Raw genomic sequence first — 55903 nt, 5'->3', positions numbered from 1 at the left:
CTGCGCGATGCGCTGGACCTGGTGGCCAAGCGCCATCCGGGCGTGCTGCTGCGCTTCGGCGGCCACGCGATGGCGGCCGGCTGCACGATCGCGGAGGAACACCTGGACGTCTTCGAGGAGGCGCTGGCGCGGGTGGCGCAGGAATGGCTGGATGCCGCCACGCTGATGCGCCGCCTGGAAACCGACGGCCCGCTCGCGCCGGAGTACCGCCGGCCGGACCTGGTCGACACGCTGCACCATGCGGTCTGGGGCCAGGGTTTCGCGCCGCCCGTGTTCAGCGAGGTGGTGGAGATCGTCTCGCAGCGGCTGGTGGCCGACAAGCACCTGCAGATCAAGCTGAAACACCAGGGGCAGCCGGTGGACGGCATCTGGTTCGGCCGGACGGAGCCGCTGCCGGCGCGCGTCAAGCTCGCGTTCCGCCTCGACGCGGACGAATGGCAGGGGGTGCGCCGGGTGCGCTTCCTGGTGGAAGGCGCCGAATACTGATGCCCCTCAGGCGCGCATGCCGGAGGGCACGGGCGCCTGCGAATCGTCGAAGTAGGCGAACAGCCGGGCCGCGACCTCGCGCAGCTCGGGGTCGTGCAGTGTGTGGGCCCGCGCCAGCTGCCACATCGCGTACTCGCGGTCGCCCAGCATCATCGACGTGCTGACGCAGCGGCCGTGGCCCGCCATCAGCAGTGCGAAGGCCGCGAGCAGCCGGGTGGGGCAGTAGCGCTTGCTGTCGTCCAGCTCGAACTCGTCGGAGGCGTCGAGCGAAGGCTGGCTGGCCTCGAGGCCCGGCAACCTGGTGGCGGCGACGTGATGCAGCATGGCACTCTCCCCTGGTGAACGGTCTGCCTGGATGCTAGGCAGCGGCGTTCGCGGCTGCAGTCGGCCCACACGCCCGCCTGCTGTCGGACGCCTTCCCGCTGAGCCATCGGCGGTCGCGCCGAACGAAAGACGGCGGCCCGAGGCCGCCGTCCGCGTGTTCGATCGTCGGGCTCAGTGGTACACGTAATTGACCGGCACCGCCGTCGTCGTTGCCGGGCTCGCCGCCACGACGGCCTGCGCATCGCGGGCGGCCGGGGCGATCCGCGCCGCGCAGCTGGTCAAGGTGGCATTCGGCAGGTAGCGCAGGCAGTCGGCCACCGCCAGTTGCTCGACCTGGGTGCTGGCGTGCCGCACCTCGGCTTTGCGGACCTGGTGCGCGCAGAGCATCCAGAAGGCGAGCAGCTGGCCCAGCACCAGGGCCGTGGCGGCCGCCCAGAAGGCCCGGTCGCGCAGGGTCGGCGCGGTGTGGCGAAGGGGGCGGGAAGGCATGGCGGGACTCCTTGAATCGATTGCCTCGATGGTAGAAATCAGCGCCACAGTGGTGCTACCGTCTTTGCCGTGAGCTGCTGTAGGACAAAATCGCGGCGCACCCCTTTCCGGAGCCAGCCGCATGACCAGCCTGCTCGACGCCGCCCAGACCGCCGCCCGCCTGCCGTATCCCGCGCTGATCGAAGGGCTGAAGCGACTGCTCGCCGACGAGTCGGTGCAGGTGCCCCAGCGGCTGGTGCAGCCGCTGCCCGGCGGCGGCAGCCTGTTCGTGATGCCGGCGCTGGACGCGCGCATCGCGATCACCAAGCTGATCACGTTCACGCCGGCCAACGCCGGCACGGCGCATCCGGTCATCCAGGGCGACGTGGTCGTGTTCGACGTCGCCAGCGGCCGGCGGCTGCTGGTGCTCGACGGCCCCACCGTCACCGCGCGCCGCACCGCCGCCGTCTCGCTGCTGGCGGCGCAGCAGCTGGCGCCGGCGACCGAGGGCCCGCTGCTGATCGTGGGCGCCGGCGCCCAGGGCCGCGCCCACCTGGATGCGTTCGCGCAGGCGCTGCCGCTGCGGCAGGTGTTCGTCGCCTCGCGCGGCGCCGCCGGCGCGCAGGTGCTGGCGGCGCATGCCAAGGACCTCGGGCTGCGGGCCACGGCCGTGCGCGATCCGGATGCGGTGCTGGCCGACTGCCCGCTGGTGGTGACCTGCACGCCGGCCGATGGGGTGGTGCTGAAGGCGCTGCCGCGGGCCGATGCGTTCATCGCCGCGGTCGGCGCCTTCACGCCGCGCATGGTGGAACTGGGGCCGGACCTGTGCCGCCACTGCGCCGCGCAGGGGCGGGTCGTCGTCGACACGCCCGAGGCGCGGCACGAGGCCGGCGACCTGCTGCAGGCCGGCCTGGACCCGGCGGCCTTCGCCACCCTGCGCCAGGTGGTGCTGGGCGAGCGCGGCGAGAACCGCGGGCCCGTGCTGTTCAAGAGCTGCGGCTGGGCCGGCTGGGACCTGGCGGCGGCGCGGACGGCGGCCGGCTGAGGTCTGGCGTTCGCGCGTCCGGCAGGGCCGGCGGCAAGAAGGTCAGGCCTTGGGCAGCGTCACGCCGCGCTGGCCCTGGTACTTGCCGCCGCGGTCCTTGTAGCTGGTCTCGCAGACCTCGTCGCTCTCGAAGAACAGGACCTGCGCGCAGCCTTCGCCGGCGTAGATCTTCGCCGGCAGCGGCGTGGTGTTGGAGAACTCCAGCGTCACGTAGCCTTCCCACTCGGGCTCGAACGGCGTCACGTTGACGATGATGCCGCAACGCGCATAGGTGCTCTTGCCCAGGCAGATCGTCAGCACGTTGCGCGGGATGCGGAAGTACTCCACGGTGCGGGCCAGCGCGAAGCTGTTGGGCGGGATGATGCAGGACTCGCCGTGGAAATCGACGAAACTCTTCTCGTCGAAGTTCTTCGGATCGACCACCGTGCTGTGGATGTTGGTGAAGACCTTGAACTCGGGGGCGCAGCGGATGTCGTAGCCGTAGCTGCTGGTGCCGTAGCTGATGATCTTGTGGCCCTCGCGCTCGCGGATCTGGCCCGGCTCGAACGGCTCGATCATGCCGTGCTGCTCCGCCATGCGGCGGATCCACTTGTCGCTCTTGATGGTCATGTCGTACTCCTGGACGGTATTCTAGGGACCGGAGCGCTCCGCCCCGCGGCCTGCCGGCCCGCTGGAGCGCCGCTCAGGCCGCCAGCCGCGCGTATTGGCGCAGCAGCCCGAGCGGCGTCCGGTTCCAGTCGCGACCGTTGTCCACCACAACGGCGTTGGAGCGCTCGTCCAGCGCCAGGTACGTCTGGCTGGTCGGGTAGTGGCGGTAGTAGTACTGCTCGAACGTGCCCGCGCTGGCCGCGAACGGGAACAGCGCGGGGTACTGCTGCTGGGCCCAGTCGAACAGCCGGTCCGCCGCCGCCCGCCGCAGCGCGCCGATGACCTCCCGCGGCGCTGCGGCCGAAGCGAACAGGCCGAACGACTCGATGTCGGGCGGAAACCCGGCGCCGTTGATGCCGGGGAAGATGTCGGCGGCCCAGTAATTGATGTTTTCGACGCGTCCCGCGAGCGCCTGGACGAAGTCGTGCACGAAGGCGGCCTGCCCCGCTTCCGTGCAGGGGTACCCCCCGAGCGAAGGGTCGACGCCCGGCGTGGCGGCGGGATAGCTGAATTCGATGATCCGCACCCGCTTGCCAAGGGCGCGCGCGGCGTCGATGGCGTCCAGGAATTCCGCCTGCGCGAAGTAGGGCTGGGGCAGCCGGGGCGACCCCGACGTCATGTAGGGATAGCTGAAGCCGGCAATGTCGTAAGGCACGCCCGCGCGCGCCATGGCGTCGAAGAACCCCTTGGGCGCGACATTGCCCCTGCTGTATCCGAAGCCGGCCACGTGCAGCGCGATGCTGGCGCCCGGGTAGACCGAGCGCAGCCCCCGAATCGCCGCATTGAAGATCGGCACGAACTTCAACCAGAGGTTCTCCTCCATCCACGACGGGGTGTTCACCGGGTCCACGCCGGGCGGCACCGGGACCGTCTCCCCCAGCTGGTAGCCGAAGAAGCCGAAGTCCGTTTCGTTGCCGATCTCGAACACCTCGATGTCCAGTCCGGCGGCGCGGTAGTAGCCGGCGAGCTCGCGCGCGTGCGCCTCGACGACTGCGGGAAGTTCCGCCTCCGCGACGCCGGCCCAGGCAGCCGGCCGCTTCTGCACCCCCGCATTCGCCGCCTCGTCGCTCAGGTAGAGCCCCAGCTGCAGCTTCATGCCGGCGGCGGCCGCGCGGCGCAGCACGGCGGCCCCCATTTCGCGGCACGACCAGTATTCGTTCTTCCACCCCAGCGTGCGCCACTGTGCGACCGGCACCGCGTCGAGTTCGGGACAGCTGCGGGTGGTGACCACCGTCCGCGCCCACTGCATGCCGTTGCCGGCGAGCTCCTCCCAGGGATCGAACGGGGTTCCGGCGTGCCATCCCTCGTAGATCGCCGCCTGCAGGAACATGCCGCCCAGCGATGGCAGCCGGCTGCCGGCGCCGGCTCGCAGCGGCGGCGCCGCGCGTGCGGCCGATGGGCCGGCGCCTTGCGGCGAGGCGGCCCCGCCGCCGCATCCGGCCGCCAGCGCGCCCACGCCGCCGGCCGCGGCCGCGAGCAGGCCGCGCCTGCGCACGCCCGCCTCACCCGGCGCGGCCACCGGCTCGCGCCAGCACCCCGCATCGCGTTCGACGATCGGCATGGCTGTGCTCCTCTTGGATAAAGCGGCGTTTCTAGCCCGGCCGTGGCGAAGCGGCAAGAGGATTCGCCCGGGATCGCATCCGGGCCCACGCGCCCGCGCGCGCACCGCCGCCGCGCCTCGCCGGTCAGCGCCCGGCGATCACCGCCCGCTCGATCACCCGGTCGTCGCCCAGCACGATCAGCGAGAACAGCAGCTCGTCCAGGCTGGCCGCCTGCGCGGTCTTGCGCGCCAGCAGCGGCGTCGCCGCCGGGTCGAGCACCACGAAGTCGGCTTCGCAACCGGGCTGCAGGTTGCCGATCGTGCCGTGCAGCCCCAGCGCGCGCGCGGCGCCGGCGGTGTGCTGCCACCACAGGTCCTGCGGCGACAGCGAGACGCCCTGCTTGCTGCGCCCTTCGCGGCCCACGTAATAGGCCGCCAGCATCGTGTGGAACGGGCTGAAGCTGGTGCCGCCGCCGACGTCGCTGGCCAGCCCGTAGCGGAAGCCCGCCCGCGCGGCCGCCGCATAGTCGAAGAAGCCGCTGCCCAGGAACAGGTTGCTGGTCGGGCACACCGCCGCCGCGGCGCCGGTCGCCCGCATCAGCGCCCGGTCTTCGTCGTCGAGGTGGATGCAGTGGGCGTACACGGCGCGTTCGCGCATCAGCCCGAACTGCTGGTAGACGGCCAGGTAGCTGCGGGCGGCCGGAAAGAGCTGCCGCACCCACGCCACCTCGTCCAGGTTCTCGGCCACGTGCGACTGGATCCAGACGTCGGGATGCCGCGCCGCCAGTTCGCCGGCGCCGCGCAACTGCGCTTCGCTGCAACTGGGCGCGAAGCGCGGCGTGATCGCATAGCCGAGGCGGTCCCGGCCATGCCAGCGGCCGATCAGCGCCTGCGTGTCGAGCAGCGACTGCTCGGTCTGGTCGCGCACGCCGTCCGGGCAATGCCGGTCCTGCAGCACCTTGCCGGCGATCATGCGCAGCCCGCGCCGCTGCGCCTCGCCCAGCAGCGCGTCGACCGAGGCCGGGTGCGAGGTGCCGAACGCCAGCGCCGTCGTCACGCCGTGCCGCAGCAGCTCGTCGACGAAGAAGGTCGCGCGCTCGCCGGCGTGCGCCTCGTCGGAGAACCGCGACTCGTGCGGAAAGGTGTAGTCCTCCAGCCAGGGCAGCAGGCCCTCGGCCGGGGAGCCGATCACGTCCGTCTGCGGAAAGTGGATGTGCAGGTCGATGAAGCCGGGCGCCAGGATGCGGCCCGCCAGGTGCTCCACGGCGACGCCCGCATGCCTGGCCGCCAGCGCGCCGTAGTCACCCACCGCGCGCACCACCTGGCGGCCGCCGGCATCCGGCCCGACCACCAGCAGCCCATCCTGCTCGTACCGGGCGTGGCCGTCGTCGTCGAAGCGCAGGATGGCGCCGCGCCAGGCTTTCATGTTCGGGTGTTCAGTCACCTGGCCATTTGAACGCAGAACCGGCCCGGGCGCGCAATCCCGCGCCCTACTTGGCCACCTTGCCCTGCACCCCTTCCACCAGATAGTTCATGCCGAGAATCTGCTCGTCGGGCATGACGCGGCCCCGGGCCAGGACCTCCCGGCCCTCGTTGTCGCGGAGCGGGCCGGTGAACGGATGCAGCTTGCCGCGCGCGATGTCGCTCTGCCGCGCCAGCACTTCCTGCTGGACGGCCTTGGGCACCTTGGGGCCGAAGTCGCCGGCCCGCACCATCGCCTTGCCGACGCCGCCCCAGACCGTGGTCGGCTTCCAGGTGCCGTTCAGCACCGCCTGGACGCGGCTCACGTAGTAGTCGCCCCAATGGTGCGTGACGGCGACGATCTGCGCGTCGGGCGCGACCTTGCGCATGTCCGAGTGGTAGGCCACCGCCATCCGGCCGCGCTCCTGCGCCGCGGCCATCACGGCGGTGGAGGCCGTGTGGAACGCGACCACGTCGGCCTGCTGGTTGAACAGCGTCATCGCGGCTTCGCGCTCGCGCGGCGGGTCGAACCAGCCGTTCAGCCACACCACCTTCACCTGGGCCCTGGGATTCACGGAGCGCATGCCCAGCGTGAACGCGTTGATGCCCTGCAGCACCTCGGGGATCGGGAAGCCGGCCACGTAGCCGGCCACGTTGGTCTTCGTCATCCGCCCGGCCGCGATGCCGGCCAGGTAGCGGCCCTCGTAGTAGCGCGCGTTCGCGGCCGCGACGTTGGGCGCGGTCTTGTAGCCGGTGATCGATTCGAAGCGGACCTGCGGAAACTCCTTGGCCACCTTCAGCGTCGGCTCCATGTAGCCGAAGCTCGGCGTGAAGATCAGCTTGTTGCCCTGCCGGGCCAGGTCGCGGATGACGCGCTCGGCATCGGGGCCCTCCGGCACGTTCTCGACATAGCTGGTCTTGACCTTGCCGCCGAACGCCGCCTCGACCGCGCGGCGCCCCTGCTCGTGCTGCTGCACCCAGCCGGCCTCGGTGATCGGCGCGACGTAGACGAAGGCCACTTTCAGCGGCTCGGCCGGCGGCGCGGCGGGTTGGGAAAAGGCGGGGGGAAAACAACAGGCGGCCAACAGCGCGGCCGCGAGGTTTTTGTACATGGTGTTCCTCGACATGGCTCGGCACAAGAAAAAACACAGACGGCCGAGCGGCGTCTGTGGTCCGTCATTGTAAGCCGGCGTCGGCCGGTGGCCGCCGCGGGGGGCGCAGCGAGCGCCCCGCCGCGATAGCGCCGCCCTCAGCGGCCGAAGGCTGCGTCCAGCTGCGCGATGTAATCGCGCTTGCGCTCTTCGCTCGCGAAGCTCGCCTCGAAGCTGTTGCGGGCCAGCCGATAGGCGTCGTCCTCGGTCAGGCCCACCGCCTGGTGCAACTGCAGCAGGTTCTCGTTCAGGTAGCCGCCGAAGTAGGCCGGGTCGTCGGAGTTCACCGTCACGCACAAGCCCGCCGCCAGCAGCTGCTTGAGGTTGTGATCCGCCAGCCTGGGAAATACGCGCAGCTTCAGGTTCGACAGGGGGCACACCGTCAGCGGCACGCGATCGCGCTGCAGGCGTTGCATCAACGCCGGATCCTTCGAGGACTGCACGCCGTGATCGATCCGCTCCACCTTCAGCAGGTCCAGCGCGGTCCAGACATAGGCCGGCGGGCCCTCCTCGCCGGCGTGGGCCACCAGGTGCAGCCCCAGCCCGCGGCATGTGGCGAACACCCGCGCGAACTTCTCCGGCGGATGCCCGAGCTCGCTCGAATCGAGGCCGACGCCGATGAACTTGTCGCGATGCGGCAGCGCCGCCTCCAGCGTGTCGAACGCCTCGGCCTCGCTCAGGTGGCGCAGGAAGCACAGGATCAGTTCGGCATCGACGCCGAGCCGGGCTTTGGCCTCCCGGCAGGCGCGATGCAGCCCTGCGATCACCGTGTCCATCGGCACGCCCCGCGCCGTGTGGGTCTGCGGATCGAAGAAGATCTCGGCCCGCAGCACGTGGTCGGCCCCGGCGCGCTGCAGATAGGCCCACGCCATGTCGAAGAAGTCCTGCTCCTGCAGCAGCACGCTGGCGCCGGCGTAATAGATGTCCAGGAAGCTCTGCAGGTTGCTGAATGCATAGGCGCGGCGCAGCTCGTCGACGCTGGCATAGGGCAGCCGCACGCCGTTGCGGGCCGCCATCTCCAGCATCAGCTGCGGCTCGAGCGTGCCTTCGACGTGGACGTGCAGCTCCGCCTTGGGCATGCGGCGCAGCAGCTCGGGCAGGCGCTGGCCGGGAATCGGGTCAAGCTGGGCCATGGTGATCCTGGTTCGTCGCCGACAGCGTACCCGCCCGGCTATTCCACCGAAATGCCCGCCGCCTTCACCACCGGGCCGTAGCGCGCCAGGTCGCGGCGGATCTCGTCGCGGAAGTGCTCGGCGCTGCCGGGGCTGGCCTCGATGCCCATCACGCGCAGCTTCTCGCGCACCGCCGGATCGGCCAGCACCGCGTTCAGCTCGGCGTTGAGCCGCGCGACGACCGGCGCCGGGGTGCTGGCCGGCGCCAGCAGGCCGACCCAGGAATCGACGACGAAGTCCGGCACGCCGGCTTCGATGAAGGTGGGCACGTCGGGCAGCGCCGAGGTGCGCTGCGCGCTGGAGACGGCGACCGCGCGCAGCTTGCCGGACTTCACGTGGCCGTGCGCGCCCGCCACCGCGGTGTAGACCAGCGGGATCTGGCCGCCCAGCACGTCGGTCATGGCCTGGCCGCCGCCCTTGTACGGCACGTGCGTGAGGTTGGCGCCGGTGCGCATCTTGAGCAGCTCGCCGGCGATGTGGGGCGTGCCGCCGGTGCCCGAGGTGCCGAACGACAGGCCGCCCGGCCTGGACTTCGAGAGCGCGATGACTTCGCCCAGCGTCTTGGCCGGCACGTCGGGATGCGCGACCAGGATCAGCGTGGCGTTGCCGATCTTGCCGATCGGCGCAAAGTCCTTCAGCGTGTCGAACGGCAGCTTCGAGAACACATGGGGGTTGATCACCATCGTGCCGTCGAAGCCGAGCACCAGGGTGTAGCCGTCCGACGGCGCCGACTTCACCAGGGCCGTGCCGATGTTGCCCGACGCCCCGGGCTTGTTGTCGACCACCACCTGCTGCTTCAGCCGCTTGCCCAGCTCCTCGGCGATCAGCCGGCCGCTGGTGTCGGTCACGCCGCCCGGGGTGAACGGCACCACCAGCCGGATCGGCTTGGCGGGCCAGGCGTCCTGTGCCTGCGCGGGGGCAACGAGTCCGCCGGCGAGCGCGAGCAGTGCGGCCGCGGCGGGCAGCCAGCGGCGGCGGGTGAAGCGATTCGGATGGTGCAAGGTCGTCTCCATGAAGTTCTGGCCCGTCAACGAAAAAGGCCGCCCCGGGGGGCGGCCCTTGCAGCCGGCGGGAGGCGACAGCTTACTTCTTCTCGGCGCCGGGCACCTTGCCCTCGACGCCCTTGACGAAGAAGTTGATGCCACCCAGGAACTTGTCGTCGGCGACGGCGTCCTTGGCCACCACTTCCTTGCCGGTGTTGTCGACGATGGGGCCCTTCCAGATCGAGAAGCTGCCGTCCTTCAGGCCGGCCTTCACGTCCTCGACCTTCTTCTTGACCTCGGTCGGCACGTCCTCGGCGATCGACACGAAGTCGATCGCGCCTTCCTTGACGCCCCACCAGGCCTGGCCGGTCGTCCACTTGCCTTCCAGCGCGTCCTTGGCCGCCTTGGTGTAGTACGGACCCCAGTTGATGACGGCCGAGCCCAGGTGCGCCTTCGGGCCGTACGCCGTCATGTCGCTGTCCCAGCCGAACGCGCGCTTGCCCTTTTCCTGGGCCGTCTTCAGCACGGCCGGCGAATCGGTGTTCTGCATCAGCACGTCGGCGCCGCCGTTGATCAGCGAGGTGGCCGCCTCGGTCTCCTTCGGCGGGTCGAACCACTTGTTGACCCAGACCACCTTGGTCTTGATCTTCGGATTGACCGACTGCGCGCCGAGCGTGAAGCTGTTGATGTTGCGCACCACCTCGGGAATGGGCACCGAGCCCACCACGCCCAGCGTGTTGGTCTTGGTCATCGCGCCGGCGATGACGCCCGCCATGTAGGCGCCTTCATAGGTGCGGCTGTCGTAGGTGCGCAGGTTCTCGGCGGTCTTGTAGCCGGTGGCGTGCTCGAACTTCACGTCCTTGTGGTCGGCGGCCACCTTCATCATGGCCTCCATGTAGCCGAAGGTGGTGCCGAAGACCAGCTTGTTGCCCTGGCCCACCATGTCGCGCAGCACGCGCTCGGCGTCGGCCGACTCGGGCACGTTCTCGACGAAGCTGGTGACGACCTTGCCCGCCAGTTCCTTCTCCATCGCCTTGCGGCCGTTGTCGTGGGCGAAGGTCCAGCCGCCGTCGCCCACCGGGCCGACGTAGGCAAAGGCGATCTTCAGCGGCTCGGTCGTGGCCGCGGCGGGGGCGGACGCAGGCGCCGAGGCGGCCGCGGCCGGTGCCGACGCGGCGGGGGCCGGCGCCTCGCTCTTGCTGCAGCCCATGAGGCCGGCCGAGGCCAGCGCCGACAGCGCGGCGAGCTTCAGCAAGGATCGTTTCTTCAGGGTCATGAGTCCTTCTCCGGGATGTGGTTGTCGTGCAGACGCGGATTATGAGCCCGGATAGAAGGGTTTTCCAAGGGAGGCGGGCATGTTGACGCGGATCCACGCCGGGTTGCGGGAGATCAGCGCCAGCACCACGATGGTGGCCACGTACGGCAGCATCGTGAGGAACTGGCTGGGCACGTCCACGCCCACGGCCTGCAGGTGGAACTGCAGCATGGTGACGCCGCCGAACAGATAGGCGCCCAGCAGCACGCGGCCCGGCCGCCAGGTGGCGAAGGTGGTCAGCGCCAGCGCGATCCAGCCCTTGCCCGCCACCATGCCCTGCACCCACAGCGGGGTGTAGATGACGGCGATGTAGGCGCCCGCCAGTCCGCACAGTGCGCCCCCGGCGACCACGGCGGCCAGCCGGATGCGCCGCACCGGGTAGCCCAGGGCGTGCGCCGATTCCGGCGACTCGCCGACCGACCGCAGCACCAGGCCGGCGCGCGAGCGGTACAGGAACCACACCAGCCACGCCACCAGCGCGATCGCGAGGTAGACCATCGGATGCTGGCGAAACAGCGCCGGGCCGAGCAGCGGCAGGTCCTGCAGGCCGGGAAGCGCGAACTGGTGGCGCGGCGGCAGCTTTTCCTGGACGTACTTGATGCCGGCGAACGCCGAGAAGCCGGCGCCGAACAGGCTCAGCGCCAGGCCGGTGGCGTACTGGTTGGTGTTCAGCCAGATCGCCAGCACGCCGAACACGGCGGCCAGCAGCGCGCCGGCGCCCATGCCGGCGGCAAAGCCGAGCCAGTCGTTGCCGGTGTGCACCACGGTGGCGAAGCCGGCGATCGCGGCGCACAGCATGATGCCTTCGGCGCCGAGGTTCACGACGCCCGCCTTTTCGTTGATCAGGAGGCCGAGGGCCGCGATCGCCAGCACCGTGCCGGCGTTGAGCGTGGCGGCGACCAGGAGTGCGTACTGTTCCATTCAGGCCGCTCCTTGCCGACCGGGCCAGTGGGTCCAGCGGACGCGATAGGCCATCAGCGTGTCGCAGGCCAGCAGCGTGAACAGCAGCAGCCCCTGGAACACGCCGGTGATCGAATTGGGCAGGCCCAGGCGCGACTGCGCCAGCTCGCCGCCGATGTAGAACATGCTCATGAGGACCGCCGAGAACACCATGCCGACCGGATGCAGCCGGCCGACGAAAGCGACGATGATCGCGGCGAAGCCGTAGCCGGCCGGCACGTAGGGCGTGAGCTGGCCGATCGGCCCGGCCACTTCCAGCGCGCCGGCCAGGCCGGCCGCGCCGCCCGAGACCAGCAGCGCCGTCCACAGCGCGCGGCGCGAGGAGAAGCCCGCGTAGCGCGCCGCCGCCGGCGCCAGCCCGCCGACCTGCTGCGCGAAGCCGGCCCGGGTGCGGAACAGGAACACCCACAGCGCCGCCACGCCGGCCAGCGCGATCAGCAGCCCGATCGTCATGCGCGAGCCCGTCATCAGCCGCGGGATCTGGGTCGCGGCCTCGAAGGTCTTGCTCTGCGGGAAGTTGTAGCCGGCCGGGTCCTTGAACGGGCCGAACACCAGGTAGCCCAGCACCTGCTCGGCCACGTACACCAGCATCAGGCTGACCAGGATCTCGTTGGCGTTGAAGCGGTCGCGCAGGAAGGCGGTGAGGCTCGCCCAGGCCATGCCGCCGGCTACGCCGGCCAGCAGGATCGGCAGCACGATCCAGCGGGTGGTGTCCTTGCCGGCGGCCAGCGCCACCGCGCCGGCCAGCACCGCGCCGATGACGAACTGGCCCTCGGCGCCGATGTTCCAGACGTTGGAGCGGAAGCACACGGCCAGCCCCAGCGCGATCAGCAGCAGCGGCGTGGTCTTCACCATCAGCTCGCCCAAGGCATAGGGCGAGCGGACCGGCTCCCAGAAGAACACCTGCAGGCCGCGCACCGGGTCCTTGCCCAGCGCGAGGAACAGCACGACGCCCAGGACCACGGTGATCGCCAGCGCCAGCACCGGCGAGGCCAGGCTCCAGAAGCGCGACGGCTCGGGGCGCAGTTCGAGCGCGAGCATCAATGCGCCTCCGGCGCGGCGTGCGCGCCCTGCCGGGCCAGCCACAGCCCGCTCATCCACTCGCCGATCTGCGACACCGTCGCGTCGGCCCGGGCGATCGAGGGCGACAGCCGGCCCTTGGCCAGCACATGGAGTCGATCGCAGATCTCGAACAATTCTTCCAGCTCCTCGCTGACCACCAGCACGGCGCAGCCCGCGTCGCGCAGGGCCAGCAGTTCGGCGCGGATCTGGGCCGAAGCCCCGACGTCCACGCCCCAGGTCGGCTGCGACACGATCAGCAGCTTCGGGTTGGCGTCGATCTCGCGGCCGACGATGAATTTCTGCAGGTTGCCGCCCGACAGCGAGCGGGCGGCGGCGTTGGGGCCGCCGGCCTTCACGTTGAAGCGGCCGATGATGTCGGCGGCCTGCCGCTGCAGCGCCTTCAGGTCGATCCAGCCGCTGGCGCGGATCGACTCGGTGCGCGTGAGCATCAGGTTGTGGGCCAGGCCCAGCGTCGGCACGGCGCCGCGGCCGAGCCGGTCCTCCGGGACGAAATGCACCCCCAGGTGGCGCCGGTGGGCCGGGCCGTAGCCGCCCACGGCCTTGCCGGACAGCTCGATGGCCGACGGCTCGGCCCGGGTGTCCTCCCCGGACAGCGCATAGAGCAGTTCGCGCTGGCCGTTGCCGGAGACGCCGGCGATGCCGACCACCTCGCCGGCGCGCACCTCCATCGAGATGCCTTCCAGGTCGGCGCCGAACTGGTCCTCGCGCGGCAGCCGCAGGTCGCGCACCCGCAGCACCACCTCGCCCGGCTGGCGGTCATGGTGTTCCAGCGCCGGCGGCTCGGCGCCGATCATCATCCGGCTGAGGGACGCATTGGTTTCCTGCCGCGGGTCGCACACGCCGGTGACCTCGCCCGCGCGCAGCACGGTGCAGGCGGTACAGAGCTCGCGGATCTCGTGCAGCTTGTGGCTGATGTACAGGATGCTGCAGCCCTGGGCCGCCAGCTTCCTGAGCACCACGAACAGCCGCTCGACGGCCTGCGGCGTCAGGACCGAAGTCGGCTCGTCCAGGATCAGCAGCTTGGGATCGGTGAGCAGGGCGCGGATGATTTCCACGCGCTGCATCTCGCCCACGGACAGCGTGTGCACCGGCCGGAACGGATCGACGTCGAGCCCGTATTCGGCCGCCTTGGCCGCGATGCTCTGGGTGACCTGCGGCAGCGACATGCTCTTGTCGACCCCGAGCCACACGTTCTCGGCCACCGTGAGCGTCTCGAACAGGCTGAAGTGCTGGAACACCATGCTGATGCCCAGCGCCCGCGCCTCGCTCGGATTGCGGATCGCCACCGGCTGGCCGTTCCAGAGCAGCTCGCCCTCGTCCGGGATCACCGAGCCGTAGATGATCTTCATCAGCGTGGACTTGCCGGCGCCGTTCTCGCCGAGGACGGCGTGGGTTTCGCCGGGCAGCACGGCGAGCGAGACGTCCCGGTTGGCGACGACCGACGGATAGCGCTTCGTGATGTGCGCGAGCTGGAGGCGGGGGCTGCTCAAGCGGGGCCCTCCGCGGCCCGGCCGGGGCCCGGCGCGCCGGCGCCTGCCGGCACGGCGGCGCCGGCCAGGGGCTCGCGCCGCGCGGCGGGCTGGCGGCTCAAGGCCTGGGATGTGACTGGTGGCTGCATTCCTGACATCGTGGGTTCGGGGCGGCGCCCGACACGGCACGCCGTGAAATCAACCATACTGGCCTCCCATGGAAGTCAGGACGATCCGTTTCATGCGGCGCGGCGAACTCGTCGCGCTGAGCAATGTACCACCCGAACGCACCCTGCTGGAGCTGCTGCGCGAGGACCTGGGCTGCACCGGCACCAAGGAGGGTTGCGGCGAAGGCGACTGTGGCGCCTGCACCGTCGTGATCGGCGAGCTCGATCCTGGCGCGGCGGGCGGCATCCGCTACCGCGCGATCAACAGCTGCATCCGGCTCGCCCACTCGATCGACGGCATGGCGCTGTGGACGGTGGAAGACCTGGCCGCGCCCGACGGCAGCCTGCATCCGGCCCAGGAGGCAATGGTGCGTTGCCACGGCTCGCAATGCGGCTTCTGCACGCCCGGCTTCGTGATGAGCCTGTTCGGCCTGTACCAGAGCCGGGTGCGGCGCGGCGCGCCGATCACGCGCGAGCAGGCGCAGGAGGCGCTGTCGGGCAACCTCTGCCGCTGCACCGGCTACCGGCCGATCCTGGACGCGGCGCGGACGATGGCCGAGCTGCCGGCGGTGGCGGTGGACGAGCCGGCGCTGGTCGCCCGGCTGCAGCAGCTGGCCCGGCGCGAGCCGACGCCGGCATCGGCCTACCTGGCGCCGCTCGACCTCGCGGGGCTGCTGGCCGCGCGCAGCGCCCACCCGCACGCGCAACTGGTGGCGGGCTGCACCGACGTTGGCCTCTGGGTGACCAAGCAGCACCGGCAGTTTCCGCTGGTGCTGGACCTGACCCGGGTCGCCGAACTGCGGGGCATCGCGCTGGACGCCGACCACCTGACCATCGGCGCAGCCGTGACACTGGCCGATGCCTTCGACGCGCTGGTCGCGCACTGGCCGCAGCTGAAGACCTTCACGGCGCGCTTTGCCGGCCTGCCGGTGCGCAACTCGGGCACGCTCGGCGGCAACGTGGCCAACGGCTCGCCGATCGGCGACTCGATGCCGCTGCTGATCGCGCTGCGGGCCCAGGTCGTGCTGGCCAGCGCGCGCGGCCAGCGGACCCTGCCGCTGGAGGACTTCTACACCGGGTACCGCCGCAACGTGCTGGCCGCCGACGAGGTGCTGGCCTGGATCAAGGTGCCGCGCCCGCCGCGCGCGCCGGCGCCGGACGCGGGGCTGCTGCGCGCCTACAAGATCTCCAAGCGCTACGACGACGACATCTCGGCGCTGTGCCTGGTGGTCGACCTGCGGCTGGCGGACGGCATGGTGGCCGATGTCTCGATCGGCGCCGGCGGCGTGGCGGCGACGCCGGCGCGGGCCAGGCGCACCGAAGAAGCGCTGCGCGGCGGGCCCTGGACCGAGGCGGCCGCGCAGCGGGCGGCGGCGGCCCTGCGCGCGGAGTTCCAGCCGATCTCCGACATGCGCGCCTCCGCGGGCTACCGGCGCCAGGTCCTGGGCAACCTGATGCAGCGCTTCTGGCTGGAGAGCCAGGGCCTGGACCACATCAACCTCGAGCGCGTGCCGCCGGCTGCCGCGCTCGATCCGCTGGGGAGCGCGCCATGAACCGGCGCGAGACCGACTTCACGGCGGCCACCGGCGGCGGCCCCGGCGGCCCGGCCGATGCCGGCGAGCGCAACCTCGCGCCGGCCGCGCAGTCGCCGCACGCGGCCGGCCAGCCCGGCCCCGCCTGCGGCGTGCCGCGGCCGCACGAAAGCGCCCGCGCCCAGGTGGCCGGCAGCGCCACCTACATCGACGACATGGCCGAGATCAAGGGCACGCTGCACGCGGCGCCCATCCTCTCCACCGTGGCGCACGGCCGGCTGCGCGGGGTCGATCCCGGCGCCGCGCTGGCGCTGCCCGGCGTGCGCGGCGTGGTGCTGGCCGGCGATATCCCGGGCGATCCGATGCTCGCCACTTTCGTGCACGACGAGCCCGTGTTCGCGCGCGACGCGGTGGAACATGTGGGCCAGGTGATCGGGGTCGTGGTCGCCGACAGCGTGATGGCAGCGCGCCGCGCGGCGCGCCAGGTGCAGGTGCGGATCGATCCCTTGCCGGCCGTCCTGGATCCGCGCGCGGCCCACGCCGCACGCAGCTACGTGCTGCCGCCGGTGGTCGTGCGCCGCGGCGAGCCCGAAGCCGCGCTGGCGCGCGCGCCGCACCGCCTGACCGGGCAGCTCGAAGTCGGCGGCCAGGAGCACTTCTACCTGGAGGGACAGGTGGCCTACGCGATCCCGCTGGAACAGGACCAGTGGCACATCCATTCGAGCACCCAGCATCCGGGCGAAGTGCAGCACTGGGTGGCGCACGCGCTCGGCCTGGAGAACAACGCCGTCACCGTGGAGTGCCGGCGCATGGGCGGCGGCTTCGGCGGCAAGGAGACGCAGGCCGGCCACGTGGCGGTCTGGGCCGCGCTGGCCGCGCGCCGGTTCGGCCGCCCGGTGAAGCTGCGGCTGGACCGCGACGACGACTTCCTGGTCACCGGCAAGCGCCATCCGTTCGCCTACGACTGGGAGGTCGGCTTCGACGACAGCGGCCTCGTCACGGCGCTCAAGCTGACGATGCTGGCCAACTGCGGCTTCTCGGCCGACCTCTCCGGTCCGGTGGCCGACCGCGCGCTCTTCCACTGCGACAACGCCTACTTCCTCTCCGACGTCGAGATCGCCTCCTACCGCTGCAAGACCAACACCCAGAGCCATACCGCGTTCCGCGGCTTCGGCGGCCCGCAGGGGGTGATCGCGATCGAGGCGATCCTGGGCGACGTGGCGCGGCACCTGGGGCTCGATCCGCTCGACGTGCGCCGACGCAACCTGTACGGCATCGACGACCGCAACGTCACCCACTACCGGATGAAGGTGGAGGACAACATCCTCCATCCGCTGCTGGCGAAGATCGAGCAGGCCTGCGGCTACCGCCGGCGCCGCGCGGCCATCGCGGCCTGGAACGCGTCCAGTCCGGTCATCAAGCGCGGCATCGCCGTCACGCCGGTCAAGTTCGGCATCAGCTTCACCGCCACCTTCTTCAACCAGGCCGGCGCGCTGGTGCACGTGTTCACCGACGGCAGCGTGCAGCTGAACCACGGCGGCACCGAGATGGGCCAGGGCCTGCACACCAAGATCATGCAGGTGGTGGCCGACGAACTGGGCGTGCCGTTCGAACGGGTGCGCTGCACCGCCACCGAGACCGGCAAGGTGCCCAACGCGTCGGCCACGGCGGCGTCCAGCGGGACCGATCTGAACGGCCGGGCCGCCCAGTTCGCGGCCCGCAACATCCGCGACAACCTGGCCTCGTTCGTCGCCGGCCTGGACGGTTGCGGCGCCGGCGCCATCACGTTCCGCGGCGGCGCCGTGGTCTCGCCGAAAACCACCCGCAGCTTCGACGAGGTGGTGCAGGCGGCCTACGCCAACCGCATCCAGCTGTGGAGCGACGGCTTCTACCGCACGCCGAAGATCCACTACGACAAGGCGACCCTGACGGGCCGGCCGTTCTACTACTTCGCGTACGGCGCCGCCTGCAGCGAGGTGGCCATCGACACGCTGACCGGCGAGAGCCGGGTGCTGAAGGTCGACATCCTGCACGACGTGGGCACCTCGATCAATCCGGCGATCGACATCGGCCAGATCGAGGGCGGCTTCATCCAGGGCGTCGGCTGGCTCACCACCGAGCAGCTGGTGTGGAACGAGCAGGGCCTGCTCACGACGCACGCGCCGAGCACCTACAAGATCCCGGCGACGGGCGACGTGCCCGAGCACTTCAACATCGAGCTGTGGCACGAGCCCAATCCCGAGGACAACGTGTTCGGCAGCAAGGCGGTCGGCGAGCCGCCCTTCATGCTGGCGATCAGCGTCTGGGAAGCCTTGCGCGAGGCGGCCGGCGCCGCCCGCGGCGGCGCGGCGGTCCGGCTGGACGCCCCGGCGACGCCGGAGAACGTGCTGCGGGCGCTCGGCGCGTAAAGCCCGATGGTGCGGTGTCCCGTGAATGCGGGATGGTGCGGCCGGTCGGCCCGGGTATACACAGGCTCTGCCGCGCACCGGCGGGAGGGCCCCCCGGGAGCGGCACGCCAGCCGGCGTCGATCCACCCCTTTCGACAGGAGTTCCCATGACACGCAAATACATCGATTGCCGTGAGGTCCCGAGCGACTCCAACTGCACCGTGGCCATCGCCGCCGACACCGATCAGGAATTGCTCGAAGCGGCGGTCCAGCACGCTGTGTCCGTTCACCACCACCAGGACACGCCCGAGTTCCGCGAAATGATCCGCGGCGCCTTCCACGAGGGAACACCGCCACTGGAGGCAGTGCAGCACGCGAACGCGTGATGGTTCCGGGCGCGGGCCGACGCGGGCCCGAGTCGCGCCTTTCAGTCGACAGCCGCGCGCGCGTTGCGCAGTCGGGCGATCTGCGCCGCGATGTGAACGGCCTGCTGCCCGATGGTGCGCAGCAGGCCGCCGGGCTGGCGCACGTCGAAGCCGGCGAAGAAGACACCCGTGAATTCGCCGGAGCCGATCGGGCTCGCCGGCATCCCGTTGGCGTCGACCTCGAGCGCGAGGCCAGGGAACAGCGCCCCGAGCGCCGGGCGATACCCCGTGGCCAGGATGACCGTGTCGTAGGGGTCGCTGCGGCCGTCGACGAAGCGCACGCCGTCGGCGCTGAACGCGTCGATGCCCGGACGCACCGCGATCCGGCCGCGCCTGATCATCGCCAGCGTGCCTACGTCGATCATCGGCGTGCGCCCCTCCTCGCGCAGCTGGCGCAGCGGCGAAACGCTGGACATGGTGATGCCCCAGCGGCCGAGATCGCCCACCGTCAGGTCGCGCAGCATGCGTGCCACCGCATCGCCGATCCGGGTCGGCAGCCGCCCGAGCATCATCGAGGTGAGCTGCGTTGGCCGCCCCAGGACGTCGCGGCGTACCACGTTCACCGGCGAGCGCACGGCCAGCGCGACGGGCACGCCGTGTTCGGCCAGGTCGAGTGCGATCTCCGAGCCGGTGTTGCCCATCCCCACGACCAGCACGCGCTGCGCGGCGAAAGGCGCGGCGGTGCGGTACTCGCGGCTGTGCATCACCCGGCCGCGATACGCCTGCTGGCCGGGGAACGCCGGCACGTTCGGGACGTTGTTCGCGCCGGTGGCGACGACCACATACCGCGACAGGAAGCGCGCGCCGCTGCGGCACGACGTCGCCCACGACTCGCCGCGGCGGGCCAGCGCAACCGCCTCCTCGCCGAAGCTGGGCGCGATCTCGAAGCGCCGTGCGTACGACTCCAGGTACTCGGCCACCTGTTCGCGCGGCACGTAGCGCGGCGAGCCGGCAGGAAACGGCACGAACGGCAGCGCCGAATGGCGGCTCACGGTGTGCAGGTGCAGGCGCCGGTGGATGCCCGTGCCAGGAAGCGCCCACGCTCTGCGCCTTCTCGATCACGCGCGGCCGCAGCCCCTGGCGGATCAGGCAGGCCGACACCGCCAGCCCGGCCGGACCGGCACCGATCACCAGCACTTCGCTGTCCGCGGCGTCGGGGTCCACCCCTGCATCCGGCATCGTTTGCCTCCCTGAGCGCTGTCGCCAAGACTCGAATTCTGGGTCCGGCGGGCGCCGCTGGAATGGGACTTGCCCTCATCCCGTGACAACGCGCGGGGCGCCTCGGTCCAAAGTCGCCGTCGGGTGTCTTTGCTGCGACCGCCGGTGCGGCCCACTGCTGAAACCACCGATGGGCCGCGCCGGCCCGCCCGGGTAGGCTGTGACCGCCCCAACAACGAGGAGCCTCCATGTCCCGCCTGTCCGCCGCGGCGTTCCGCACCCTGCTGGCTGCCGCCTTGCTCGCGCTCGCCGCGTGCTCGCACACGCCCCTGTCCGCGCCCGCCGCCGCACCGGTGGCGATGGCGCCCGCGGGACAACCGCCGGCCTCGGCGATCTACATCGGCAACAGCTTCTTCTATTACAACAACGGCATCACCACCCACATGGCGCGCCTGGTCGCCGAGGGCCTGCCCGGCTTCCGGCATCGCCACACCATGGTCACCATCAGCGGCTCCGGCGCCGACTGGCACGACGTCGAGTCGTACCTCCGGCCGAACGCCATCGGCAAGTATTCCTTCACGTCCGACAACAAGGTCGTCTTCAACAAGCTCGACCGGCTGTTCGACGTCGCGGTGATGATGGACTGCAGCCAGTGCCCGGTGCATCCGCAGCTCAAGACCGTGTTCACCGAGTCCATGAGGAAGAACAGCGAGATCGTGCGCCGCCACGGCGCCCGGCCGGTGTTCTTCATGTCGTGGGCGTACAAGGACGTGCCTTCGATGACGCAGGGGCTGGCCGACGCCTACACGGCCGCGGCCCGCGAGAACCGGGCACAGGTGATTCCGGCCGGTCTGGCCTTCGCCCGTTCGGTGGCCCTGAAGCCGGAGCTGGAGCTGTACGCGGCCGACAAGCGCCATCCCAGCGTCGCCGGCAGCTACCTCGCCGCCTGCACCACCTACGCGACGCTGTTCGGGAAGTCGCCGGTCGGCCTCTCGTATGCCGCGGGACTCGATCCGGCCGTCGCGCGCCACCTGCAGGCGGTGGCGTGGGAGACGGTGCAGGCCTACCGGCAACCCTGAGGGCGCCTCCGAAAGAAGAAGGACGGCTCGCGCCGTCCTTTCTCTTTTGGCTCACCGGCGGCGGTTCGCGTTCGTCGCGGCCGCTGCTCCCCGCGTCAGATCAGCCCGCGCGCGGTCGCCAGCACCAGGCCGAACAGGCAGGACGTCGCCACGCCGATCAGGCCCGGCAGGATGAAGCTGTGGTTGATCACGTACTTGCCGATGCGGCTGGTGCCCGAGCGGTCGAACTGGATCGTCGCCAGGTCGCTCGGATAGGTCGGCAGGATGTAGTAGCCGTAGCTGGCGGCGGCGAACGCCACGATGTAGCCGGGCGGCACGCCGATCGCCAGGGCCACCGGCACCATCGCGCTGACGGCGGCGGCCTGCGAGTTCACCAGCTTCGATACCAGCAGCAGCGCCAGCGCGTAGGCCCAGGGATGCGTCTTCACGACCTCCGCCAGGCCGGCCTTCAGGCCCGGCAGGTTGGCCTCGAACACGGTGTCGGCCATCCAGGCGATGCCGAACACGGCGATCACCGCGATCATGCCGGCGCGGAACACTTCGCTCTTGCCGATCGCGGCCGGGTCGGTCTTGGTCAGCACCACCATCAGCGCCCCGGCCAGCAGCATGAACATCTGGATGGTGAGGATCATCGACAGCGGCTTGCCGGCGACCATCGGCCGCAGCGATTCGAAGGCGCCCAGGATCGCGACCACGACGATCGCGCCGAGGAACAGCCACATCGCCGCCCACTGGCCCGCGCCGAGCTTCTTGCCCAGCAGCGTGGTGGAGTCGCCGTAGATGCGCTTGCGGTTCTCGGGGTCGGCGATGCGGGCCTGGAATTCCGCGTCGTCGGCGAGGTCCTTGCCGCGGAACCAGCTGAAGATGCCGATCGCCAGCACGCCCAGCAGCGTGGCGGGAATGGTGATCGACAGCAGCGTGACGAAGCTGATGGGGACGCCGCCGGCCGGCGCCTTGGCCAGGAAGGCGGCAAGCGACACCACCGCCACGGAAACCGGGCTGGCGAGGATGCCCATCTGGCTGGCGATCGAGGCGCCGGCCATCGGCCGCTCGGGGCGGATGTCGTTCTTGATGGCGACGTCGTAGATGATCGGCAGCATCGTGTAGACGACGTGGCCGGTGCCGCACAGCATCGTCAGCACGCAGGTGGTGAACGGCGCCAGGATCGACACGTACTTGGGATTGCGGCGCAGGATCTTCTCGGCCGCCTGCAGCATCACGTCCAGCCCGCCCGAGGCCTGCAGCGTGGCGGAGGCGGCGACCACGGCGACGATGGTGAGCATCACGTCCACCGGCGGCTTGCCGGCGGGCAGGCGGAAGCCGAACACGAGGATGACGAGTCCGATCCCTCCCAGCAGGCCGAGGGCGATGCCGCCCTTGCGTGCGCCGTAGAACAGGCAGATCAGGACGATGGCAAGTTGCAGTGCGAACAGCATGGCAAGTCCCCTCCCGGCCTGCGGCCAGGATGCGGGTCCTTTCTTCTTTGTCGAAAGTCCGGCCAGCTTGCGGACATGCAGGTGGCCTGCATCGCCCGCTGGGCGCGATGCGCCCGGTCGGCCGGGGAGCCAGCCCGCCATCGACATCGAGTCTGCAGCCCCTCCGGGGAGTGCGGGTTGGGTCGCCGTGCCCCGGGAACACCGGGCCATCAGCAACGGTTTCATTGTGGAGCACCCTAGGGTTAACCCTGTTGATGCGTGTCAAACGCGATCCGCGGCGGCAGGCGGCGGCCCGACAATCGCGGCAGGAGGTCACCGATGAACATCGCCGCTGGCAGCGACGCCGACCTGGGCTTCGCGCCCGAAGACGACATCCCGGTTGCCTACATGCAGCGCACGCGCGACTGGTACCTCGCGCTCGGTTACGGCAATCCCTATCGCTGGGCCCATTTCGGCGCCGTGCCGTTCCAGGCGCCGCGCAAGCCGCTGGCGCAGGCGCGCGCGACGGTCGTCACCACCGCCGCGCCCTACCAGCCCGACAAGGGACCGCAGGGACCGGGCGCGCCGTACAACGCCGCGGCGAAGTTCTACGCCGTGTATTCGGGCGACACCGCGCGCGACCACGACCTGCGCATCTCGCACGTCGCGATCGACCGCCGGCACACCAGCATGGAAGACAGCGGCACCTGGTTTGCGCTGCCGGCGCTGCGCCGGGCGGTGGCGCAAGGGCGCGTCGGCGAGCTCGCGCCGCGCTTCCACGGCGCGCCGACCAACCGCAGCCAGCGTCACACGATGGCGGTCGATGCGCCCGAGATCGTCGACCGCTGCCGCGCCGACGGCGTGGACGTGGCGCTGCTGCTGGCGAACTGCCCGGTGTGCCACCAGACGCTCGCCCTGGTGGCCCGGGCGCTGGAAGCCGCCGGCATCGCGACGGTGGTGCTGGGCTGCGCCAAGGACGTGGTCGAGCATGCCGGCGTGCCGCGCTTCCTGTTCAGCGACTTCCCGCTGGGCAACCCCGCCGGCAAGCCGCACGATCTGCGGTCCCAGGCCGACACGCTGGAGCTTGCCCTGCGCGTGCTCGAGTCCGCGCCGGCGCCGCGCACCACCGTGCAGTCGCCCCAGCGCTGGAGCGCCTCGGCCGACTGGAAGCTGGACTACTGCAACGCGGCGCGCGCCAGCGCTGACGAACTGGCTCGGCTGCGGGCGCAGTTCGATGAGTCCAAGGCCACGGCCAGGCAGCTGCGGGGCCCTTGAGGCGCGGCGGCGCAGACGCGGGCCCGCATCCGATTCCTACGAGCACCTGGTCCCGCGGCTGACGCCGGCCAGCCGGAGGTCGCCCGACCATGGAGCCACTTTCGAACCATCCAGGAGAAATACATGGCTGCCAAGGAAAAGATCGACGATCTCGACAACATCACCAAGGACCATCCGATCGGCACCGGCATCGGCGCCGCGGGCGGCGCGGTGGCGGGCGCCACCGCCGGCTCCGTGGTCGGCGGGCCGGTCGGCGCGGCCGTCGGCGGCGTGATCGGCGCCGTGGCCGGCGGCCTGGTGGGCCGCGGCGCGGCCGAGGCGGCCCATCCGCAGCCGCAGGACTACCAGCATGAACACAACCTCGGCAAGGGGCTGGGCGTCGGTGGCGGCGCGGCGGCCGGCGCCACCGCCGGCGGCGCGATGGCCGGTCCGGTGGGCGCCGGCGTCGGCGCGGTCGCGGGCGCGGTGGCCGGTGGCATGGCGGGCAAGGGCGCCGCGCACGCCGTGAACCACGATCACGAGGATGCGTACTGGCGCGAAAACCATGTCAACGAGCCGTACTACAACCCCGAGCGCACGTACGACGACTACCAGCCGGCCTACCGGCTGGGCTGGGAAAGCCGGGCCCGCTACGACCAGGGCGACTTCGACACCTACGAGCCCTCGTTCCGCAGCGACTGGGACGAGTCCTACCGCGCGCAGTCGCGCCTGAGCTGGGACGAAGCGCGCCATGCCGCGCGCGCCGGCTGGGATCGCCTGGAGCGCAAGCTGCCGGGCGACGCCGACGGCGATGGCCGCTGAGCCACGCGCATCCGGCGACCTGCAAGACGGCTCCCGTTTGCTCGAACTGACCGCCGGGCCGTTGCGCCTGCAGGTCGCGCCCGCCGTCGGAGGCTCGCTCGCGCGCTTCGACGGCGCGTGGCACGCCGGCGGCCGCAGCGGCCGGGTGGACTGGCTGCGTCCGGCCAGCGCGCACGGGCTGGCCCGCGGCGACCCGCTCGCCATGGCCAGCTTCCCGCTGGTGCCGTTCTGCAACCGCATCCGCCACGGCCGCGCCAGCTTCGAGGGCCGGGAGCTGCGCTTTCCGTCCAACCATCCCGCGCAGGCCTCGCCGCATCCGCTGCACGGCATCGGCTGGCAGCGACCCTGGACCGTGACGCTGCGCGGCGACCACCACGCGTCGCTGCGGCTGGAGGCATCCGCCAGCCCGGCCTGGCCCTGGCGCTTCTGCGCCGAACAGCATCTGGAGCTCACGCCGCAGCAGTTGCGCGTGACGATGACGGTCACCAACCTGGACACGGCGGCGATGCCGGCCGGCATCGGCCACCACCCCTACTTTCCGCATCCCAGCGGCACCAGGCTCACCAGCCCGGCGGCGGCGATGTGGGTCGGCGACGCCGAAGTGATGCCGACGGCGCTGGAGGTCACCGATGCGGTGGCGCAGCTGCGCGAGGGCGTGCTGCTGTCGCAGCTCGATCTCGACAACAACTTCGTCGGCTGGGAGCACCGCACGCTGGTGGAGTGGCCGCTCGATGCGCAGGGACCGCGCCGCAGCCTGCTGATGGAGGCCCAGGCGCCGCTCGACTACTTCGTGCTGTACTGCCCGCGCGGCGCCGACCACTTCTGCGCCGAGCCGGTGAGCCAGTGCACCGACTGGCTGAACCTGCTGCCCGAGTACGGGCGCGGTCCGCTCGGCGGCGCCCGGCTGGAACCCGGCGCCACGCTCGAGGCTCGCTTCACGCTGTCGCCGCGGTGGGACTGACTTGCGGCTTCACGCCGAGCGGCTGCGCCAGAGCGCGGGCCCGCTCCGCCTGTCAGCCCGTCCCGGCCGTGGCCCGCGCGCCACAGCGGTCGCCGCGCCAGGGAAAATACCGGGGGCCGCTGCTGAGGCAGCGCAACCGTTGGTGAGCAAGGCAACAAGCCGCTGCCGGGCGAATCGTCCATTTCGTCCGACACCGCGTGTCAGACAAGCGCCGATATGGACGAGCCTGCTGCCTACAACGTGGATTCGGCCGCTCGGCACGATAGAGCAATGAAAATCCTCAGCCTCATCCACGTCATGGTCGCCCAGGCCTTCTACCGCTGGGCGATGCGCGAGATCAACCCGCTGCATCCGGACCTGCCCCGCATCATGCTGAGGCAGCAGGAGCTCAACGACAAGGCCAGGCGCATGTTCGCCGTCAGCAGCTTCTCGCGGTGAGCCCGTCCGCCGCGCGGCGCACGGCGCAAACCCAGCAGCCGAACGCAGAGGGGCGCAGAGGTCACGCAGTGGCCGCGAACGAAGCCCGGTGCAGGGAGGCAAGACGAACTCTCTGTCTGAACTTTCTGCGGCCTCTGCGTCCTTTTGCCTCCTCTGCGTTCGGCTGTTGGGTTGGGTCGGCCCCTACTTCTTGCGCGCCGCGATCGACTTCTCGGCCGTGTTGACCAGGTCGGCGCCCACGGTCGCCTTCCACTTGTTGTAGACCGGGCGGGTCGCCTTGACGAAGGCCTCGCGCTCGGCCGGCGAGAGCTGCGTCACCGTCACGCCCAGCCCGGCCACTTCCTTGAGCAGCGGCTTGTCGGCTTCCACCAGTCCCTTGCGGGCCAGCGCGATTTCCTGGCGGCCGGCTTCCACCGCCGCCTCGCGCACGATCTTCTGGTCGGCCGGCGTCCACGAATTCCAGATTTCCTTGTTGACCACGAAGATCAGCGGGTCGGTGACGTAGCCCCAGGTGGTCACGTACTTCTGCCCGACGGTGTGCATCTTCAGGATGGTGAACAGGAACATCGGGTTCTCCTGGCCGTCCACCGCGCCGCTGGCCAGCGCCGGCTGGGCATCGGCCCAGCTCATCTGCGTCGGATTCGCGCCCAGCGCGTTGAAGGTGTCGGAGAACAGCGGCGAGCCGACCACGCGGATCTTCATGCCCTTGAGGTCCTCGGGCGACTTCACCGGCTTCTTGGAATTGGTCAGCTCGCGCGTGCCGTTCTCGCCCCAGGCCAGCGGCACCACGCCGGCCTTCTCGACGGTCTGGAAGATCCGCTTGCCGACCTCGCCCTGCGTCAGCGCATCCACGGCGGCGTAGTCGGGCATCAGGAACGGCATCGAGAACAGGTTCAGCTCCTTGACCTGCGGCGACCAGTTGATGGTCGAGCCGATCGCCATGTCGATCACGCCCTGGCGCAGCGCGCTGAACTCACGCGTCTGGTCGCCCTGGATCAGCGAGACCCCGGGATACAGCTTGATGTTGATGCGCCCCTGCGTGCGCTCCTTGACCAGGTCGGCCCAGATCTTGCCGGCCATGCCCCACGGGGTGGGCGGACCCAGCACCAGCGACATCTTGTATTCGGGCTTGTAGGCGGCCTGCGCCATGGCGCCGGTGCCAAACGCGAGGGCGGTGGCGGCGACGGCCAGGCCCAGCACGGTGCGGCGGAATTTCATCTGTGGTCTCCTTGGGTGAACGAAGCGGGTGGAACGAATCAGTAGCCGAGGTGACGCGGCAGCCAGAGCGCGAGCTGCGGCCAGGCGATCACCATCACCATCACGCAGAACATCGAGAACAGCATCCAGCCGACCCAGCGCACGGTGTCCTCCATGGGTACTCGCGCGATGCGGCACGACACCATCAGGTTGACCGCCAGCGGCGGCGTGAACTGGCCCAGCGACACCTTCAGCGTGAGAATGACGCCGAACCAGACCACGTCCCAGTGGTAGTGGTTGACGATCGGCAGCAGCAGCGGCACGAAGATCAGGAAGATCGACACGCCGTCGAGGAACATGCCCACGGTGATCAGCAGCGCGATCAGCAGCGAGAGCACGCCGTATTCGCCCAGGCCGGAATCGACGATCGCCCGCGTCACCGGATCGATCACGCCCAGCGTCGACAGCGAATAGGCGAAGATGCCGGCCAGCGACACCACCAGCAGGATCACCGCCGACAGCTCGCCCGACTCGCGCAGGATCACGAACAGGTCGCGCACGCGGATCGTCCGGTGGATCGCCATGCCGACGAACAGCCCGTAGAACACCGCGACCACCGCGGCCTCGGTCGGCGTGAACCAGCCGGCGCGCATGCCGCCCAGGATCAGCACCGGAGCGAACAGGCCCCAGCTCGCCTCGCGCAGGCTGGCCCAGAACGCCGGCCGGGGCAGGCTCGACTCGAGCTGTCCCATGTCGTGCCTGCGCGCCAGCAGCACCGCCGGAATCATCAGCGCCAGCCCGGCCAGGATCCCCGGCACCATGCCGGCGGCGAACAGCGCCGGCACCGAGGCGTTGGGCACCAGCACCGAATACACGATGAAGGCCACCGACGGCGGAATCAGGATGTCGGTCGCCGCGGCGGCGCCGACGACGCTGGCCGCGTACGCCGGCGGATAGCCGGCGCGCCGCATCGCCGCGATCATCACGGCGCCCACCGCCGCGGCGTTGGCCGGGCCCGAGCCGGAGATGCCGCCCAGGAACATCGCCACGCCGATCGCCACCAGCGGCAGCATGCCGGGGCCGCGGCCGACGATGGCGATGGCGAAGTTCACCAGCCGCGAGGCGACGCCGGAGCGGTCGAAGATCGAGCCGACCAGCACGAACATCGGGATCGCCAGCAGCGGGTACTTGCCCAGGCCGGCGTAGAAATTCTGCGGCACCGCCAGCAGGCCGAACCACTGGGCGTCGCGATTGGCGATGGCGATGCAGACGGCGCCGGCCAGGCCCAGCGCGGCGCCGATCGGCACGCCCGCCAGCAGCATGACGATGAAGGCGACGAACAGCAGCGTCGCGATCATTCGGCGCCTGCCTTCCGCCCGCGGCGGACGAACAGGCCCAGGGCACGGCCGGCGATGGCCACCGACATGACCGGCAGCCAGATCGTGTACCACCACTGCGGCACGCCGATGCCGGGCGAGGTCTCGCCGTAGCTGAAGTCGTCGTAGACCATGCGGGTGCTGAGGACGGCGATCAGCGCGAACAGCGCGAACACCATGAGCGCGCCGAACTGGGCCAGCCGCCGCTGCCTGGCCGGCGAGCCGTTGTCGGCGAAGTACTCGATGCGGATCTGCAGGTTGCGCGCGACCGAGGCGGAGCCGGCCACCAGCGCCAGCACGATCATCAGGAACACCGAGAACTCCTCGGTCCAGGCGAACGACTGGTCGGTGAAGTAGCGCACCAGCACGTTGGCGAACGTGATCAGCGCCAGCAGGGCCATCACGATCACGGTGAGCCAGTCCTCGATCGCCAGCGGCACGCGGGTGGGCTCCTCGATGCCGGCGGGGTCCGGCAGCTCGCCGGCGATGTGCGTGGTGTCTTCGGAAGATGCGGACATGGATTCGGGGTGAAAGGTTACAGACGCGGTCCCGGGGCGGCCATGGTGGATACCTCTAGCGCCCGGCGAGCGCGCGCGCGGCGGCGGCGATCTGGTCGGCGGTCACGCGCGATTCGGCCTCCAGGACCGGCGCGTAGCCGACCGGGATCCGCGGGGCGCCCAGCCGTCGCACCCGGCAGCCGGTCGCCTCCGCCGCCGTGGCGGCGAGCTCCGCGCCGAAGCCGGCCGCCTGCACGGCCTCGTGCACCACCAGCAGCCGTCCGGTGCGGGCGCAGGAGCCCAGGACGCTGTCGCGGTCCCAGGGCCAGATCGAGCGCAGGTCGATCAGTTCGGCCTCGACGCCGTCGGCCGCCAGCGCTTCGCAGGCCTGCGCGCAGGCTTGCAGCTGCCGGCTCCAGCTCACCACCGTGACGTCGCGGCCGGGCCGCGCGACACGCGCGGTTCCCAGCCGCACCGCCCGCGCGGGATCGACCTCGCCCGCGAGGCCCCACAGCGTCTTGTGCTCCATGTAGACGACGGGGTCGCCGCTGGCCAGCGCCGCGCGCAGCATCGAATAGTTGTCCTGCGGCGTGGCCGGGCAGACCACCACCAGGCCGGGCATGTGCGCGAACCAGCTCTCCAGCGACTGCGAGTGTTGCGCCGCCGAGGCGTCCCAGATGCCGATCGGCATGCGCACCACCATCGGAACGCGGCCCTGGCCGCCGAACATGAAGCGGTTCTTGGCGGCCTGGTTCACCAGTTCGTCCATGGCGCACAGGGCGAAGTCGACCACCCGCATCTCGACCACCGGCCGCAGGCCCGCGAGCGCCATGCCGACGCCGGCGCCCATGATCGCCGCCTCGCTGATCGGCGTGTCGACGACACGCTGCGGGCCGAAGCGCGCCTGCAGGCCGGCGTACTGGCCGAAGATGCCACCGCGCCCGACGTCCTCGCCGATCGCGACCACCGTCGCATCGGCTTCCATCTCGTGCTGCAGCGCCAGCGCCGCCGCCTGCGCGTACGTCATCACCGCCATTGACCGGCTCCGGTGTCCTGCACGTCGGCATAGGCCGCCGCCGCCGGGGGCCAGGGCGCCGCGTTGGCGGCCGCCACGGCGGCTTCGATTTCCCGCGCCGCGTCGCGATCGAGCTGGTCCAGCGTCGCCGCGGAGGTGTCGGGCAGCGCCAGATAGCGTTGCCGCGCCCGCGCGATGGGGTCGGTCGCCAGCGCCGCGGCCACTTCGGCGGGGTCCCGGTAGGCGGCGGCGTCGACCGACACATGACCCTTGACCCGGTACGTCAGCGCGTGCAGCAGGCGCGGTCCGCCGCCGCGCCGCACTTCGCCCACCAGCCGCGCGGCGGCCTGGTGCACGGCGAGCACGTCGTTGCCGTCGGCCGGCTGCGCCGGGATGCCGCAGCTGGCCGCGCGCGCAGCCGCGCCCTCGCCCCCGGTCATGGGGCCGCTGGCGGTCGTGGCACTCCAGCGGTTGTCCTCGCAGACGAACAGCACCGGCAGTTGGTAGACCCGCGCCCAGTTGAGCGCCTCGAGGAAGGGACCGCGGTTGATCGCGCCGTCGCCGAAGAAGCAGGCAGTGATCGCGCGGCGCCCGAGCAGCTTCTGCGCGTGGGCCGCGCCGACGGCGATCGGCAGGCCGGCGGCCACCACGCCGTTGGCGCCCAGCATTCCGACCGAGAAGTCGGCGATGTGCATCGAGCCGCCCTTGCCGCCGTTGTAGCCCGGCGCCTTGCCGAACAGTTCGCACATCATGCGATCGGGCTGCGCGCCCTTGGCCAGCGTGTGGCCGTGGCCGCGGTGGGTGGAAGTCAGATAGTCCTCGCGCCGCAAGTGCGCGCACACGCCCGCGGCCACGGCTTCTTGGCCGGTGGACAGATGGAGCGGCCCGCGCACCTTGGCCGCCGTGCCGGCGGCCACGCCGAAGGCACTGACGCCGCCCTGGCTGGCGGTCTCGGCCGCGTTTTCGAAAGCCCTGATCCGGACCATGGTGCGGTACAGGGCCGCCAGGGTCTGTGCTGCGTCCGTCACGATGCCGCCCCAAAGGATGAGAAAACATTGTAGGGGCCGGGACGCCGTGCCCCGCCGCCCCGAACACGCGGACCGCGCCGCGGCGGACCTAATTCCGGCGCCGCTCGATCAGCTCCGCGATCCGGGCGAGCAACACGTCGGCCGCCGCCGGCTTGGCCAGGTGCACGTCGAAGCCGTGCTGCCTGGCCATCGCGACGTCGTCGGCCTGGCCGTAGCCGGTCAGCGCGATCAGCCCGCAATGGGCCCCGTTCGGATGCGCCCGCACATGCCGCGCCAGCTCGTAGCCGCTCATGCCGGGCAGGCCGATGTCGAGGACGGCGACGTCGGGCGCGTAGTCGGCCAGCAGCGCCAGCGCGTCCCGCGGGTCGTACGCGACGCGGGTTTCATAGCCGCTGATCTCCAGCAGCGCGGCGCTGGTATCCGCGGCATCGCGGTTGTCGTCGACCAGCAGCACCCGGCCCGCGCCGCCGGGCGCCGGCACCGTGGGGACCGGATCGGCAGGCGCCGGCGAGCTCGCGAGCGGCAGCCGCACGCGCACCCGGCTGCCGCGGTTGTGGCCCGCGCTCTCGGCCAGCACGCTGCCGCCGTGCATCTCGACCAGGCTCTTGACGATCGCCAGTCCCAGGCCGAGCCCGCCGCGCGAGCGGTCGTCGCCCTGCCGCTCCTGGAAGAACGGCTCGAACGCGCGCGCCAGCACGTCGGGCGACATGCCCGAGCCGCTGTCGCCCACCTCGATCTCGACGGCGCCGTCGGTCAGCCGCGCCGCGATCGCAAGTTCGCCATCGGCCGGGGTGAACTTCACCGCGTTGCCCAGCAGGTTGCCGAACACCTGGGCCAGCCGGGCCTCGTCGCCCGACACCCAGGCGTCGGCCGCCGCCGAGGCGATCTCGACCCGCAGGCGCCGGCCGCCGAGCACCGGACCGATGGCATCGGCCGCCTGCTGCACCAGTTCGCCCACCCGCAGCGGCGCCATCTTCATCGCCAGCCGCTTGCCGGTGATGCGCGACAGGTCCAGCAGATCGTCGACCAGCCGCGTCATGTGCGCCAGCTGGCGGTCCACGATCCGCCGTTCGGCCGTCGTGGCCGGATCGCCCTTGATCGCCATCAGCTGCATCGCCATCGCGATCGGCGCCAGCGGGTTGCGCAGCTCGTGGCCGAGGATGGCCAGGAATTCGTCCTTGATGCGGCCGGCGTCCTCCGCCGCGCGCAAGGCGTCGGTCACCTGCCGCAGCAGCGCCTCGCGCTCGGCCTGTCCCTGGCGCAGCTCCTGCATGAACTGCTCGCGCTGCGCCGACGCCCGCGCCAGCGCCCCGCCCACTTCCTCCAGCTCGGCGATCTCCAGGCCGGTCGGCTGCACCGGCTCGCCGCGTCCGAGCGCGGCGGCGGCGTCCTTGAGCACCCCGATCGGCTTGCTCACCCGGCCGGCGAAGATCCAGCCGAGATACGCCGACAGCGCCAGCGAGGCGACCAGTCCCAGCAGCACCGCCAGCATCGGACCCAGGGCGACCTCCTGCGCTTCGGCGGCCGGGATCGCCACCGCGATCACCCAGCCCGAGTCCGGCAGCCTGGTGTACCCGGTGAGGCTGCGCTGGCCCTCCAGCGTCGTCGTCACGCCCACGCCTTCGGCCCGCCCTTCCCGCAGCAGTGCCGCCAGGCTCGGCGACGGCCGCTGGTTCAGCGCCTGCCGCGTGCGCGCGACGCGGTGGCCGCTGCGGTCGAACACGGCGACCACCCAGGCGCCCGGCACCGACTGGCGTTGCAGCACGTTCAGGACCTGATCGGTATTCAGCACGGCCGACAGCACGTACTGGTCGTTGCTGCGCAGCCGCAGCGGCAGCCGCACGCCGAACGCCTGTCCCGGCGCCGAGCCCTCGGTGACCACGCCGACCACGGGCCGCTGCAGCGCGAGGGCCTGGGCGATGCTCTCGGGCTCGACCGGGCGCCGGTCGGCGTGGCCGAAGGGCGCGGCCGTGCGGACGACGACCTGGCCCTTGGCGTCGCTCAGGACGATCGCGCGCCAGCCCTGCTGCACGGCCACGCGCCGGGCGACGCGATAGAAGCGTTCGAACTGGCCGTCCTGCAAGTCCTCGTTTTGCGACAGCGTGCCCAGCACGGCCACGGTGGCCCGCAGGTCGGCATCGACGGCGGTGGCCAGTGCGCGCGACAGCGTCAGCGCCGAATGCTGGGTCGCGGCCTGGCGGTCCTCGACGAGAGAGGCGAGCGCGATCCCGGCCATCAGCGCCAGCGGCAGCAGGCCGCTGGCGGCCAGCACGAACAGGCGCGATCGCAGCTGCGCCGGCCGGGCGGCGGGCGGCGGTGCCGGGGACTGCGGTTCGGACGGGTCGGCCATCGGCTGCTCGGTTTCGCCGGCCCCACCGGACCGGGCCGCCGCGTCGCGCGATGCTACCGGAAAGCCCTGCCGTCGCAGCCTGGCTCATGGCACCATGGCGGTTGTATTTTTGACACGGCCGCCGCCGTCGCGGCCCATGGAGGCAAGGATGGATACCCGTGACGCGCTCCAGGCGCTGCAGCAGGAACTCGGGCCGCGCGGCTTCGTGCCCGGGGCGGACACCGAGGAGCGCTACCTCGTGGACATCAAGGGCACGCGCGGGGCGCTGCCGCTGGCGGTGCTGCGGCCGGCCAGCACCGAGCAGGTGTCGCGGGCGCTCGCGATCTGCCATGCCGCCGGCATCCCGGTGGTGACCCAGGGCGGGCGCACCGGCCTGGTGCAGTCGCACGTGCCGTGCCAGGGCGAGGTGGTCCTGTCGATGGAACGCATGAATGCGATCGAGAACATCGACGCCGATGCCGCGATGGCCACGGTGCAGGGCGGCGTCGTGCTGCAGGCGCTGCAGGAGCGGCTGGATGCGGCCGGGCTGATGTTCCCGCTCGACCTCGGCGCGCGCGGCAGCTGCACCGTCGGCGGCAACATCTCCACCAATGCCGGCGGCAACCGCGTGATCCGCTACGGCATGACGCGCGAACTGGTGGTGGGGCTGGAGGCGGTGCTGGCGGACGGCACCGTCCTGGACGGGCTCAAGCCGCTGATCAAGAACAACACCGGCATCGATCTCAAGCACCTGTTCATCGGCAGCGAAGGCATCCTGGGGGTGGTGACGCGCGCCGTGCTGCGGCTGGTGCCCAAACCGGGCGAGCGCACCGTGGCGCTGTGCGCGCTGGGCGAGTTCGCCCAGGTGCGGGCCCTGCTGCGGCAGGCGCGCCAGCGCCTGGGTGGCGAGCTCACCGCGTTCGAGGTGATGTGGGACTCCTACTTCTCGCGCGCGCTCGGGATCGTCGGCAAGGCGGCGCCGCTGCCGCCGGGCCAGCCGTACTACGCGCTGATCGAGACCTCCAGCGCCGGCACCGGCGGCGCGGCCAACCTCGAGGGGCTGCTGCAGCTGGTGCTGGAAGACGGCACCGTGTCGGATGCCGTCATCGCCAAGTCGGGCGCCGAGAACGAGGCGCTGTGGAAGCTGCGCGACATCTCGGTCGAGGTCTCGCGCACGCTGATGCCGGCGGTGCCGTTCGACGTCAGCCTGCCGATCGCCGCCATGGAGCATTTCGTGCCGAGGTTCGAAGCGGCGGTGCGCGCCATCGATCCGCGCTGCGACACCGTGGTGTACGGCCACCTGGGCGACGGCAACCTGCACCTGGCCGTGCACCAGCCACCGGACCAGCCGGCGACCTTCCAGGCGATCCAGGAAGCGGTCTACCGGCTGGTGGGCGAGTACCACGGCTCGATTTCGGCCGAGCACGGCATCGGCGTCTCCAAGCGCGAGTTCCTGCCGCATTCGCGCAGCGCCCAGGAGATCGCCGCCATGCACGCGCTGAAGAACGCGCTCGACCCGGGGCACCTGCTCAATCGCGGCCGGGTGCTGGCGCACCGCCCCGCGTGATCGGGCGCCGGGGACAACACCACCCGCGCCGGCGCAACGGAGTCGGTGGTACGCATCCGGCGCGGCGGGCAGGAAGAAAGTTCTCGATCCAGCGGCTGCATCGGCCGGCAGCGGGCCGCTGCCCCCGGCAAAACGCCAATGACAACGGCACCCGCTGCACGCACAATTCGCGCGCATCAACTGGGGACTTCGACATGCTGAATCGCCGTGAACTCCTGGCTGCCGGCGCAGCCGCCATCGGCACGGGCATCGCGCCCGCCGCCTTCGCGCAGGCCTTTCCCGCCAAACCCGTCAAGATCATCGTGCCCTGGACGGCCGGCGGCACCGGCGACATCCAGGCCCGCCTGATCGGCCAGCACATGTCGCAGACGCTGGGCCAGCCGGTCGTGATCGAGAACAAGCCGGGCGGCGGCACGATCATCGGCACCGGTTTCGTCGCCAAGGCGCCGGCCGACGGCCACACGCTGCTGCTGATGGCCAACAGCTTCGTGATCAACGCCAAGCTGCACAGCAGCACGCTGCCCTACGAGGGGCTGAAGGCCTTCGAGGCGGTGGCCTGCCTGACCAACTCGCCGCAGGTGATCGCGGTCAACGCCGCCAGCCCGTACAAGACCTTCAAGGACTGGATCGCGGCCGCCAAGGCCAAGCCCGACACCCTGTCGTATGCGACGGTGGGCCCGGCCACCACCCAGCACATCGCCGGCGAGATGCTGCAGCGCGCGGCCGGCATCAGGCTGATCTACACGCCGTTCGCCGGCGGCGCGCCGGCCGTCAACGCGGTGCTGGCCGGCCATGTCGACACCGTGCTGGCCAACGTGTCCGAGATGAACAGCTTCCTGGAGGCCGGCAAGCTGCGCGCGCTGGCCGTGACCACCTTGCAGCGCCTGGATTCGATGAAGCAGGTGCCGACGGTGGCCGAGTCCGGGATCGCCGGCTACGAAGCGGCGGCCTGGTTCGGCCTGGTGGCGCCGGCGGGCACCCCGCGCGACGCCGTGGCCAAGCTGGCCGATGCCGCCAACAAGGCGCTGGCCGATGCCGAGGTGAAGAAGAAGCTGCTGGCGATCGGGCTGGACCCCTACCTGATGGGGCCGCCGCAGTTCTCGGCCCACATCAGCGACCAGTTCGCCAAGTACTCGAAGGTCATCGACGAGGCCGGCATCAAGGCCTGACCGCCGGCGCGGGCCGTCACGGGGCGTGGTCGACACGCCCTTTTCTTTTCCACCGAGGCATCGAACATGGAAACACTCACCGATCGCGAGCAGCAGGTGCTGTCCTGGCTCGCCGGCGCGCACGACCAGATGCTCGACCTGCTGCGCCGGCTGGTGAACATCGATTCGGGCAGCTACTGCAAGCCCGGCGTGGACGCCGTCGTGGCGCAGCTGCGCGGCCACCTGGAGCAGCACGGCGTCGCCTGCCAGGTCCATCGCAACGAGAGCGCCGGCGACTGCATGCGCGCGGCGGTGCCGGGCGGCGCCGGCCGGCCGGTGCTGCTGATGGGCCACTGCGACACGGTGTTCGCCGAAGGCACGGCCGCCCAGCGCCCGTTCCGCATCGACGGCGACACGGCCTACGGCCCGGGCGTGGCCGACATGAAGGCCGGGCTGGTCGTCAACTCGTTCGTGCTCTCGGCCTTCGCCCGGGCCGGACTGCCGATGCCGATCGCGGCGCTGTACACGTCCGACGAGGAGATCGCCTCGCCGGCGTCGCGCGCCTTCATCGAGGCCAACGCGCGCGACGCCCGCGTGGTGCTCAACGGCGAGCCGGGCCGGCCGAGCGGCAACGTGGTGACCGGGCGCAAGGGCGCGATGTTCGTCGACTGCGAGGTCACCGGCATTCCCGCGCACTCCGGCGGCAACCACCACGAGGGCGCCAGCGCCATCGAGGCGATCTGCCGCAAGGTGGTGCAGCTGCACCGGCTCACCGACTACGAGTCGGGCACCACGGTGAACGTCGGCCTGATCAGCGGCGGCAGTTCCGTCAACACCGTCGCCCCGTTGGCCGCGGCGTCGATCGACGTGCGCTTCAAGACCCGGGAAGCGATGGACGACGTGCAGGCCAAACTGGCGGCGATCATCGCCTCGGTGGAGGTGCCGGGCACCTGCGCGCACATCCGCCAGCAGCGCTATTTCCTGCCGCTGGTGCAGTCGGCGGCCAGCCGCGCGCTGTTCGAGACCTATGTGGATTCGGCGGCCGCGCTCGGATTCGCGGCCGGCGGCGAGTTCAGCGGCGGCTCCGCCGACTCGGGCTTCACCGCCGCCGCCGGCATTCCGACCCTGTGCGGCACCGGCCCGGTCGGCGGCAAGGTGCACACCGCCGACGAATGGCTGAAGGTGAGCACCATGGTGCCGCGCGCGCAGGCGATCGCGCTGACCGCGTTGCGCGTACTGAAGAGTTCGTCATGACGTACGGCGCCGCGCCGGTGGGCATGCGCTGCGGGATAGCCCCGATGCTGCGGTGCAGCGTTTTCGCATACAAGAACAGGTCTTTTTCCGGAGCTCCCATGCGTATTCGTCGCCCTCTTCTCGTCTCCCTGTGCCTCGCCGCGGTCGCGGCCCTTTCCCTGCCGGCAGCCGCGGCCTATCCCGAGAAGCCGATCCGGCTGATCGTGCCCTCGGCGCCCGGCGGCGCGCCCGACGTGCTGATGCGCACCCTGGCCCAGCAGATGTCCGTGCAGATGGGCGTGCCCTTCGTCATCGACAACAAGCCCGGCGCCTCCTACGTCATCGGCACCATGGAGACGGTGAAGGCGCCGCCGGACGGCTACACGCTGGCCTACGGCAACATCGTCTCGCTGGCCACCAACCGCGGCCTGCTGCCCAACGTGCCGTACGACGTCGACAAGGACCTGACGCTGATCGGCAATTCGTTCAAGGTCGTCAACATGATGATCGTGAACAACGACCTGCCGGTGAAGAACGTCAAGGAGCTGATCGCCTACGCCAAGAAGAACCCCGGCAAGATCGCGTTCGGCTCCGGCGGCAACGGCACCACCGACCACCTGGGCGTCGAGCTGTTCAAGTCGATGACCGGCACCCACCTGCTGCACGTGCCCTACAAGGCGACCGTGGCCGCGCTCACCGACCTGCAGGGCGGCCAGATCCAGCTGATGATGTCCAACACGCCGATCGCCGGACCGGCGGCGCAGGCCGGCCGCGTGCGCGCGCTGGCGGTGTCGTCCAAGACCCGCTCGCCGTCCTATCCGGACGTGCCGACGCTGGACGAGTCCGGCGTGAAGGGCTTCGAGGTGATCTCCTGGGGCGGCCTGATGGGCCCGGCCAACATGCCCAAGGACGTGGTGGAGCGCCTGAACAAGGAAATGCGCGCGGCGCTGGCGAGCCCCGCCGTGAAGGATCGCTTCAAGGCGCTGGGCGCCGAGCCCGACGCCAGCTCGCCCGAGGAATTCCGCGAGCACGCCCGCCGCGAGACGGCGAAGTGGGCGCAGGTGATCAAGTTCTCGGGCGCCAAGCTCGACTGACGGCCCCGCTCCCTTGCCCGCGATCGGGCTGTGGGAGCCTCCTTCTTGAACGCAGCGAACGCAAAGGTGACGCAGGGAGCGCAAAGAACAGCCATTTGAAAGGCGGTTTGCTCTGCGTCCTCCGCGTATCCTTTGCGACCTCTGCGTTCAGGTATCTCTCGCCCCGTCTCCTCGGTGGGGCGGCGCATAGACCGATTCCATGCAACAAGACCACTACGACCTCCTCATCCGCCACGCCACCATCGTGGACGGCACCAACTCGCCGCGCTACCAGGGCGACATCGGCATCCGCGGCGACCGCATCGCCCGCATCGGCGACCTGTCGGCGGCCAAGGGCACGACCGAGATCGACCTGGCCGGCCGCGTCGCCGCGCCCGGCTTCATCGACGCCCACACCCATGACGACCGCGCGATGCTGTCCGACCCGGACATGGCGCCCAAGGTCAGCCAGGGCGTCACCACCGTGATCGGCGGCAACTGCGGGATTTCGCTGGCGCCGATGCCGCGGCCGATTCCCAACCCGGTCACGCCGCCGCTGAACCTGCTCGACAGCAAGGGCGAGTGGTTCCGCTTCAAGACCTTCGCCGAATACCTCGACGCGCTGCGCCGGCAGCCGGCGGCGACCAACTGCGCCATGCTGGTGGGCCACACGACGCTGCGCGTGGTCACGATGGACGACCTGGGCCAGCCGGCCAACCGGGAGCAGATCGCCAGGATGCGCGAGCTGGTCGACGAAGCGCTGGAAGCCGGCGCGATCGGCGTGTCCACCGGCCTGTTCTACGAGCCGGCGATCGCCGCGCCGACCGAGGAAGTGATCGAGGCCTGCCAGCCGCTCAAGGAGCACGGCGGCATCTACTGCACCCACATGCGCAACGAAGGCGATCGCGTGATCGATTCGCTGGAGGAGACCTTCCGCATCGGCCGCGAAGTCGGCGTGCCGGTGGTGATCTCGCACCACAAGGTGGTCGGCGAGAACAACCACGGCCGCTCCGAGGAGACGCTCGCCTTCATCCGCAAGAACATGGCCCAGCAGCCGATCTGCCTCGACTGCTATCCCTACACCGCCGGTTCCACGGTGCTGTCGGTCGACCGCGCCAAGGGCTCCGCCCGCACCATCGTCACCTGGTCGAAGTCGCTGCCGCAGTACGCCGGCCAGGACCTGTCCGACATCGCCGCGCAGATGGGCGTCAGCGAGGAAGAGGCGATCGGCCGGCTGCTGCCGGCGGGCGCCATCTACTTCCGGATGGACGAGAAGGACGTGCAGCGCATCCTCAAGTTCGACGAGACCATGATCGGCTCGGACGGCCTGCCGCACGACTCGTCGCCGCACCCGCGGCTGTGGGGCACCTTCCCGCGCGTCCTCGGCCACTACGGCCGCCTGCTCGGCCTGTTCGGCCTGGAGACCGCGGTCTACAAGATGACCGGTCTCACGGCCAGGAACTTCGGCCTGCCCGACCGCGGCGTGCTGCGCGAAGGCGCGTTTGCCGACCTGACGCTGTTCGACGCCGACCAGGTGGACGAAGCCGCCAGCTACGAGCATCCGATCGCGCCGGCGCGCGGCATCGAGCAGGTGATCGTCAACGGCGTGGTGGTGTGGCGCGACGGCCGCTCCACCGGGGCGCACCCCGGGCGCGTGCTCACCCACGCCAAGGCGGCGGCCTGAGTTTCGCGGTCGCCCGGCCCCGCTCAGGGGCAGGCCACGACCGCGGCGCGCCGCACGCCGGCACCGACCAGTTGCACGGCCCCGCCCGCGGCCAGTCCCACCAGCTGGCCGCGGCGGTGGAAGCTGATCCGGCGCGATTGGCCGGCCAGGCAGGCGTCGCTGGCCGCGAAGGCGCCCAGCAGGCGCAGCCGCTGCGGGTCGGCCGCGCCGTCCCAGGCGGGCCCCAGCTCCAGCGCCACCGTGCCGCCCTGTTCGCTCCAGGCGGCTCCCATGTCGGCCATGGCGGCCAGCACCTGCGTGGCATCGAGCCGGTCGCAGGCGACGGCGGAGGTGCAGCAGGCGGCGAGCAACAGGGCGGGAACGGTTTTCACGTGAGTCTCCGGCGTGCGTTGGGCGGCAAGCGAACGCTAGGTCGCCGGGCATCGATTTCCATGACCGGGGTCAAGCGCGGGCGGCTGGCCCGCGGTGGGGCTCGCCCATCCGTGGAGCGCGGCTTGTCCCTGCCGCCGCAGCGGCCGGCCCGGGCCGTGTAGTCTGGCGGCCATGAGCACCCACGGCCACGACCATCCGCACCCGCACGATCACGACCATCCGCCCGAGGCGGCGCCCTGGAAGCACGACGGCGTGCGCGTGATCCCCGGCAACCAGCTCGATGCCAACACCGCGCAGACGCCGGGCATGGACCGGCGCGCCGCCATCAATTTGGCCCGCGTCGGCGCGCAGAAGCTGTGGGCCGGCACGGTGACGATCCACGCCAATGCCAAGACCGGCGCCCACCACCACGGGCATCTGGAGAGCGTGATCTACATCGTCAAGGGCCGCGCGCGGATGCGCTGGGGCGAGCACCTCGAGTTCACGGCCGAGGCCGGGCCGGGCGACTTCATCTACGTGCCGCCCTACGTGCCGCACCAGGAGATCAACGCCAGCCCGAGCGAGGCGCTGGAGTGCGTGCTGTGCCGCAGCGACGGCGAAGCCGTGGCGATCAACCTCGACATCGAGCCGGCCGAGCCGCCCGAGCAGGTGCTGTGGGTCGATCCCACGCACCCGCGCGGCGGCGTGTAGGAAGCACCGGCCGCGACCGGCCGCGGAGCGTCGCTAGCGGAGATAGGCGTTGGTGGCGTACTCCTGCACCATGCGGTGGGTGTTGAAGTACGACGCGTTCAGCGCGACCGCCGACCGCATGATGTCCACCCACTGCTCGCGCCGCCCGTAGTACACCGGCATGATGTCGCGCTCGAGCTTGCGGTACAGGTCCTCGGCGTCCTGCCGGTTCACCTTGGCGGCGTCGGCCTTGCCCGCGTCGTAGCGGCCGGCCTCGGGCGAGCCGATCGACCAGCCGGTGAGTCCTTCGACGTGCCCCTCCAGCCACCAGCCGTCCAGCGTGCTGAAGCTCGGCACGCCGTTGTGCGCCGCCTTCATGCCCGAGGTGCCCGAGGCCTCCAGCGGGCGCTGCGGCGTGTTCAGCCAGATGTCGGCGCCCGCCACCAGCACTTTGGCGAGGTCCATGTCGTAGTTCTCCAGGTACACGATGGACACGTCGCCCGCCATCTTCCGGGAGACGCCCACCACGCGCTTGATCAGCTTCTTGCCGTCGACGTCGCGCGGGTGCGCCTTGCCGGCGAACACGAACTGCAGCGGCCCGGCGGCCCGGGCGATCTTGCGCAGCCGCTCGACGTCGCTGAACACCAGGTCGGCCCGCTTGTACGCGGTGGCGCGCCGGGCGAAGACGATGGTCAGCGCCTGCGGGTCGAGCGCCACGCCGCTGCGCTCGCGCACCAGCGCGATCAGCCGTCCCTTGGCCTCCTGGTGCGCGTCCCAGAACGCCTGGCGCGGGATGCCGATCGCATGGCGCAGCATCGCGGGGTCGTTGGACCAGCCCGGCAGGTGCCGGTCGTAGACCCGGCGAAAGCTCTCGCAGGTCCAGGTGGCCGAGTGCACGCCGTTGGTGATGTGGCTGATCGAGTAGCCGGGGAACATCTCGCGCGAGACCTCGCCGTGCCGCCTGGCCACCCCGTTGACGTAGCGGCTGAGGTTGAAGCCCAGCCGCGTCATGTTGAGCTCGTCGCGACCGCCCAGCATCTCCAGCAGCGAGCGCGGGATCCCGGGCGGCAGCACCTGCTCCAGCAGCTCGTGGTCGAAATGGTCGTGGCCGGCCGGCACCGGCGTATGGGTGGTGAACACGCAGCGGTTGCGCACGCTGGCGAAGTCAGGCGCGTCCCGGTGCCAATTGCCTTCGCCCAGCAGCTCCAGCACCAGCAGGCTGGCGTGGCCCTCGTTCATGTGGTACTTCTGCAGCCCGCCGTAGCCCAGCGCGCGCAGCATCTTCACGCCGCCGATGCCCAGCAGCACTTCCTGCGCCAGCCGGTATTTCTGGTCACCGCCATAGAGGTGGTGCACCAGCGCCCGGTCCTCGGGCGCGTTGCCTTCCAGGTCGGTGTCCAGCAGGATCAGCGGCACGTCGTGGCCGGTCTGGCCGGCGACGGTGTATTGCCAGGCGCGCACCTTGACCGTGCGGCGCTCGATCTCCAGCTCGATCGTCGCCGCCAGCGGCTGCACGAACTTCTCCACCTCCCACTGGACGGGCGCTTCCTTCTGGGTGCCGGCGGCGTCGAGCGACTGGTCGAAATAGCCCTTGCGGTACAGCAGCGAGACGGCCACCAGCGGCAGCCGCAGGTCGGCGCAGGACTTGAGCATGTCGCCGGCGAGCACGCCCAGGCCGCCCGAATAGATCGGCATGTCGGACTGCACCGCCACTTCCATCGAGAAGTAGGCGATGCGCCGCTGCGCCTTGTCCTGGTCGGCGCTGGAGGCCACCAGCGCGGGCAGGTAGCGCTCGGGTTGCGCGGCGAACTTCTCGCGGCAGTACGCCGAGCAGAAATACACGGGCTTTTTCTTGTAGTGCGCCGAGAGCCGACTGTCGGGCAGCACCGTCATGCCGCAAACGGGATCCGTCGCACTTGTTTTCACAACAAAAGCCTTTCTCGTTGGTTCGATCGCGGGCGGCTGGCCGCGCCGGTGCCGGACCGGCGCTGCCGCCGCGCGGAGGAGGAGGCACTATAGCTGCTGCCGACTGTTTCTTTGGGCGCCAGTGCCTTGCCCGGCGCGCCGTGCCGGCGTCCTGGCGGATCGGCCTGGCACCGGGCCGAACCCGGCCTTTTGACGCCGGCTTGCGCTAGCGCAAACGCCGCCGGCTTGAAGGTGCGCACAATATGCATGTTTCCCGCACGCCGGCGCCGCGACCCTCCGCGGCGGGCGGCTGCCTCGAATGGCCAAGAAATTCCCGATCAACCCCGCCCACCCCGAGCGCACCTGCTGGGGCTGCGACAAGTACTGCCCCGCCGACGACCTGCAGTGCGGCAACGGCTCCGAGCGCACCCAGCATCCGAGCGAGATCTTCGGCGAGGACTGGGACAGCTGGGGGCTCGATCCGGTGCGGCCGGAGCCGGACCCCTTGGCGCGCCCGGCCCGCAGCCCCGCTCCGATCAGCATCGTGCGCACCAAGGACTGAACGCGCGACCGGCAGAGCCGGCGGTCGCGCCTGGTTACGCCGGCACCCGCCGCCCGGCCGGATCGCGTACAACGCCGGCTGACCGGGCCGCTTCGCCGAAGGCCCGCGGAGAATCCATGCCCACGCGATCGAGTTTCCCCTTCCTCCTGGCCGCGGCCGCCCTGGCGCTCGCCGGCTGCGCCAACCAGCCCAAGGCGGTGTCCTGGGGCAAGTACCTGGTCTATCGCGACGCCGCCGGCGCGCCGACGATGCAGATCGACTACCCCTCCGAGAGCTTCTGCCGACAGGTCGAATCGGTCGCCAGCCGCAACGCGAAATGCGAACCCGACTCCACGGCCGCCAGGCTGCAGGCCCGCGCGACGCTCTGGTACAACCCGCCCGACCTGATGGTCGAGGCGCACTACGCCGACCTCGCCAACTGCCAGAAGGCCAATTCGCAGATGGCCCAGGGCGTGCATCTCGAAAAGCCCTGCACCGCGAAATAGCCCCGCACCGAGCAGGCGGGCCGGGTTAAGACAGCGATAAGACCGCCCTCCGACCATGGCGACTCCAGGAGTTGCCATGAACCATCCATTCCCTGAGCCATTGCCGGCGGCCGGTCGCGCCGCCGGCGCCTTGCTGCTGGCCGCGCTTGCGGCGAGCGGCGCCGGCGCGGCCACGCCGCAGGAGCTGCTCGCCGGCTATGCCGCCGAGGCCAGGGCGGCGCCCTCGCCCGCGCGCGGCCAGCAGTTCTTCGGCGCCACCCACGGCCGCGAGTGGAGCTGCGCGTCCTGCCACGGCGTGCCGCCCACCGCCGACGGCAAGCACGCGTCGACCGGCAAGCGCATCGCCGCGCTGGCGCCGGCCTTCGGCGCCGGCCGCTTCACCGATCCGGCCCGGGTCGAGAAGTGGTTCCGCCGCAACTGCAACGATGTCGCCGGCCGCGAATGCAGCGCCGGCGAGAAGGCCGACGTGCTGTCATGGCTGCTGACGCTCAAGCCATGAACGCGGCAGCCATGAGGATCCCAGCCGCCTTGCTGGCGGCCGTCGCGGCCGCGCTGGCCGCCGCCGCCCACGCCGGCGACGAGCACGCGCGCCCGGCCCAGCTCGCGCCTGCCTACCGGCAGGAATGCGGCGCCTGCCACCTGCCCTATCCGCCCGCCATGCTGCCGGCGGCATCGTGGCAGCGCCTGATGGGCAACCTGCAGCACCACTTCGGCGCCGACGCCTCGCTCGACGCCGCGACCACCCGGGCGCTGGCATCCTGGGTCGCCGCCAACGCCGGCACCTCGGGGCGCGTGCGCGCGGCGCCGCCCGAAGACCGGATCACCCGCTCCGCCTGGTTCGTCCGCGAGCACCACGAGGTGCCCGCCGCTGCGTGGCAGCGGCCGGCCGTCAAGAGCACCGCCAACTGTTCCGCCTGCCACGCGCGGGCCGCCGAAGGAGATTTCGATGAACACCGAGTCCGCATTCCGCGCTGAGGCGAGCGCCGACGCGCCGCGCCAGGTCCTGGTCTGGGACGCCCCGGTCCGGGTGTTCCACTGGCTGCTGGTGCTCAGCTTCGCGGGCGCCTGGCTCACCGCCGAGAGCGAGCGCTGGCGCCTGGCGCACGTGACCCTGGGCTACACCATGGCCGGGCTGGTCGCCTTCCGCGTCCTCTGGGGCCTGATCGGGACGCGCCACGCCCGATTCGCCAGCTTCGTGCGCGGCCGCGCCGCGGTCACCCGCTACCTCGGCTCGCTGGTGCGCGGCCGGCCCGAGCACCACGTGGGCCACAACCCGGCCGGCGCGCTGGCCATCGTCGCGCTGCTGCTGCTGGCCGTGGCCGTGGCGTTCACGGGCTGGGCCGGCTACCAGGAACTCGCCGGCCACTGGGTCGAGGAGGTGCATGAAGGGGCCGCGACCGTCATGCTGGTCCTGGTGGGCGTGCACGTGGCGGCCGTCGCCCTCAGCAGCTGGCTGCATCGCGAGAACCTCGTCGCCTCGATGGTGACCGGGCGCAAGGCGGCGCCGCCGGCCGCCGGCATCCGCAGCGCATGGCGCAGCGTCGCCGCGGTGCTGCTGGTGGCCGTGCTCGGTTTCTGGTGGCTGCAGTGGCAGGCGCCGGCCGCTGCCGGCCTGCTGGCGGGCCCGGCCCCGGCGTGGGGGAAAATGGCGGGCGACGACGAGGACGACTGAGGCCTCGTGCCGTCAGCCCACGCCGCGAACACGATGCGCATCCTGCTGGTCGAAGACGATCCGCTGCTCGGCGACGGGCTGCGCGCCGGGCTGCGCCAGCTCGGCTTCCAGGTCGACTGGGTGCGTACCGGCGACGCCGCCGAGCGCGAACTGCGCGCCGAGCCGTACGCCGCCGCCGTGCTCGACCTGGGGCTGCCGCTGCGGGATGGCATCGACGTCCTGACGGCGGTGCGCCGGGCCGGCGTGACCGTGCCGGTGCTGGTGCTCACGGCCCGCGACGCGATCGCCGATCGGATCGAGGGGCTCGACCGCGGCGCCGACGACTACGTCGTCAAGCCGGTCGACCTGCACGAGCTGGCCGCGCGCCTGCGGGCCCTGGTGCGCCGCGCCCACGGGCAACCCCAGGAACGCCTGGCCGCCAATGGCATCGTGCTCGATCCGGCCGGCCGCACCGTGCTGCGCGAGGGCGAAGCCGTGATGCTGCAGCCGCGCGAATTCGACCTGCTGCACGTGCTGATGCTGCATGCGGGACGCGTCCTGTCGCGCGAGCAGCTGGAGCAGCACCTGTACAGCTGGGGTCGGGAAGTGGAGAGCAATGCCGTCGAGGTGCACGTGCACCACCTGCGGCGCAAGCTCGGGGCCGGCCTGATCCAGACCGTGCGCGGCGTCGGCTACCTGATCGCCAAGGACGCGCCCGCGCCATGAGGCGGCCGCAGTCGCTGCAGGGCCGGCTGCTGGCGCTCGTGCTCGGCCTGGTGCTGCTGGTCTGGGCCAGCACGTCGGTCATGACCTGGGTCGACGCCAGGCACGAGCTGGACGAACTGCTGGACAGCCATCTGGCACAGGCCGCCGCGCTGCTGGTCGTGCAGCAGGCCGATCTCGAGGAGGCGCACGACGTGGACGCGCCATCGCTGCACCGGTATGCGCCCAAGGTGGCGTTCCAGGTCTTTCACGACGGCCGGCTGGTGCTGCGCTCGGCCAACGCGCCGGCGTGGCCGATGGCGGCCGGCGATCGCTTGCAGCAGGGCTTTCGCACCGTGTCGGTGGACGGCACCGCCTGGCGCGTGTTCGCGACCCACGGCGCCGAGCGCGACGTGCAGGTGTATGTCGGCGAGCAGGTGGCCTCGCGCGCCTCGATCCTGCGCGCCGTGTTGCGCAGCACCTCGTGGCCGATGCTGGTCGCCTTGCCGCTGCTGGCGCTGGCGGTGTGGTGGGCCGTCGCCCAGGGCCTGGCGCCGCTGCGCCGGTTGGGCCGCACCCTGGCCGAGCGCCCGGCGCACGACCTGCAGCCGGTGCGGATCGCCGATGCGCCGTCCGAAATGACGCCGCTGCTGGCCGCGCTCGACGGCCTGCTCGCGCGCATCGCCGAGCTGCTGCAATCGGAGCGCCGCTTCACGGCCGACGCGGCGCACGAGCTGCGCACGCCGATCGCCGCGATCCGGGCCCAGGCCCAGGTGGCGCTGGGCGAGCCCGACGACACGCTGCGGCGGCACGCGCTGGAATCGACGCTGGCCGGCTGCGATCGCGCCGCGCGGCTGGTGGAGCAGCTGCTCACGCTGTCGCGGCTGGAAGCGGAGTCGCCGGGTCCGCGGCAGCGCACGGAGCTGGCGCCGGTGGTGCAGCGCGCCGTCGCCGAAGTCGCGCCCAGGGCCGTCGGCAAGCAGCAGGCGATCGAGCTCGATGCGGCCCCGGGCTGCGTCGTGGCCGGCGACGAGGCGCTGCTGCAGGCGCTGGCGCGCAACCTGGTCGACAACGCGGTGCGCTACAGCCCGCGCGGCGCACGGGTGCAGGTGCGGGTCGCGCGCGACGGAGCACGGATCGTGCTGGAGGTCCAGGACAGCGGGCCCGGCCTGGACCAGGCGGACCGGCAGCGGCTGGGACAGCGCTTCTTCCGCGTGCCCGGCAGCGAGGAAAGCGGCAGCGGCCTGGGCTGGTCGATCGTGCGCCGCATCGCCGCCGCCCACGGCGCCGAGGTCTCGCTCCAGCGTTCGCCGGCGCTGGGCGGCCTCGCGGTGCGGGTCGCGTTCGCGGCGGCTGAGGGAAGTTCCGAATAGATCGCGGCGCGCGCGGCAGGATTGGGTCCGAGCTTCCCTAGAACGGCCAGTCGCCGCCCGGCCGGCCGGCCCCGGGCCGATGGGAGTTCGCATGCACGGCGCGCTGCAAGCGCGCCAGCGCCGCCTGCAGCAGGCGGTTGGCGTGGCGGTGCAGCCGTTTGAGCTGGGCCGCCTCGGCCAGCGAGGGCGGCTCGCCGCGGCCTTCGAGCGCCTGCATCGACTTGTCCGCCATGGCCCTGGCTGCGAGCGCGGCGACACGATCGGCAGCGCGCCATCGATCGAACCAGTCAGCAGCAGCCATACCGTACCTCCGCCACAAGAGCGAACTATTGTTCTCCTGTGTGACACCGATGCCCAGGCGGGCGTGCCGCCACCTTGATGGTCGTCAAGAAAGCAGACGGCGGCGCGCGGCAGCGCCGCCGTCGCGGGCGCCGGATGGGCTCGGAACCTGTGAACTTGTCACGGGCTCGACGCCCGCCGGCCACGGACCGCAGCGCCCCGGCGCAGGCCATGCCGCGGCGATGGCCCGCTTCGCGCCGCTGGCGCCCCGCCCTAGAATCGTCCGCTTCCATCGCACGCAGGCGCCACGTCATGACCATCGCTTCCGGCAAACGCATCATCGGCCCGGTGATCCGCCTCCATCCCAACGACAACATCGTCGTCGCGCGCCTGGACATGGGCATCGGCACCGAGGTGCCGGCGGAGCGCTTCGTCAGCCGCAGCCAGACCCCGGCCGGCTACAAGATCGCGGCGCGCCGGATCGCCAGGGGCGAGCCGATCCTGAAGTACAACACCACCGTCGGTTTCGCCAGCGCGGACATCGAGCCCGGTGCGATGGTCCACAGCCACAACACCGAATTCCGCGAGTTCGACCGCGACTACGCGCACGCCACCGAGTTCGAGCCGGTGCAGCTGCTGCCCGAATCCGGGCGCGCCACCTTCGCGGGCTACCTGCGCGAGAACGGCCAGGTCGGCACCCGCAACTTCATCGGCATCCTGTCGACCGTGAACTGCTCGGCCACCGTGGTCAAGAAGATCGCGGAGTGGTTCACGCCGGAGCGCCTGGCCGACTATCCCAACGTCGACGGCGTCGTCGCCTTCGCCCATGGCATCGGCTGCGGCATGGAGATGACCGGCGAGCCGATGCAGCTGCTGCGCCGGACCATGGCCGGCTACGCGCGCCATCCCAACCTGGCCGCGGCGCTGGTGATCGGCCTGGGCTGCGAGCGCAACCAGCTCCAGGGCCTGCTGGACCAGGAACAGCTCGCGCCCGGGCCCAAGCTGCACACCTTCGTGATGCAGGAAACCGGCGGGACCCGCAAGACGATCGAGGCCGGCATCGCGGCGGTCAAGGCGCTGCTGCCGGAGGCGAACCGGGCGCGCCGCCAGACCGTGCCGGCGAGCCACCTGTGCGTCGGCCTGCAATGCGGCGGCTCGGACGGTTTCTCCTCGATCACCGCCAACCCGGCGCTGGGCGCGGCGGTCGACATCCTGGCGCGCCACGGCGGCACCGGCATCCTGTCGGAGACGCCGGAGATCTATGGCGTGGAGCACACCCTGACGCGCCGCGCCGCCAGCCGCGCCGTCGGCGAGCAGCTGATCGAGCGGGTGCGCTGGTGGAAGGACGTGTATTCGCCCGGCCGCGACGTGCAGATCAACGGCCAGGTGAGTCCGGGCAACCAGGTCGGCGGGCTGGCCAACATCTTCGAGAAGTCGCTCGGCTCCTCGATGAAGGGTGGCACCGGTCCGCTGATGGCGGTGTACCGCTACGCCGAGCCGGTGACGGCCAAGGGCTTCGTGTTCATGGACACGCCCGGCTTCGATCCGGTGTCGGCGACGGGCCAGATCGCGGGCGGCGCCAACCTGATCGCCTTCACGACCGGCCGCGGCTCGATGTTCGGCTCCAAGCCGGCGCCGTGCATCAAGCTGGCGACCAACACGCCGATGTACCGCAAGCTGGAAGAGGACATGGACATCAACTGCGGCGAGATCCTGGACGGGACGGCCTCGGTGCAGGAGATGGGCCAGCGGATCTTCGAGCTGTTCCTGCGCACCGCCTCCGGCGAGCGCAGCAAGAGCGAGCTGCTGGGCCTGGGCGACCACGAGTTCGTGCCATGGCAGGTGGGGATCATGAGCTGAGCGGACCCAGCAGCCGGCGCCGACAGCACACCCGACAGCACACCCGACAGCACACCAGCAGCAAACCCAACAGCCGAACGCAGAGGCCGCAGAAGACGCAGAGGCCGCAGAAGAGAAAGAAGAAAAGATGGAAGAAAGAAGCTCGTTCTTTCCCTGTTCTTCCTGAATTCTTCTGCGACCTCTGCGTACCTTTGCGACCTCTGCGTTCGGCTGTTGGGTTACCGGAGGCCGCCGAAGAGAAAAATAATGGACGGAAGAAAAGAAGCTCGTTCTTTCTCTTTTCTCCTTGAATTCTTCTGCGCCCTCTGCGTACCTTTGCGACCTCTGCGTTCGGCTGTTGGGTTACTGACTGGCGTTCGGCTGTCGGGTTACGCCGGCAGGGCTCTCGCCGCGGCGGTAGCGGTCCGCCATCAGTTGCATCGGGCCGCCGACGTGCGTGAAGTAGGCGCGGTAGCCTTCGCACAGGTGGTTGTGCCGGCCATCGATGCCCGCGAAGCGGTGCTTGGGGCAGCCGCCGTTGCATGCGAACAGCACCGGGCAGGCATAGCAGGCCTCGGGCAGCCGGTGCGCCTTGTCCTGGCCGAACCGCGTCTGCTGCGCGCTCCCGGCCAGTTGCGCCAGCGGCTGCTCGTGGATCCAGCCGAGGCGGTGCTCGGGACCCACGTAGTGGTCGCATGAATAGACCGAGCCGTCGTGTTCGATCGCGAGCGCGTCGCCGCAGGTTTCGGCGTGGACGCACAGGCCGCCGGCAATGCCCAGCCATTTCGCCAGGCTCAGGTCGAACATGTCGACGTAGACCTCGCCCACGTCGCTGCGCACCCACTCGTCGAAGATCGCGATCAGAAAGCGGCCCCACTGGGCGCCGCTCACCGACGGCGGGGTGGCCGCGCCGCGCTGTCCCGGGCGCGGCTCCGCCACCGGGATGAACTGCAGGTGGCGCGAGCCGATCTCCTTGAGATACCGGTACACCGCCAGCGGCGCATGCGCGTTGGCCGCGCTGACGCAGGTGAGCGTGTTGAACGGCACCGCATGCCGTCGCAGCACCTCGATGCCCGCCTGCACGCGGGCCGAGGACGGGCGCCCGTTCGCGTCCACCCGCGACCGGTCGTGCAACGCCGGCGGCCCGTCGATGCTGATCCCCACCAGGAACCCGTTCTCCTTCAGGAAGGCGCCCCATTCGTCGTCGAGCAGCGTGCCGTTGGTCTGCAGGGTGTTCTCGATCCGCCGGCCGCGCCCGTGGCGGCGCTGCAGCGCCAGCGCGCGGCGATACCAGTCGACGCCCAGCAGCGTGGGCTCGCCGCCTTGCCAGGCGAAGACGACCCGCTCGCCGGGCTGGGCCTCGATGTACTGCCGCACGAACGCCTCCAGCGTCCGCTCGTCCATGCGGCGCGGCTGGCGCGGCGCAAACATCTGCTCCTTCTCCAGGTAGAAGCAGTAGTCGCAGCGCAGGTTGCATGCCGGGCCCGCCGGCTTCGCCATCACGTGGAACGGATGCGAGGCCGGGCCGCCCGCAGCGTCAGCCGTGCTGTTCAGCATCGGCAGCCACCCGGAAGCCGTAGTTGCTGGCCGAGCTGTCGGGCGTGTTGGAGCCGCGCGCCGCGACGCGGTAGCGGTTGCAGTAGGAGTCGTGGCACAGGAACGAGCCGCCGCGGCTGGACCGGCGGCCGGTTTCCTGCGTCTGCAGCGGATCGGCGGCGGCGGTCGCCCGATGGTAGTCGGGGCTGAACCAATCCGCGCACCACTCCCACACGTTGCCCGCCGCGTTGAAGAGGCCGAGGCCGTTCGGCGCGAACGAGCGCGCCGGCACGGTGCCCGGCTGCCAGCCCGGCGCCGGCTGGTTGGGAAAGGCGCCGCGCCAGATGTTGCACGGCGGATCGCCGCCCAACTCGTCGCCCCAGGGATAGCGCCGGCCCGCCAGCCCGCCGCGGGCAGCGAACTCCCACTCGGCTTCGCTGGGCAACCGCACGCCGGCCCAGGCGCAATAGGCCTGCGTGTCGTGCCACGACACATGCACCACGGGATGGTCCATCCGGTCGCGGATGTGCGATCCCGGGCCCGCCGGCCGCTGCCAGCAGGCGTCGGCGACCTCCAGCCACCAGGGCAGCCCCGACGGCACCTGGCGGATGGCCGCGCGCAGCGCCGGCGCCACCTGCAGGTAGAACACGAACGACGAGCCGACTTCCTCGGCCTGCGTGACGTAGCCGGTCGCGCGCACGAAGGCGCTGAATTCCGCGTTGGTCACCGCCGCCGCGGCGATGCGGAAGGGGCGCAGCGACACGCGCCGGGCCGGCCCCTCGCCGTCGGCCGGAAAGCCTTCGCGGTCGTCGGCGCCCATGGCGAATTCGCCGCCGGCCAGCGCCAGCAGCCCGGCCGCGGCACGCGCCGCGCCCACGCCTGCGCCTGCGGCGACCGGGCCGGCCGGCGCCGCCGCCGGCCGCGCCGGCACGCAGCAGGCATGGCCGTTCACGGCAGGTACGGGGCCTTGAAGTCGTCGCGCTCCCAGAACGCCGTCGGCACCTGCTGCTCGCGCAGCAGCTGGTCGATGCGCTCCTTGGGGATCACGCCGCAGCGCCTGGCCCACGCGTCGTACTGCGCCAGCATGTCCTTGACCCGGTCCGGATGCTGCGCGGCCACGTCGTTCAACTCGGTGCGATCGAGCTCCATGTCGTACAGCTCCCAGGGGTCGGGATACTTGCGCACCAGCTTCCACTTGCCGATGCGCACCGCGGCATTGCCCTCGTGTTCCCAGAACATCGGCGGCCGCGAGGGCAGTTCGCGGCTCAGCGCCGGCAGCAGGCTGTGGCCTTCCAGCGGCTCGATCGGCTGCCCTTGCCATTCGCGCGGGTAGGGCGTGCCCGTCACGTCCAGCACCGTGGCCATGATGTCGGGCAGGTAGCCGGGCGTGTGGCGGATCGCATTGCGCTGCCCGGTGCCCGCCGGCCAGTGCATGATCAGCGGCGTCGAGATGCCGCCCTCGTGGATCCAGTGCTTGTACAGGCGGAACGGCGAGTTCGACAGGTTGGCCCAGGCCCGCCCGTAGCTCTGGTAGGTATTCTCCGGCCCCGGCATCAGCGCCGGGTCGTTGCCGAACTGCACCGGCTCGCCGCCGCGGGTGCGCTCCTTGGCGATCATCAGCTTGTTCACCAGCTCGTCGACGGTGAGGTTGTCCGGGATGTCCTCGGCGCAGGCGCCGTTGTCGGACAGGAAGATGACGAGCGTGTTGTCCAGCTGGCCGGTCTCCTCGAGGCTGCGCAGGATCCGGCCGATGCCCTGGTCCATGCGGTCGATCTGCGCGGCGTACACCTCCATGCAGCGCAGCAGCCACTCCTTGTGTTGCGCCTGCGTCCACGCCGGCTGGGTCGGGTCGCGGTCCGTCAGCGGCCAGGCCCGGTCGAGGATGCCCGACTTCACCAGCCGCTCCAGCCGCTCCTCGCGCAGCTTGTCCCAGCCCTGGTCGAACCGCCCCTTGTACTTGGCGATGTCCTCGTCGTGGGCGTGCAGCGGCCAGTGCGGCGCCGTGTAGGCGACGTATTGGAAGAACGGGGTCCCCGCGTGCTCGCGCCGGTGGCGGCGGATGAACTCCACCGCGTTGTCGCTGATCGCGTCGGTGTAGAAGAAGCCCGGCGCCTTGGCCTCGTGCTCGATGTTGCTGTTGCCGCGCGTCAGCGTGTTCGGGTCGTAGAAGCTGCCGGCGCCGATGATGGTGCCGTAGAACTCGTCGAAGCCGCGCTGCAGCGGCCAGCTGTCGGTGGGCTGCGTCAGGTTACCCGCCACGTGCCACTTGCCGCTGAGGTAGCTGCGGTAGCCGCTGGCCTTGAGCGCCTCGGCGATGGTGACGCAGCGGCGGTTCAGGTTGCCGGCATAGCCTTCCGGGCCCATGTTGTAGGTCAGCACGCCGATGCCGGTCTGGTGCGGATGCAGGCCCGTCAGCAGCGAGGCGCGCGACGGGCTGCAGCGCGCCGTGTTGTAGAACTGCGAGAAGCGGATGCCGTTGCGTGCCAGCCGGTCCAGGTTGGGCGTCTCGACTTCGCCGCCGTAGCAGCCGATGTCGGAGTAGCCCATGTCGTCGTTGAGAATGAGCAGGATGTTCGGCTTGTCGGTCATGGAGTCGTCACCTTCGGTGGGTTGCTACTGGATGCGCAGCCCCGAGGCGCGGTCGAACAGGTGCGCGCTGTCGGGGTCGAACGAAAGGAACACGGCATCGCCTTCGGCCACGCCGGGGCGGGGACCGGCGCGCAGCTTCACGCGCCGGCCCTGCACGTCGAGGTCGACGATCGTGCTGTCGCCGTAGTCCTCGATCAGCTCCACCTGCGCCGGGATGCCTTGCGGCGCGATCCGCAGGTCGCCGGGCCGCACCCCCAGCGTCACGTCGCGGTCGGCGCGGCCGGCGCCGCCGGGCAGCGGCAGGTGGGTGCCGGCCACCAGCAGCTGGTCGCCGGCGAGCGCGCCCGGCAGCAGGTTCATCGGCGGCGTGCCGATGAAGCCGGCCACCGCCACGCTGGCCGGCTTCATGAACACTTCCTTGGGGGTGCCGGTCTGCACGATGCGGCCTTCCATGAAGATCGCCATGCGGTCGGCCACGGTCATCGCCTCTTCCTGGTCGTGCGTGACGTAGACGGCCGTGACGCCCAGCGAGCGCTGCAGCTTGCGCAGCTCGGCCCGGGTTTCCAGGCGCAGCTTGGCGTCCAGGTTGGACAGCGGCTCGTCCAGCAGGAACAGCCGCGGATGGCGCACGATGGCGCGCGCCAGGGCGCAGCGCTGCTGCTGGCCGCCCGACAGCTGGCCCGGGCGGCGATCCAGCAGGTGGCCGATATCGACCTTGTCGGCCGCCTCCCGCACCGCGCCGTCGATTTCCGCCTGCGGGCGGCCGACCATCCGCAGCGGAAAGCCGATGTTGCCGGCCACCGTCATGTGCGGATACAGCGCGTAGCTCTGGAACACCATGGCGACGTCACGCTCGCCGGGCTGGCTGTTGGTGACGTCGGCGCCGTCCATCAGCACGCGGCCGGCGTTGACCGGCTCCAGCCCGGCCAGGATGCGCAAGGTGGTGGTCTTGCCCGAGCCGGACGGCCCCAGCAGGGCGAAGAACTCGCCCGGGCGGATCTCCAGGTCGACCCCGTGCAGCGCCGTGAAGCTGCCGTGCTTCTTGACGACACCTTCGAGCCGGACGTTGGCGGACTGATTCATCGGCGGCCTCCTCCCTTCACGGCGCCCACCGTCAGTCCCTTCACGATGTGGCGCTGCGCGAGCAGCCCGATCAGGATCACCGGCGCCATGGCCAGCATGGCCCCGGCCGCCAGGCGCGCCCACTGGGTCTGCTCCACGGATATGAAATTGAACATGGCGACCGTGACCGGCCGCACGTTGTTGCCGCCCAGCACGACGGCGAACAGGAACTCGTTCCAGGCATTGAGGAACACGAACACGGTGGTGACGGCGATCCCGCCGCCGACCTGCGGCAGGATCACGTACCAGAGGGTGCGCAGCCGGCCGGCCCGATCGAGCAGCGCGGCCTCCTCCATCTCGTATGGGACGTCCTCGAAGTACGAGACCATCAGCCAGACGGCGAACGGCAGCGAGAAGGTCAGATAGATCGCCGTCAGGCCGCTGTAGCTGTCCAGCATGCCGATCTTCTGCAGCACCAGGTAGTAGGGAATGATCAGGCCCACCGGCGGCAGCATCTGCGTGGCCAGGACGTAGAAGCCGGACAGCTTCTTGCCTGGGTAGCGCAGCCGCGCCAGCGCGTACGCCGCCGGCACGGCCATCAGCATGGTCAGCACGGTGGAGGCGGTCGCCACGACGATGCTGGACCACAGGTTGGGCAGGATCGAGGAGGTGCCGAACAGCACCTCGCGGTAGTTGTCCAGCGTCGGCTGGAACAGCCAGACCGGCGGATAGGCGAGCACGTCGCGCTCGGTCTTGAACGACGTGAGCAGGCCCCAGACCACCGGGAAGGCCCAGACCGCCAGCATCAGGCCGGCCACGGCCGCCAGCGCCATGCGCCGCAGTGCGCCGCCTTTCACCTGGCCCTCCGCAGGCGGAACATGAAATACGAGACCGCCAGCGTGATGCCCAGCAGCACCATCGCCAGCGACGCGCCGTAGCCCAGGTTCAATTCGGTGAACGAGGTGCGGTACGCGTACAGGTTGAGGATC

The 55903-nt window shown here is 71.0% G+C and carries 52 protein-coding genes and 1 pseudogene (1 of these 53 cut by a window edge); 24 read left to right on the top strand and 29 right to left on the bottom strand.

The window, feature by feature from the left end; translation table 11 throughout:
* A protein-coding gene (gene recJ, locus VNT59_RS02205) for a single-stranded-DNA-specific exonuclease RecJ (protein ID WP_325496189.1) crosses the window boundary here: on the top strand, window positions 1-486 show its end. The gene continues 1224 nt to the left of window position 1, outside the view; the window shows 486 of its 1710 coding nt (coding positions 1225-1710); its start codon lies beyond the left edge, outside the window; its stop codon occupies window positions 484-486.
* A gap of 6 nt (window positions 487-492) precedes the next feature.
* Here the strand turns inward: recJ and VNT59_RS02200 are convergent, their stop codons facing one another.
* Together VNT59_RS02200 and VNT59_RS02195 are read right to left on the bottom strand one after the other, a co-directional pair.
* On the bottom strand, window positions 493-810 hold the full coding sequence (locus VNT59_RS02200; protein ID WP_325496187.1) for a hypothetical protein: 318 nt from the start codon (window positions 808-810) through the stop codon (window positions 493-495).
* A gap of 171 nt (window positions 811-981) precedes the next feature.
* Window positions 982-1299, bottom strand: coding sequence for a hypothetical protein (locus VNT59_RS02195; protein ID WP_325496185.1), 318 nt, complete (start codon window positions 1297-1299; stop codon window positions 982-984).
* Window positions 1300-1420: 121 nt separating this feature from the next.
* Between VNT59_RS02195 and VNT59_RS02190 the strand changes: the two genes are divergently transcribed.
* The gene (locus tag VNT59_RS02190) at window positions 1421-2323 is read left to right on the top strand and encodes a delta(1)-pyrroline-2-carboxylate reductase family protein (protein ID WP_325496183.1); all 903 of its coding nucleotides are present in this window, start codon (window positions 1421-1423) and stop codon (window positions 2321-2323) included.
* A 42-nt stretch (window positions 2324-2365) separates the two neighbouring features.
* On the opposite strand, the gene dcd is transcribed toward VNT59_RS02190, so the two are convergent.
* The 10 genes from dcd to VNT59_RS02140 all read right to left on the bottom strand — a co-directional run bounded on the left by dcd (window position 2366) and on the right by VNT59_RS02140 (window position 14126).
* Window positions 2366-2932, bottom strand: coding sequence for a dCTP deaminase (gene dcd, locus VNT59_RS02185; protein ID WP_325496181.1), 567 nt, complete (start codon window positions 2930-2932; stop codon window positions 2366-2368).
* Window positions 2933-3005: 73 nt separating this feature from the next.
* Window positions 3006-4532: a glycosyl hydrolase 53 family protein gene (locus VNT59_RS02180; RefSeq protein ID WP_325496179.1), complete on the bottom strand. Its 1527-nt coding sequence runs from the start codon at window positions 4530-4532 to the stop codon at window positions 3006-3008.
* 124 nt (window positions 4533-4656) lie between these two features.
* The gene (gene guaD, locus VNT59_RS02175) at window positions 4657-5937 is read right to left on the bottom strand and encodes a guanine deaminase (RefSeq protein ID WP_325496177.1); all 1281 of its coding nucleotides are present in this window, start codon (window positions 5935-5937) and stop codon (window positions 4657-4659) included.
* A gap of 64 nt (window positions 5938-6001) precedes the next feature.
* A complete protein-coding gene (locus VNT59_RS02170; RefSeq protein ID WP_325496175.1) occupies window positions 6002-7084 on the bottom strand; it encodes a BMP family ABC transporter substrate-binding protein in 1083 nt (360 codons plus the stop codon).
* Between the two features lie 137 nt (window positions 7085-7221).
* Window positions 7222-8256, bottom strand: a complete 1035-nt coding sequence (locus VNT59_RS02165) for an adenosine deaminase (protein ID WP_325496173.1) — start codon at window positions 8254-8256, stop codon at window positions 7222-7224.
* 38 nt (window positions 8257-8294) lie between these two features.
* Window positions 8295-9308: a tripartite tricarboxylate transporter substrate binding protein gene (locus VNT59_RS02160; RefSeq protein WP_325496171.1), complete on the bottom strand. Its 1014-nt coding sequence runs from the start codon at window positions 9306-9308 to the stop codon at window positions 8295-8297.
* Window positions 9309-9378: 70 nt separating this feature from the next.
* Window positions 9379-10554: a BMP family ABC transporter substrate-binding protein gene (locus tag VNT59_RS02155; protein WP_325496169.1), complete on the bottom strand. Its 1176-nt coding sequence runs from the start codon at window positions 10552-10554 to the stop codon at window positions 9379-9381.
* Between the two features lie 39 nt (window positions 10555-10593).
* Window positions 10594-11514, bottom strand: coding sequence for an ABC transporter permease (locus tag VNT59_RS02150; protein WP_325496167.1), 921 nt, complete (start codon window positions 11512-11514; stop codon window positions 10594-10596).
* On the bottom strand, window positions 11515-12594 hold the full coding sequence (locus VNT59_RS02145) for an ABC transporter permease (RefSeq protein WP_325496165.1): 1080 nt from the start codon (window positions 12592-12594) through the stop codon (window positions 11515-11517).
* A complete protein-coding gene (locus VNT59_RS02140; RefSeq protein ID WP_325496163.1) occupies window positions 12594-14126 on the bottom strand; it encodes an ABC transporter ATP-binding protein in 1533 nt (510 codons plus the stop codon). The genes VNT59_RS02145 and VNT59_RS02140 overlap by 1 nt, the downstream gene beginning before the upstream one ends.
* A gap of 196 nt (window positions 14127-14322) precedes the next feature.
* Between VNT59_RS02140 and xdhA the strand changes: the two genes are divergently transcribed.
* The 3 genes from xdhA (at window position 14323) to VNT59_RS02125 (ending at window position 18577) form a co-directional block, all read left to right on the top strand.
* Window positions 14323-15825: a xanthine dehydrogenase small subunit gene (gene xdhA, locus VNT59_RS02135; RefSeq protein ID WP_325496162.1), complete on the top strand. Its 1503-nt coding sequence runs from the start codon at window positions 14323-14325 to the stop codon at window positions 15823-15825.
* Window positions 15822-18212 (top strand): xanthine dehydrogenase molybdopterin binding subunit, encoded by a 2391-nt coding sequence (gene xdhB / locus VNT59_RS02130; protein WP_325496160.1) that lies wholly within the window; start codon window positions 15822-15824, stop codon window positions 18210-18212. The genes xdhA and xdhB overlap by 4 nt, the downstream gene beginning before the upstream one ends.
* 146 nt (window positions 18213-18358) lie before the next feature.
* Window positions 18359-18577, top strand: a complete 219-nt coding sequence (locus VNT59_RS02125; RefSeq protein WP_325496158.1) for a DUF1059 domain-containing protein — start codon at window positions 18359-18361, stop codon at window positions 18575-18577.
* Window positions 18578-18618: 41 nt separating this feature from the next.
* Here the strand turns inward: VNT59_RS02125 and VNT59_RS02120 are convergent, their stop codons facing one another.
* Both VNT59_RS02120 and VNT59_RS21870 read right to left on the bottom strand, forming a co-directional pair.
* Entirely contained in the window at window positions 18619-19608 is a 990-nt protein-coding gene (locus VNT59_RS02120) for an NAD(P)/FAD-dependent oxidoreductase (RefSeq protein ID WP_325496156.1), read from the bottom strand.
* Between the two features lie 43 nt (window positions 19609-19651).
* Window positions 19652-19795, bottom strand: a pseudogene (locus tag VNT59_RS21870) (FAD-dependent monooxygenase); the annotation flags it as partial.
* A 227-nt stretch (window positions 19796-20022) separates the two neighbouring features.
* Between VNT59_RS21870 and VNT59_RS02115 the strand changes: the two are divergent.
* The gene (locus tag VNT59_RS02115) at window positions 20023-20853 is read left to right on the top strand and encodes a DUF4886 domain-containing protein (protein WP_325496154.1); all 831 of its coding nucleotides are present in this window, start codon (window positions 20023-20025) and stop codon (window positions 20851-20853) included.
* A 95-nt stretch (window positions 20854-20948) separates the two neighbouring features.
* Here VNT59_RS02115 and VNT59_RS02110 read toward each other — a convergent pair whose 3' ends face one another.
* Window positions 20949-22289: an anaerobic C4-dicarboxylate transporter gene (locus VNT59_RS02110; RefSeq protein WP_325496152.1), complete on the bottom strand. Its 1341-nt coding sequence runs from the start codon at window positions 22287-22289 to the stop codon at window positions 20949-20951.
* Between the two features lie 318 nt (window positions 22290-22607).
* On the opposite strand from VNT59_RS02110, the gene VNT59_RS02105 reads away from it, so the two are divergent.
* The 4 genes from VNT59_RS02105 to VNT59_RS02090 all read left to right on the top strand — a co-directional run bounded on the left by VNT59_RS02105 (window position 22608) and on the right by VNT59_RS02090 (window position 25743).
* Window positions 22608-23543, top strand: a complete 936-nt coding sequence (locus tag VNT59_RS02105) for a reductase (protein ID WP_325496150.1) — start codon at window positions 22608-22610, stop codon at window positions 23541-23543.
* A 123-nt stretch (window positions 23544-23666) separates the two neighbouring features.
* The gene (locus tag VNT59_RS02100) at window positions 23667-24344 is read left to right on the top strand and encodes a hypothetical protein (RefSeq protein ID WP_325496148.1); all 678 of its coding nucleotides are present in this window, start codon (window positions 23667-23669) and stop codon (window positions 24342-24344) included.
* A 37-nt stretch (window positions 24345-24381) separates the two neighbouring features.
* Entirely contained in the window at window positions 24382-25305 is a 924-nt protein-coding gene (locus VNT59_RS02095) for an aldose 1-epimerase (protein ID WP_325496146.1), read from the top strand.
* Window positions 25306-25575: 270 nt separating this feature from the next.
* On the top strand, window positions 25576-25743 hold the full coding sequence (locus tag VNT59_RS02090; protein WP_325496144.1) for a hypothetical protein: 168 nt from the start codon (window positions 25576-25578) through the stop codon (window positions 25741-25743).
* Between the two features lie 183 nt (window positions 25744-25926).
* Here VNT59_RS02090 and VNT59_RS02085 read toward each other — a convergent pair whose 3' ends face one another.
* From VNT59_RS02085 to VNT59_RS02060, 6 genes are all read right to left on the bottom strand, one after another.
* Window positions 25927-26961: a DctP family TRAP transporter solute-binding subunit gene (locus tag VNT59_RS02085; protein ID WP_325496142.1), complete on the bottom strand. Its 1035-nt coding sequence runs from the start codon at window positions 26959-26961 to the stop codon at window positions 25927-25929.
* Between the two features lie 38 nt (window positions 26962-26999).
* Complete coding sequence (locus VNT59_RS02080) at window positions 27000-28298, bottom strand: TRAP transporter large permease (protein ID WP_325496140.1); 1299 nt, start codon at window positions 28296-28298, stop codon at window positions 27000-27002.
* Entirely contained in the window at window positions 28295-28834 is a 540-nt protein-coding gene (locus VNT59_RS02075; protein WP_325496138.1) for a TRAP transporter small permease, read from the bottom strand. Before VNT59_RS02075 ends, VNT59_RS02080 begins: the two co-directional genes overlap by 4 nt.
* Window positions 28835-28889: 55 nt before the next feature.
* Window positions 28890-29849, bottom strand: coding sequence for an alpha-ketoacid dehydrogenase subunit beta (locus tag VNT59_RS02070; protein WP_325496136.1), 960 nt, complete (start codon window positions 29847-29849; stop codon window positions 28890-28892).
* A complete protein-coding gene (locus VNT59_RS02065) occupies window positions 29840-30814 on the bottom strand; it encodes a thiamine pyrophosphate-dependent dehydrogenase E1 component subunit alpha (protein ID WP_325496233.1) in 975 nt (324 codons plus the stop codon). Before VNT59_RS02065 ends, VNT59_RS02070 begins: the two co-directional genes overlap by 10 nt.
* Window positions 30815-30944: 130 nt before the next feature.
* Entirely contained in the window at window positions 30945-33206 is a 2262-nt protein-coding gene (locus VNT59_RS02060; RefSeq protein ID WP_325496134.1) for a hybrid sensor histidine kinase/response regulator, read from the bottom strand.
* A 148-nt stretch (window positions 33207-33354) separates the two neighbouring features.
* Here VNT59_RS02060 and VNT59_RS02055 point away from each other — a divergent pair, with 148 nt between their 5' ends.
* The 5 genes from VNT59_RS02055 (at window position 33355) to VNT59_RS02035 (ending at window position 39890) form a co-directional block, all read left to right on the top strand.
* Window positions 33355-34752: an FAD-binding oxidoreductase gene (locus tag VNT59_RS02055; protein ID WP_325496132.1), complete on the top strand. Its 1398-nt coding sequence runs from the start codon at window positions 33355-33357 to the stop codon at window positions 34750-34752.
* 194 nt (window positions 34753-34946) lie between these two features.
* Complete coding sequence (locus tag VNT59_RS02050) at window positions 34947-35921, top strand: tripartite tricarboxylate transporter substrate binding protein (RefSeq protein ID WP_325496130.1); 975 nt, start codon at window positions 34947-34949, stop codon at window positions 35919-35921.
* A gap of 66 nt (window positions 35922-35987) precedes the next feature.
* Window positions 35988-37154, top strand: a complete 1167-nt coding sequence (locus tag VNT59_RS02045) for a M20 family metallopeptidase (RefSeq protein WP_325496128.1) — start codon at window positions 35988-35990, stop codon at window positions 37152-37154.
* Between the two features lie 98 nt (window positions 37155-37252).
* A complete protein-coding gene (locus VNT59_RS02040) occupies window positions 37253-38227 on the top strand; it encodes a tripartite tricarboxylate transporter substrate binding protein (RefSeq protein ID WP_325496126.1) in 975 nt (324 codons plus the stop codon).
* A gap of 199 nt (window positions 38228-38426) precedes the next feature.
* Entirely contained in the window at window positions 38427-39890 is a 1464-nt protein-coding gene (locus tag VNT59_RS02035; RefSeq protein WP_325496125.1) for a D-aminoacylase, read from the top strand.
* 23 nt (window positions 39891-39913) lie between these two features.
* On the opposite strand, the gene VNT59_RS02030 is transcribed toward VNT59_RS02035, so the two are convergent.
* Entirely contained in the window at window positions 39914-40261 is a 348-nt protein-coding gene (locus VNT59_RS02030; protein WP_325496122.1) for a hypothetical protein, read from the bottom strand.
* Between the two features lie 172 nt (window positions 40262-40433).
* Here VNT59_RS02030 and VNT59_RS02025 point away from each other — a divergent pair, with 172 nt between their 5' ends.
* Entirely contained in the window at window positions 40434-40952 is a 519-nt protein-coding gene (locus tag VNT59_RS02025; protein WP_325496120.1) for a cupin domain-containing protein, read from the top strand.
* Window positions 40953-40985: 33 nt separating this feature from the next.
* On the opposite strand, the gene glgP is transcribed toward VNT59_RS02025, so the two are convergent.
* Complete coding sequence (gene glgP / locus VNT59_RS02020; RefSeq protein ID WP_325496118.1) at window positions 40986-42857, bottom strand: alpha-glucan family phosphorylase; 1872 nt, start codon at window positions 42855-42857, stop codon at window positions 40986-40988.
* A gap of 298 nt (window positions 42858-43155) precedes the next feature.
* On the opposite strand from glgP, the gene VNT59_RS02015 reads away from it, so the two are divergent.
* The 7 genes from VNT59_RS02015 (at window position 43156) to VNT59_RS01985 (ending at window position 47609) form a co-directional block, all read left to right on the top strand.
* Window positions 43156-43398, top strand: coding sequence for a DUF3079 domain-containing protein (locus tag VNT59_RS02015; protein WP_325496116.1), 243 nt, complete (start codon window positions 43156-43158; stop codon window positions 43396-43398).
* 116 nt (window positions 43399-43514) lie between these two features.
* A complete protein-coding gene (locus VNT59_RS02010; RefSeq protein ID WP_325496114.1) occupies window positions 43515-43883 on the top strand; it encodes a hypothetical protein in 369 nt (122 codons plus the stop codon).
* Between the two features lie 76 nt (window positions 43884-43959).
* Window positions 43960-44382, top strand: a complete 423-nt coding sequence (locus VNT59_RS02005) for a DUF1924 domain-containing protein (protein WP_325496112.1) — start codon at window positions 43960-43962, stop codon at window positions 44380-44382.
* Between the two features lie 11 nt (window positions 44383-44393).
* A complete protein-coding gene (locus VNT59_RS02000) occupies window positions 44394-44858 on the top strand; it encodes a diheme cytochrome c (RefSeq protein ID WP_325496110.1) in 465 nt (154 codons plus the stop codon).
* Window positions 44830-45555 (top strand): cytochrome b/b6 domain-containing protein, encoded by a 726-nt coding sequence (locus VNT59_RS01995; protein WP_325496108.1) that lies wholly within the window; start codon window positions 44830-44832, stop codon window positions 45553-45555. Before VNT59_RS02000 ends, VNT59_RS01995 begins: the two co-directional genes overlap by 29 nt.
* A gap of 33 nt (window positions 45556-45588) precedes the next feature.
* Complete coding sequence (locus tag VNT59_RS01990; RefSeq protein WP_325496231.1) at window positions 45589-46260, top strand: winged helix-turn-helix domain-containing protein; 672 nt, start codon at window positions 45589-45591, stop codon at window positions 46258-46260.
* A complete protein-coding gene (locus VNT59_RS01985; RefSeq protein WP_325496106.1) occupies window positions 46257-47609 on the top strand; it encodes an ATP-binding protein in 1353 nt (450 codons plus the stop codon). The genes VNT59_RS01990 and VNT59_RS01985 overlap by 4 nt, the downstream gene beginning before the upstream one ends.
* Before the next feature lie 37 nt (window positions 47610-47646).
* On the opposite strand, the gene VNT59_RS01980 is transcribed toward VNT59_RS01985, so the two are convergent.
* Window positions 47647-47910, bottom strand: a complete 264-nt coding sequence (locus tag VNT59_RS01980; RefSeq protein WP_325496104.1) for a hypothetical protein — start codon at window positions 47908-47910, stop codon at window positions 47647-47649.
* Between the two features lie 290 nt (window positions 47911-48200).
* Here VNT59_RS01980 and VNT59_RS01975 point away from each other — a divergent pair, with 290 nt between their 5' ends.
* The gene (locus VNT59_RS01975) at window positions 48201-49748 is read left to right on the top strand and encodes an altronate dehydratase family protein (protein ID WP_325496102.1); all 1548 of its coding nucleotides are present in this window, start codon (window positions 48201-48203) and stop codon (window positions 49746-49748) included.
* Window positions 49749-50090: 342 nt separating this feature from the next.
* Here the strand turns inward: VNT59_RS01975 and VNT59_RS01970 are convergent, their stop codons facing one another.
* From VNT59_RS01970 to VNT59_RS01950, 5 genes are read right to left on the bottom strand one after another with little or no spacing between them, the layout of a single operon-like run.
* Window positions 50091-51284, bottom strand: coding sequence for an anaerobic sulfatase maturase (locus VNT59_RS01970; RefSeq protein ID WP_325496101.1), 1194 nt, complete (start codon window positions 51282-51284; stop codon window positions 50091-50093).
* A complete protein-coding gene (locus VNT59_RS01965) occupies window positions 51265-52215 on the bottom strand; it encodes a formylglycine-generating enzyme family protein (RefSeq protein WP_325496099.1) in 951 nt (316 codons plus the stop codon). Before VNT59_RS01965 ends, VNT59_RS01970 begins: the two co-directional genes overlap by 20 nt.
* The gene (locus VNT59_RS01960) at window positions 52212-53852 is read right to left on the bottom strand and encodes an arylsulfatase (protein WP_325496097.1); all 1641 of its coding nucleotides are present in this window, start codon (window positions 53850-53852) and stop codon (window positions 52212-52214) included. Before VNT59_RS01960 ends, VNT59_RS01965 begins: the two co-directional genes overlap by 4 nt.
* Before the next feature lie 24 nt (window positions 53853-53876).
* Entirely contained in the window at window positions 53877-54935 is a 1059-nt protein-coding gene (locus VNT59_RS01955; protein WP_325496095.1) for an ABC transporter ATP-binding protein, read from the bottom strand.
* Window positions 54932-55771, bottom strand: a complete 840-nt coding sequence (locus VNT59_RS01950) for a carbohydrate ABC transporter permease (protein WP_325496093.1) — start codon at window positions 55769-55771, stop codon at window positions 54932-54934. The genes VNT59_RS01955 and VNT59_RS01950 overlap by 4 nt, the downstream gene beginning before the upstream one ends.
* Window positions 55772-55903 lie beyond the last annotated feature (132 nt).

This window comes from Ramlibacter sp., assembly GCF_035554825.1.
Classification (GTDB): domain Bacteria; phylum Pseudomonadota; class Gammaproteobacteria; order Burkholderiales; family Burkholderiaceae_C; genus Ramlibacter.
Note: the sequence above shows the minus strand (reverse complement) of the source record. Positions and strands in the feature narration are given on the sequence as shown.

Coding starts and splice junctions, on each gene's coding strand:
- VNT59_RS02200 (WP_325496187.1), bottom strand. CDS start 810: ATGCTGCATCACGTCGCCGCCACCAGGTTGCCGGGCCTCGAGGCCAGC.
- VNT59_RS02195 (WP_325496185.1), bottom strand. CDS start 1,299: ATGCCTTCCCGCCCCCTTCGCCACACCGCGCCGACCCTGCGCGACCGG.
- VNT59_RS02190 (WP_325496183.1), top strand. CDS start 1,421: ATGACCAGCCTGCTCGACGCCGCCCAGACCGCCGCCCGCCTGCCGTAT.
- dcd (WP_325496181.1), bottom strand. CDS start 2,932: ATGACCATCAAGAGCGACAAGTGGATCCGCCGCATGGCGGAGCAGCAC.
- VNT59_RS02180 (WP_325496179.1), bottom strand. CDS start 4,532: ATGCCGATCGTCGAACGCGATGCGGGGTGCTGGCGCGAGCCGGTGGCC.
- guaD (WP_325496177.1), bottom strand. CDS start 5,937: ATGAAAGCCTGGCGCGGCGCCATCCTGCGCTTCGACGACGACGGCCAC.
- VNT59_RS02170 (WP_325496175.1), bottom strand. CDS start 7,084: ATGTACAAAAACCTCGCGGCCGCGCTGTTGGCCGCCTGTTGTTTTCCC.
- VNT59_RS02165 (WP_325496173.1), bottom strand. CDS start 8,256: ATGGCCCAGCTTGACCCGATTCCCGGCCAGCGCCTGCCCGAGCTGCTG.
- VNT59_RS02160 (WP_325496171.1), bottom strand. CDS start 9,308: ATGGAGACGACCTTGCACCATCCGAATCGCTTCACCCGCCGCCGCTGG.
- VNT59_RS02155 (WP_325496169.1), bottom strand. CDS start 10,554: ATGACCCTGAAGAAACGATCCTTGCTGAAGCTCGCCGCGCTGTCGGCG.
- VNT59_RS02150 (WP_325496167.1), bottom strand. CDS start 11,514: ATGGAACAGTACGCACTCCTGGTCGCCGCCACGCTCAACGCCGGCACG.
- VNT59_RS02145 (WP_325496165.1), bottom strand. CDS start 12,594: ATGCTCGCGCTCGAACTGCGCCCCGAGCCGTCGCGCTTCTGGAGCCTG.
- xdhA (WP_325496162.1), top strand. CDS start 14,323: ATGGAAGTCAGGACGATCCGTTTCATGCGGCGCGGCGAACTCGTCGCG.
- xdhB (WP_325496160.1), top strand. CDS start 15,822: ATGAACCGGCGCGAGACCGACTTCACGGCGGCCACCGGCGGCGGCCCC.
- VNT59_RS02125 (WP_325496158.1), top strand. CDS start 18,359: ATGACACGCAAATACATCGATTGCCGTGAGGTCCCGAGCGACTCCAAC.
- VNT59_RS02115 (WP_325496154.1), top strand. CDS start 20,023: ATGTCCCGCCTGTCCGCCGCGGCGTTCCGCACCCTGCTGGCTGCCGCC.
- VNT59_RS02110 (WP_325496152.1), bottom strand. CDS start 22,289: ATGCTGTTCGCACTGCAACTTGCCATCGTCCTGATCTGCCTGTTCTAC.
- VNT59_RS02105 (WP_325496150.1), top strand. CDS start 22,608: ATGAACATCGCCGCTGGCAGCGACGCCGACCTGGGCTTCGCGCCCGAA.
- VNT59_RS02100 (WP_325496148.1), top strand. CDS start 23,667: ATGGCTGCCAAGGAAAAGATCGACGATCTCGACAACATCACCAAGGAC.
- VNT59_RS02090 (WP_325496144.1), top strand. CDS start 25,576: ATGAAAATCCTCAGCCTCATCCACGTCATGGTCGCCCAGGCCTTCTAC.
- VNT59_RS02085 (WP_325496142.1), bottom strand. CDS start 26,961: ATGAAATTCCGCCGCACCGTGCTGGGCCTGGCCGTCGCCGCCACCGCC.
- VNT59_RS02080 (WP_325496140.1), bottom strand. CDS start 28,298: ATGATCGCGACGCTGCTGTTCGTCGCCTTCATCGTCATGCTGCTGGCG.
- VNT59_RS02075 (WP_325496138.1), bottom strand. CDS start 28,834: ATGTCCGCATCTTCCGAAGACACCACGCACATCGCCGGCGAGCTGCCG.
- VNT59_RS02070 (WP_325496136.1), bottom strand. CDS start 29,849: ATGGCGGTGATGACGTACGCGCAGGCGGCGGCGCTGGCGCTGCAGCAC.
- VNT59_RS02065 (WP_325496233.1), bottom strand. CDS start 30,814: ATGGTCCGGATCAGGGCTTTCGAAAACGCGGCCGAGACCGCCAGCCAG.
- VNT59_RS02060 (WP_325496134.1), bottom strand. CDS start 33,206: ATGGCCGACCCGTCCGAACCGCAGTCCCCGGCACCGCCGCCCGCCGCC.
- VNT59_RS02055 (WP_325496132.1), top strand. CDS start 33,355: ATGGATACCCGTGACGCGCTCCAGGCGCTGCAGCAGGAACTCGGGCCG.
- VNT59_RS02050 (WP_325496130.1), top strand. CDS start 34,947: ATGCTGAATCGCCGTGAACTCCTGGCTGCCGGCGCAGCCGCCATCGGC.
- VNT59_RS02045 (WP_325496128.1), top strand. CDS start 35,988: ATGGAAACACTCACCGATCGCGAGCAGCAGGTGCTGTCCTGGCTCGCC.
- VNT59_RS02040 (WP_325496126.1), top strand. CDS start 37,253: ATGCGTATTCGTCGCCCTCTTCTCGTCTCCCTGTGCCTCGCCGCGGTC.
- VNT59_RS02035 (WP_325496125.1), top strand. CDS start 38,427: ATGCAACAAGACCACTACGACCTCCTCATCCGCCACGCCACCATCGTG.
- VNT59_RS02025 (WP_325496120.1), top strand. CDS start 40,434: ATGAGCACCCACGGCCACGACCATCCGCACCCGCACGATCACGACCAT.
- VNT59_RS02015 (WP_325496116.1), top strand. CDS start 43,156: ATGGCCAAGAAATTCCCGATCAACCCCGCCCACCCCGAGCGCACCTGC.
- VNT59_RS02010 (WP_325496114.1), top strand. CDS start 43,515: ATGCCCACGCGATCGAGTTTCCCCTTCCTCCTGGCCGCGGCCGCCCTG.
- VNT59_RS02005 (WP_325496112.1), top strand. CDS start 43,960: ATGAACCATCCATTCCCTGAGCCATTGCCGGCGGCCGGTCGCGCCGCC.
- VNT59_RS02000 (WP_325496110.1), top strand. CDS start 44,394: ATGAGGATCCCAGCCGCCTTGCTGGCGGCCGTCGCGGCCGCGCTGGCC.
- VNT59_RS01995 (WP_325496108.1), top strand. CDS start 44,830: ATGAACACCGAGTCCGCATTCCGCGCTGAGGCGAGCGCCGACGCGCCG.
- VNT59_RS01990 (WP_325496231.1), top strand. CDS start 45,589: ATGCGCATCCTGCTGGTCGAAGACGATCCGCTGCTCGGCGACGGGCTG.
- VNT59_RS01985 (WP_325496106.1), top strand. CDS start 46,257: ATGAGGCGGCCGCAGTCGCTGCAGGGCCGGCTGCTGGCGCTCGTGCTC.
- VNT59_RS01980 (WP_325496104.1), bottom strand. CDS start 47,910: ATGGCTGCTGCTGACTGGTTCGATCGATGGCGCGCTGCCGATCGTGTC.
- VNT59_RS01975 (WP_325496102.1), top strand. CDS start 48,201: ATGACCATCGCTTCCGGCAAACGCATCATCGGCCCGGTGATCCGCCTC.
- VNT59_RS01970 (WP_325496101.1), bottom strand. CDS start 51,284: ATGCTGAACAGCACGGCTGACGCTGCGGGCGGCCCGGCCTCGCATCCG.
- VNT59_RS01960 (WP_325496097.1), bottom strand. CDS start 53,852: ATGACCGACAAGCCGAACATCCTGCTCATTCTCAACGACGACATGGGC.
- VNT59_RS01955 (WP_325496095.1), bottom strand. CDS start 54,935: ATGAATCAGTCCGCCAACGTCCGGCTCGAAGGTGTCGTCAAGAAGCAC.